The sequence below is a fragment of the Limnohabitans sp. DM1 genome, assembly GCF_001269385.1.
GTDB lineage: Bacteria > Pseudomonadota > Gammaproteobacteria > Burkholderiales > Burkholderiaceae_C > Limnohabitans_A.
In genome coordinates this window covers 228529-285222 of record NZ_CXOO01000010.1, presented here as the reverse complement: position 1 = coordinate 285222, position 56694 = coordinate 228529, and the positions used below count along the sequence as shown (strand labels likewise).

Genomic DNA, 56694 nt, shown 5'->3' with positions numbered 1-56694 from the left:
GGCTGGCCAGCAAGACGGCAGAGGCCCCATCGGCCATGGCCGGGGAGTTGCCGGCGTGCTGCACATGGTCAATGCGTTCGAGCCCATAACGCTCGCACATCAGGGGATCGATGCCGTACTTTTCAGCCATGGCGGCAAAAGCGGGTTTCAACGCGGCCAGGCTCTCCAGGCTGGTTTGCGCCCTGGGTGTTTCGTCTTGGGCGAGCAGCACAGCGCCTTGCCCATCGACCACGGGCACCACCGAGCGAAAACGCCCTTGCGCCAAAGCCGCTGCGGCGCGCTGCTGCGAAGCCACAGCATAAGCGTCGCACTGTTCGCGGCTGAAGCCTTCCAGGGTGGCCACGGTGTCGGCGCAGATGCCAATGGGCACCAGGGTGGTTTGCTGCTGAAATTCAAAGTCGTGTGTCAGCGGCCCCTGGTCGGCGGCCATGGGCACACGCGACATCATCTCCACGCCGCCGCCCACGGCCAAGCTGTCGTTGTCCATGGCCTGCTGCGCGGCCAGGTGCACAGCGCTCAGGCCCGAGGCACAGTAACGGTTGATGCTCAGCCCGGGCACGCTGTCATGCCAGCCGGCACGCACCAAGGCCAGCTTGGCGATGTTGGCGCCTTGTTCGGCGGTTTGGGTCACGCAACCGATGATGGTGTCGCTGACCTGTGCGGTGTCCAGGCCCGTGCGCTCGGCCAAGGCTTTCAATTGTTGGGCCAACAGGTCCACTGGTTTGAGCGGGCGCAGGGCGCCTTTGTCATTGCCTCGGCCGCGTGGGCTGCGCAAGGCGTCGATGATCAGGGGGTGGTTCATGGTGTGTCTTTCGTTGGATGGGCGCGTCCCCACAGGCGCGGAAAAAAGGCGGGTACGGTGGCGCAGTACTCTGCGTAGCCGGGTTTGGTTTTGGTCATGTGCCGCTCCATCAGCGAGGTGGCCGATCCCTTGTTCATGAACCAGGTGATGTACACCACAGGCAGCACCGACAGCCATCCCCAGGGGTGGGCCAGTGCGAACACCCCGTAGCCCCACCACATGCAGGTCTGGCCAAAGTAGTTGGGGTGGCGCGTCAAGGCCCACAGACCGGTGTTGAGGAGTTGGCTGCGGTCGGTGCGTTGGCGTTTAAAGCGCGTCAATTGGTAATCCGACCCGGCCTCAAACACAAAGCCCACCAACCAGACCAAGGCCCCTGCGATGTGCCAAAACCCGATCGGACCGGCCGCGCTCATGCCAAACACCAGAGGCAGTGCCCAGACCCACATCACCACGCCTTGCAGCAGGAAGATCTGGAAGTAGCTCCACCACCACCAACGCGCCCCGGAGCGCTGACGCCAGCGGGCGTAGCGCGGGTCTTCGCCGTGCGGCAGGTTGCGCCACAGGATGTAGAGCGAATAACGCCCAAAGCCGATGCTCGCCATGCCCAGCAACAGCCAACTGGAGGCCTGGGGCTGCCCGCCCAGGTGCAGGAAGAGCCACCAGGGCACCCCGAGCAGCAGCACGCCGTAAGCGATGTCCATGATGCTGGCATCGCGCTTGAGGAGGCTGATGACCCACACCACGGTGAGCCAGACCCACAGCCACAGGCCCAATTGCATGACAACAGCCAAAAATGCAGGGGCCAGCTCACCGCTGGCGGCGACTGCCGCCACAGCCAAGGGCAGCAGCGGGTAGACCCGGTCAAGCCAGCGCACCTGTTCGCGCGGCATGCCCCACAGCCACAACGCGGCCAGTGCCGCCCACACGGCGAGCAAGGCGGTGGCGTGTTGTTGCCAAAGTGTCTCGATCATGCGCCGGCCCCTTCCACCACAAAGCTCACCACCGTGGCGCAAGAGCCGCCGATGTTGAGGGTCTGGATGCGCTGGGCGCCTTCAATCTGGCAAGCCTCGGCCTGGCCAGTGACCTGGCGTGCGGCATCCCAGAGCATGCGCGTGCCCGTGGCGCCGACCGGATGGCCGCAACCGATCAGGCCGCCGCTCATGTTCACGGGGCAACGGCCACCGGGATCGATCGTGCCGTCTTCCACCGCCTGCCAGCTTTGGCCAGGCGCGGTCAGGCCCAGGTGATCGATGGCCATGTATTCGGTGGTGGTGAAGCAGTCGTGGGTCTCGATGCCGCTCATGGCCTCGATGCCCGACACGCCCGCGCGTCGCCAGGCGTCTTCAATGGTGTCGCGCACATGCGGAAACACATAGGCCTGGCCCAGGCTGCGTTCGATCTTGTCGCGCAGGCGCAGACCTGCGTTGCGGTGACCCCAGCCCGCGATGCGGGCCAATTGGTCCAGGCTGTGGCCGCGTTTTTGGGCATAGGCCTGCGCAAAACGGGCCGAGGCCAGCACCACCGAGCAGGCCCCATCGGTGATCTGGCCGCAATCCTGGCGGCGTGTGCCGGGTTCGATCACGGGGTTGGCTTCGTCGTTGTCGGTGAAGCTCAGGGCATCGAATTGCCATTTGCGGGTTTGCGCCAGCGGGTTGCGCTTGGCGTTGCCGTAGTTGAGTTCGGCAATGCGGTTCAGGTGCCTGCGGTCCAGCCCATAGCGGCGCTCGTATTCTTGTGCCAGCAGGCCAAAGGCGGCTGGCCACATGAAGGTGCAGTCCATGTCTTCATGGCCTTGCCAAGAGGCTGCGTTCTGGTTGACCGAGGCTTCGTTGCCGGAGGTGTTTTTGAACTCTTCCACGCCCATGACCAGCACACAGTCGTAGCGTCCGGCCTCGATCTCGGCCATGGCCGACAGCACCCCCAGGGATGACGAGGCGCAGGCCCCTTCGTGGCGCATGGCGGGTACGCCCCAGAGTTCGGGTGTCATCTGCGCCACCATCGAGCCCAGGTGCGCTTGCTGGCGCTGCATTTCGCCAAAGGCATTGCCCACATGGATGCTTTCAATGGCCGAGGTGTCGAGTTCGCAGTGGGCCAGCACGCCTTGGGTGGCCTCGCGGACCATGTCTGAAATGTCCTGGCCGTTGCGCGCCCAGGCCTTGGCAAAGTCGGTCTGGTAGCCGCCCAAAATGTAAACAGGTGCGCTCATTGGAAGCTCCTTTTGGGGTAGGGCAGGCCGTGCAGGCGCTGTGTGGCACAAGTGAATTCGTGGGCCAACCGGTCCACGATGTCGGCCATGGGTTCGGTCTGGTGGATGGTGCCCACGCCTTGGCCTGCAGCCCAGACGTCGAGCCATTTCTTGCCGGCAAAAGAGGCGCTGCTGTCGTATTGCCGGTGGGGGGCGTCGGGCATGTTGTCCGGGTCCAGGCCATGGGCGCGCAAGGAGGGTTTGAGCCAGCTCGCGGGGGTGCCGGTCACGCCGGCGCTCACGACCAGGTCGTCCAGCGTGCTGTCCACCACCATTTGTTTGTAGGCCTCGGGCGCCATGCTCTCAAAGGCCGCAATGAAGCGGGTGCCCATGTACACATAGTCGGCCCCGGCGGCGATGGCACCCGCGATGCCCCAGCCATCGCTGATGCCGCCGCCCAGCACCACTTCGCCGTCAAAAAACTCACGGATGGCGCTGACAAACGCAAAGGGTGACAGGAACCCGGTGTGCCCACCCGCGCCAGCGGACACACAGGCCAGGCCGTCGGCGCCGGCCTTGACGGCTTTTTGGGCCAGCGTCAGGTTGATGACGTCGGCAAACACCCGTCCGCCATAGGCCTGCACCACCTCGATGGCGGGCTTGGGGCTGCCCAAGGCGGTCACCACGACCGGGGGCTTGTAGCGGGCAATCAGCTCCAGGTCTTGTGCGAGCCGGGTGTTCGACGAGTGCGTGACCAGGTTGGCGCACCAGGGGCCCACGGTGTCTGCGCCCTGTGTATCGCGCGCCGCAGCCAGGCCCTCGGTGATGGTTTTCATCCACACGTCCAGCTGCTCGATGGGGCGTGCATTGGGCGTCGGAAAAGCGCCCACAATCCCGGCCTTGCATGCGGCCAACACCATCTCAGGCCCGGAGATCAGAAACATGGGCGCTGCAAACACCGGCAGCTTCAGCGGCAGTGGCGTGGCTTTCATGCAGCCTTCTCTTGTGGTGCCGTCACGGGGCGGCGTGACTGGACGATGCCAAAGCGGCTGGCCACAAAAGCCAGGTTGGTGAGGGTGGCATTGCCCGCCGGGTTCAGGCCCGTGACGTGGTAGTCGCTGTAGGCCGCTGCAAAGTTCAGCGGCATGGCCCCGACCAAGTTGATGGTCAACTGGGCCCCCGCCCGGGCATAGGCCGTCTCGGCCCGGGCGATGTAGTCTTCTTGGGTGCTGTACAAAAAGGCGGTCAGGCCGCCTTGCGTGCGGGCGTCCTGCGTGGCCTGGTGCAAGGCGTCATCGGCATCCTTGCAAGCGATCACGAAGCTGATGGGGCCAAACCGCTCCTCGGCATACAGGTCGCGCTCTTGCGTGGTGACTTGCAGCATGAGCGGCGTGCTGGTGCGGGCCAGAGGAAACTCGGGGTGGGGGTAGGCTTGGGGAGCCAACAGCACTTGGCCGCGTTGCGCGCCAGAGTCCTGCATCTCTTGCAGCAAGGCCAGGGTTTGCGGGGACTGGATGGTGGCCAAAATCATGGCCGCTTTTTTGGGCTCTGAAGTCAAGGCCTGCACGGCCGATGCCAGGCGCGTGGCGACTTCTTTGAAGGGCACCAGGCCCTGTGGCGTGTGCACGCCGCTTTGGGGCACGTAGATGTTCTGCGGGCTGGTGCACATTTGCGCACTGAACAGGCACATGGTCGTGGCCAGGTTGCGCAGCACCGCGTCAAGGTCTTCGGCCGATTCCAGCACCACGGTGTTGCAGCCCGCTGTTTCGGTGAAGGCCAGGGCGGGGTGGGCGTTTTTCTCGACCCACTGGCCAAAGCGCACGCTGCCGGTGAAGTCCACGATGGCTGTTTGGGGGTGCTGCACCAGCCGCTTGCCGATGGGCTCGCTGGTCGTGTCCAGCGCCAGGGTGACCAGGTTGGGGTCAAAACCGGCCGACTGCAAGACCTGGCGAAAGGCCTTGACGGTGATGGCCATGGGCAGCACGGTGGCCGGGTGGGGCTTGAGGATGACGGGGTTGCCTGTGGCCAGGCTGGCCATCATGGAGGGCCAGGCGTTCCAGGTGGGAAAGCTGGCACACGAGAAACACACGGCCGTGCCGCGGGGCACCAGACGGTAGGTTTTTTGCAACTGAATGTCCGAGCTGCCAAAGCGGCGCTGCCACAAGGCCGATGGGGCCACCGAGCGCATGGCTTGCTCGGCATACACCAGCGCTTCGATGCTGCGGTCCAGGGCGTTCACGCCCGAGCCGGCGTAGGCCATGTTGTAGCTTTGCCCGGCCGTGTGCATCACCGCGTGCAACACCTCGAACAGGTGGTCACGGTAAATGACCTCCAGCACTTCCATCAGCACGCCAATGCGCTGGTCGATGGAGGCCTGCGCCCAGCTGTCCATGGCTTTTTCAGCCGCTCCAAACAAACTGTCGATGTCCGATTGCGGGTACTGCACGCCCAAAGGGGCTTGGGTGTAAGGCGAGACTTCTTCGCCCACCCATTGGAAGATGCCGGGCTGGTCGAGGGCGAAACGGCCGTTTTCCAGGTGCCGATCAAAAGCCGCCAGCCCCGCCGCCTTGGCTTGCGCCGCATCGGGGTATTTGTCGGGCATGTCGGGGTAGGGGCTCCAGCAGTGGCGCGTGGCACAGGCTTGCTGGGCCAACTCGAAGACTGCACGGTGTTTGTCAAACAAGCTCATCCACGTCTCCAGATCAGGCGGTGGTGTCTCAAGGTGGTGGTGCCGGGCACCAGGTCAGAGGCGGACAAGGTCAAGCCGCCATCGGCTGCAAAGTCCATGTTGCGCACTTGCTGGCTGCCCACAAAGTTGGGGTTGAGCGCGTGGCTGACGTGGTGCACCACCTGGGCGCGGCCTTGGTGTTCGCGCACCTCAAAGCGGCCTGCGTATTGGAAAAAGCTCTCGAACGCGGACAGGCGCTCGGCAACGGGTGCACTGCGCACGCTGTCGCTGGACAGGCGGGGGCGGTTGGCGCGTGCAATGCAAGCGGCCATGCCGCCGTCGTGCGTGTACTGGATCAGCCCGGTGGCATCGGGGCCGAAGGGGTAAGTGGTCGCCCGACCATCGTCGTAAGTGATTTCCCAGCGCACCAGGTGCCAGACGCCCAGCAGGTCCTGGGCGGTTCGCGTTGTTGTGGAAGTGCTCATGGTGTTCACGACCGATTCAGGCCTGTGGCAACAAGGCTTCACGCACCCAGGTGCTGTGAAAGCCGTGGGGCACGCGCTGCGGCAGGATGACCCGGGCCACGGGACCGTTGGCCAGCTTCTGGGCATCGATGATCCACACTTCGGAGCGTTCCTGGAGGCCGTTCCAGACAAAGCCGACCAAGTAACCGTCGTCTTCGGCTTGCGGCTTGTCGCGCGGTGCAAACGGGGCCTCGCTGAACCAGTAACCCTCGCCCGGGTGGTAGGTCACGGCGCTGCCCGTTTCCAGGTCGTACTTGGCCAGGCCCGCAAAGTGCGGTTGCTCCACGGTGCGGGCTCGCCCCATCAGCACATGGTAGGTGTAGCGGTTTTTGTAACCTTGGTACCAGGCGTTGATCATCGGAAATTCGGTGTTCAGGATGTCGTCCACCACACTCTCGCGGGTCTGGCCCGTGGTCAGGTTGAAGCGCCATTGGTAGAACTCGTATTCGGTGCCCTGTGTGCCGATGGTGAAGAGCAGACGTTTCACGTCCAGCGAGCCATCGAACTGTTTGGGCATGGCGTACGGGGTGCCGAGCATGACAATTTCGGTTTCGCCTTGGTCGTTGACCTCTTCCCAGGCATTGGCCACATGCAGCATGTAGCGCGGGTCGGCTTCGAACCAGCGGATCTGGTCCACACTGCCATGGCGGGGAATGACCGCAAAGCGGGACTTCCACTCGGGGTGAAACTCCAGGCTGTAGCGCCCGGCCTGGAGGGCTTCGGGGTTGTTGATCAGCGGGAAGTCGTGCAGGATGCTGTAGTTGGCCGTGATGGCCATGTCGTGCGGCAAACGTGGGCCTGGCAACTCGACCGGCATCAGGGTTTGCAATTGGCCACTGGCATTGACCACGCCGTAGTGCATGTAGGGGTGTTGGTTGCCATAGGCGAAAAACATGTACTCGCCCGTGCGCTCGTCCACCCGCGAGTGGGCGGAAATCTGCAGGCCCTTCAGACGCGGGTCTGGCTCCAGTTTGCCCACGGTCTCCAGGCTCAAAGGGTCGACCTGGTACACCGCGCCGCCCCGGTACCACATCGACAGCAATTTGCCGTTGTGGTACTTCACATCGGTGTTGGAGGTGTTTTTCAGGGCATGGTCTGGCAGTGCGCCCTCGGGCAATTTTTGTTTCAGCCCGGGCGCCAGGCTCTGGCCAGCGGCGCGGTCGGCCTGCAAGCCATCGGTGTTGACCCAACGGTTGCGGTAGGTCATGCGGCCTTGCTGAAAATGCACCGCGTGCAGCATGCCGTCGCCGTCGTACCAGTGGTATTTGCCTTTGGGCGTGTGCTGGGGAACAGGCCCGTTGCGCACATACAGCCCGTTGAAATCTTTCGGGATTTCACCGATGACTTCAAATTCCTGCTCCACCAACTCCTGGTCAATGGGCGCAAAGCCGCCTTGCAAGTTCGGGTTGTCAATCAGGTAGGGTGGCGTGTCCACCAATGTTTCAAGTCCCATGGCTGTCTCCTGGTCAAAAGCGTTGAAGGGGGAGGGTTTTAGGCCGGTTGTCCGGAGAGCAAGCCGCCGGGCTGCATGTCGGCCCCGCTGGCCCAGCAGGCGTGTGTGCCGCTGCACAGTTTGTGCGGCAGCTCAATGCGGCAGACCGGACCGGCTTCAAATTTTTTGGAGTCGATCAGGATGATTTCAGAGCGTTGGGTGTTCTCGTTGGTGATGAAGCTCACCAGATAACCATCGTCTTCGTCCTGCGCATTCGTGCGGGGTGCAAAGGGGGCTTCGCTGGCGTATTGACCTTCGGGCAACTGGATGGCCCAGGACTGGCCCGTGTGCAGGTCATGTTTGACATAGCCATTGAACAGGAACCAGCCGGGCACCTGCACCGCGCTGTAGGCATAACGGTAAGGACGCGTGGCATAGCGCTGGTTGAACATGCCGAATTCCAGGATGCGATCGTCCAGGCGCTTTTCGGTGGTCTGGCCTGTCTTGAGGTTGAAGCGCCAACGGTGCAGGTGGCAGCCCATTTTTCTCTGGTCCAGGTAAGACATCATGCGTTCGTAACCGGCCGGGGCGCCTTCGTAGTTGCGTGGCATCGGGTTGTCTTGAAAATACCCGTCCAGAACAATCTCATCACCCTCTTCATAGGCGTTGAGCCAGTGCAAAACAAAGGTGGGTGCCGCTTCGAACCAGCGGATGTCCTGGGTTTGACCGCGCCTTGGAATGATGGCGATGCGCGAAGGCGTGTCCTTGTAAAAACGCACCACATGCTTGCCTTGGGCCAGCAGCTCCGGGTCCCAGTACAGCGGGAAATCGTTCAGGATGGCGTAGTTTTCGGTGAAGGCCATGTCGTGCGGCAAGCGCGGACCGGGCAAGGGAATGGGCACGTAGTGCACCAGCTTGTCGTGCTTGTCGACCACGCCGTAATGCATGTAAGGCGCGTGTTTGGAGTAATTGAAAAACAGCAACTCACCTTTGTGCTCATCCACCTTGCAGTGGGCCGAAATGCCGTCCAGGGGCGACCAGGGCGGAATGCCTTCATGCTCAAGACTCAAGGGGTCCAGCCGGTAGCCTTCGCCGCATTGGTAGAAGGTGGTCAGGGCGCGTCCGGCGTGCACCACCACATCGGTGCTCGAAGAATCCTTGAGGCTGCCGTGTGCGCCCCAGCCCGCTCGCTCGGACAGGGCCGGGTCTTCCATCAAACCCGCCCACAGGGCGCGACCCGCTTCCAGTTCGGCTTGCAGGCCTTTGGTCTGGACAAAGCGGTTGCGGTAGCTGACTTTGCCGTTTTTGAAGGCGGCCATGTGCAGCATGCCGTCACCGTCAAAGGGGTGGTATTTGCCCTTTGCCTGAAACACCGGGTTTTCGGTGTTGCGCAGGTAAACCCCATCAATGTCCAGCGGAATGCTGCCCTCCAGCACCTTGAGCTCTGTGGCATTGACCTCTTCGAGCAAAGGGGTCCAGGCCCCTTGCAGGTAAGGGTGATCGCCTGGCACCAGGTCACTGGTGAGGGTGTTCACAATCTCGGTGGTCATTGCATCCCCTTGCTGATTACTGTCTCTGATGAACTCAGGTTAGGTCAGTTCAGCAGGGAAAGCAATAGGGTTTGAATGGAGGGGTAGTAACCTGGGTGACTACTTGGGTATTCTTTTGTGGCCGTTCAATGTGTGTGCAAGGCTGTGCTGCACATCTTGCTGCGCCGCGCCCACTAAAAGACGCTAACCGGCAAACTTTTTATGAATGCTTGGCTCTTACACAAAAAAACGATGACCAGGCAGGTGATGTCCTGCGTTGATCTTGTCGTCAACTCAAGAATATAAAAACTGGTATGGTATGAATTCTGTGGCCTCATTCCGAAGTATGTGAGCCGCGGTAATGAATATTCAATTCGCAATAGGAAATAATGATGAAAAAAATCACATCAACAGCCACACTGGCTTTGCTGAGTTTGGGCATGCTCGGCATTCAAGGTTGTGGTGGCGGTGGTGGAAATACCGCAAGCACTTCTGGCAACAACATTGCCCTTTCAGGAATTGCGGCGACCGGTGCGCCATTGGCCTCTGCCACGGTTCAAATTTATGGCGCAGACGGGGTCGCTTTGTTGGCAACACCTGCCACTGTTGCCACGGATGGACGCTACAGCGCGTCTATTTCGCCAACGGCCAAATTCCCATTGATCATCATCGCGGATGATGGCTCCACCAAATTGCTGAGCGTTTTGGCTGAGGCCGGTGAAACAGCAACGGCCAACATCAATCAACTGACCAACCTGATCGCAGCGCGCCTGTCGCCCACGGGAGATCCTGCCAGTTTGATCAGTGAAATTGTTGCTAAATTGGCCACGATCAACACGTCAACGTTGTCCTCTAAAAATCAGGAAATGCAAGCTGCCATCAAGCCTTTGCTGGACGCCTTGAATTTGTCATCATCGACCAATCCCCAAACTGTCAGTTTTGCCGCCAATGGCACGGGTTTTGACAAGCTACTTGATTCGCTCGATGTGAAGATCGAGCCCAAGGGCTCGTCTTCGATCATTGACTTGACTTTGCGCAAAGCCGTCAGAGAAGGCGAAGACCTTCCGAATGTCAGTTTCAGCAGCGACGCTCGTTACAAGACCTTGCCCGCGGTGAGTGCCAACGAACTGGCCCCAGATGGCTTGAGCGTCAAGCTCCAAGCCTTGCTGGATCAGATGACCAGTTGCTACGCATTGGATAAATCGATTAGAGCGAACAATGTGCAGGGGACTGCTACGGCCATTACAGCGGCGCAATGCAAGGCTATTTTTTATGGCAACGACCCAACGAAATACAGACTCAACGGAGCGGTCGTCAAGTTTGATCAGCACTTTGGCGGAATTTTCACTGCAGCCCCTGGCGTGAAATTCATTTCGCCCAAGTATTACTACACAGTCTCTGAAACGGTTGCCAATGGCGTCACAGGGCCCACTGCCGGTGACGTTGTATTTGGTTACCGCTGGCAAGATGAATACGGTAATTTCCAGTACGAGAAAAATGTGGCCAGGTTGGACCCCTCGGACAATCAATATCGCATCATCGGAAATCAGTACCTTCTTCCAGGTGGCGTGAGTCCCTATGCGCAAAGGCGAGAATTCCCCAATGATCCGACATATACCTACGACAGTGTGGGCTATGTGTTTGACTTGCCGTGCAACGATCGAACCAAGAAATGGGAGAAAGTCATCATCACCACGCCACCATTTGACGAAACGGGTGAGCGAGGCGACATCACCATGAAACCCAATGTGTCCTTGGGAGGGGTGTGCAATTACTCCTATTTCACTATTGCCAAGGACAACGTTACGCCCACTGGAACTGGATTCGTGAGGATTCAATCAAAATTCGCATCGACGCCACCTGTTGGGGTTAGTCATCCAAGCCTCAGTCCGGATAGCGCATTTTTGATGTTTGCCGACGTCGATTTTACGGACGCCGAATTGGAAAAAATTCCCCAATTTGGCACTTGGAAATATGAATACTTTTTTGAAGGAAATACGACATCTACGCCAAATGCAACTCAGTACTTCAAAACGACAGCTCGTGCTAAAACGGTGGACGGTTTTAAAAAATCAGTGCCCCTGCCCAGCTTGACATCATTACCTTCGGTGTCATACCAAGCTCAAAATGCACGAACTCTTGTTCAGCATTCAAGTATTGGGTATTTTATTCCCCAAGGTCCAAAATTTGACTTGTCTTGGACTGTTGCCAGCGACACCAATCCCTTGCTCAAAGGGACTGAGCCAGCGACTTACCGAGCCCGTATTTATGGTGCCTACGGTGATCGTACTGTTATCAATGGCAGCAGGGGGACGCGTAATGGTTATGAAGACTCTGCCGTGTTCAGGTCTTCAGCACGAATGGCATCCATTTATTGCGGTGAGCGTGCCTCTGCGCCTCAATGTGTTGAAGGGAATTTCAAGAACACCGCATATGAAACCATCATCAACGATATTGACTTGATCAGCCGGACCAGTGATGCATGGGATGCGAGCCATTTCTATACTTTTAGAAAGTATTCGAATTGATTGAGAGGCAGAGAAAGAGCCACATGTAGCTGCGCTGTCTCTGGCTTGACCCCAAACAAAGAAGCGCCGAATGCAAAGCATTCGGCGCTTTTTTTTAGCGGAGGCGGTGAGATTCGAACTCATGGACCTTTTCGAGTCGCCGGTTTTCAAGACCGGTGCAATCGGCCACTCTGCCACGCTTCCATGCATTTGCATTGAAACGGCTTAAAAAAAGCGGATTCAATTCATGCTGTTTTTACCGCTTGTGCTTGAACACATCAGCAGTCGCACAAGATGGGCTCAAGATGGGCTGAGCATGCCCCTTTTTTCAATGAAGGCCACCACCTCGGTCATGCCGTCCAGGGTTTTCAGGTTGGTCATGACCCAGGGGCGGGTTTCGGGGTTGGGGCGCATGCGCTGGGTGTCGTCGCGCATGACTTGCAAATCGGCCCCCACATGCGGGGCCAGGTCGGTTTTGTTGATGACGAACAAATCACTCTTGGTGATGCCGGGGCCGCCTTTGCGGGGGATCTTTTCGCCTGCGGCCACGTCGATCACGTAGATGGTCAGGTCGGAGAGTTCCGGGCTGAAGGTGGCGGCCAGGTTGTCGCCGCCGCTCTCGATGAACACCACATCGGCATTAGGAAATTTTTCCAGCATGCGGTCAATCGCCTCGAGGTTGATCGACGCGTCTTCGCGGATGGCGGTGTGCGGGCAGCCACCGGTTTCAACGCCCATGATGCGCTCTGCTGCAAGCGCGCCGCTCACCGTCAGCAATCGCTGGTCTTCCTTGGTGTAGATGTCATTGGTGATGGCGATCAGGTCCCAGCGCTCGCGCATGTTTTTGCACAGCATCTCGAGCAGCGTGGTTTTGCCGGAGCCCACGGGCCCGCCAATGCCCACGCGCAGGGGCGGCAGTTTTTTCGTGCGATTTGGAATGTGGTGCAGTGCTGAAGTCATGATCGGAAGATGCGGGAGTATTGGGTTTCGTGGCGGGACGACAGGATGGCCAGCATGGGGCTGAAGGCTTGGCGGTTTTCGTCGGTCGTTTGCATGGCGGTTTGCACTGCGTGCGGAATTTCGCGCGCCAGCCGCGCCAGCATGCGCTGGCCCGCGCTCTGGCCCAAGGGCACGGCCTTGAGGGCGGCTTGGGTCATGTTCTCGGCCCAGCCAAAGGCATGGGCTTGCAGGGCTTGGTCAAGCGGGGCTTGCGCCAAGGACAAGGCCAGTGCCATGGCCAGTGGGTAAGTGGTGGGCAGTCGGGCGCAGCATTGCAGCTGTGCGTCGCTGGCTTGCTGCAGGTTGCGCAGCCAGTCCAGCAAGGAGCGGCCCATCTGCTCGGTTTGCAGGCGCATCTCAGCGGTTTCGCGAGTGGCCATCACCCAATCGTTCAGGGCTTTTAGCCGGGCGGTGTCATGGCGCTGCCAGGCGGGAATGGCTTGCGCCAGCACAGCCATGTCTCCGCGAGACAGCGTCAGGTGCAGTTGGTCCACCACCCAGTCGGTGGCGCTGGCTTCGTGGTGCACCAGGCCTTGCTCGATGGCCGCTTCGAGACCCTCCGAATACGAGAAGCCGCCAATGGGCAGCGCTGGCGAGGCCAGCCAGATCAGTTGCAGCAGGCCGGAGGGCGCAGTCTCAGTGCCCATGGTTGCAATCGGGGCCGTGCACATGCGGTGCAGCAGGGGCCGCACGGACTGGGATGGCGATGCGTTTGCCAGCTGGCGGCTTGGCTGCAGGCGCTGCGTGTCCGTGTTGACATTCGGGCCCATGCACATGGGGCTCGGCTTGGGCTGCGTGCGCATGACCCGCAGGGCCGTGTTCGTGGCTGTGCTCATGCCCATGTGAGGATGCGCCATGGTCGCCATACGCACCGCTCTCAGGCTCAAAGGCTTCGGACACGGCCACCACCGTCATGTGCATGGCGCGCAGCATGTCAGCCAGTACATGGTCGGGCTCGATCTTCAGGTGGTCGGGTTGCAACTCGATGGGCACATGGCGGTTGCCAAGGTGGTAGGCGGCGCGGGTCAGGTCAAAGGGCGAGCCATGCTCGGTGCAGGCGGTGATGCGCAGCACGGCTTGTGGTGCGGCTTGCACGCGCACGAGTGAGCCGTCTTCGGCCACCAGCACATCGCCGCCGCGCACCACGGTGCCACGCGGCAAGAACACACCCAGTTGGCGGCCCGCGCTGTCGGTCGCGTCAAAGCGGCTTTTCTGGCGGGTGTCCCAGTCGAGCGTGATGGTGCTGGCGCGCTGGATCAGCACACGGGCCAGGCCACGGCCTTGGGGCATGAGTTTGGAGCAAATGATCATCAGAACAAAAAATAGCGTTGGGTCATGGGCAGGCTGGTGGCTGGTTCGCACACCAACAACAGCCCGTCAGCCCGCACCGCATAGGTCTGGGGGTCTATCTCCATGCGGGGCAGATAGGCATTGTGGACCATGTCCTGCTTGCGCACTTGGCGGATGTTTTTCACGGCGCTGAGTGTTTTGGCCAGGCCATAACGCGCCCCAACACCCGCTTGCCAACCCGCCTGCGACACAAAGGTCAGCGAGCCGCGAGACAGCGCCCCGCCAAAGCTGCCAAACATCGGGCGGTAATGCACGGGCTGCGGCGTGGGGATGGACGCATTGGGGTCGCCCATGGCGGCCAGTGCGATGAAGCCGCCCTTCATGACGATGGCGGGTTTGATGCCAAAGAACGCGGGCTTCCAGATCACCAGGTCGGCCCATTTGCCCACTTCGATGCTGCCGACCTCGTGGCTGATGCCGTGCGCAATGGCCGGGTTGATGGTGTATTTGGCGATGTAGCGCTTGACGCGAGCGTTGTCGTGTCGATCCGTGTCGCCGGGCAGGCTGCCGCGCTGCTGCTTCATTTTGTGCGCGGTCTGCCAAGTGCGGATGATGACCTCGCCCACCCGGCCCATGGCCTGGCTGTCGCTGCTCATCATGCTGATGGCGCCCAGGTCGTGCAGGATGTCTTCGGCCGCAATGGTTTCCTTGCGGATGCGGCTCTCGGCAAAGGCCAGGTCTTCGGCAATGGCCGGGTCCAGGTGGTGGCAGACCATGAGCATGTCCACATGCTCGTCGAGCGTGTTGTGGGTGTAGGGCATGGTCGGGTTGGTTGAGCTGGGCAAGAAGTTCGCCTCGCCCACCACCTTCAGGATGTCGGGCGCGTGGCCGCCGCCTGCGCCCTCGGTGTGGAAGGCGCACAGCCCACGGCCTCGGGCTGCTGCGATGGTGTTTTCCACATAACCCGATTCATTGAGCGTGTCCGAATGCAAGGCCACCTGGATGTCGGTTTCGTCGGCCACATCCAGGCAATTGCTGATCGCCGATGGGGTGCTGCCCCAGTCTTCGTGCAGCTTCATGCCAATCACGCCCGCGTTGATTTGCTCATGCAGCGCAGCGGGCAAGCTGGCATTGCCTTTGCCAAAAAAGCCCAGGTTCATCGGGAAGGCGTCGGCTGCCTGCATCATGCGCTCGATGTTGAAGGGGCCGGGTGTGCAGGTGGTGGCAAAGGTGCCGGTGGCGGGGCCCGTGCCGCCACCCATCATGGTGGTCACGCCACTGGCCAGGGCCTCGTCGATCTGCTGGGGGCAGATGAAGTGGATGTGGCAGTCGATGCCGCCTGCGGTCACGATCAGACCTTCGCAGCTGATGATCTCGGTGCCGGGGCCAATGACGATGTCCACCCCAGGCTGTGTGTCGGGGTTGCCCGCCTTGCCAATGGCGGCGATGCGGTTGCCCTTGAGGCCAATGTCGGCTTTGACGATGCCCCAGTGGTCGATGATGAGGGCGTTGGTGAGCACGCAGTCCATCGCTCCCTCTGCGTTGGTCCTTTGTGACTGCGCCATGCCGTCGCGGATGGTTTTGCCGCCGCCAAATTTGACCTCTTCACCGTAACTGCCCGCTTGGAGCGTGAAGTCTTTTTCCACCTCAATCACCAAGGCCGTGTCGGCCAGGCGCACCCGGTCGCCCACGGTGGGGCCAAAGGTTTCGGCATAAGCGCGTTTGTCGATGTGGGCCATGTCAGTTGCCTTGTGTTTTTTGCGCGTCGAGTGCGCCTTGGGTCAGGCCCCGAAAGCCGTACACCCTGCGGTCGCCCGCGTAATCCACCAGCTCCACCGTGCGTTGTTGGCCGGGCTCAAATCGCACGGCCATGCCGGAGGCGATGTTCAGGCGCATGCCGCGTGCAGCCACGCGGTCAAAGCTCAGGCCCGCATTGGTCTCGGCAAAGTGGTAATGCGAGCCCACCTGGATGGGGCGGTCGCTGGCGTTTTGCACCACCAGGGTGCAGGTGCGGCGGCCCACGTTCAGGGCGTGCTGGCCGGGGTCAATCAACAGTTCACCGGGGGTCATGCGGGCCTCACTTTTTGCCAAAGTAAACGGCCACAGCCACCAAGGCGGCAGCCACTACAAAGCCCAGCACGTCGGTGGCGTGCCAGTGGGCGCTGCCGCCCAAGCCATGGCCATCGTGGGCGAAGGCGGCAGTGGCGATGGCGGATGTGAGCATCAAGGTGATTTTTTTCATGGGGTTCTCCGGGTCTGGCTCAGACGATGGGTTGGTGCACGGTCACCAATTTGGTGCCATCGGGAAAGGTGGCTTCGACCTGGATGTCAGGGATCATCTCGGCAATGCCGTCCATCACGTCGGCACGCGTCAACACGGTGCGGCCCTCGCTCATGAGCTGGGCCACGGTCTTGCCGTCGCGTGCGCCTTCCATCACAGCGGCGCTGATCAGGGCAATGGCTTCGGGGTAGTTGAGCTTCAGGCCTCGGGCCTTGCGGCGCTCGGCCAAAAGGCCTGCCGTGAAGATCAGCAGCTTGTCTTTTTCGCGGGGAGTGAGTTCCATCTTGGTGCGCCGTGAGCGTCTTGGTGCATTGAATGGCAGGCATCAAGCAAATTTCGTGCCCTTTATAGGCAGTGCAAAAAACTCCTTAGAAAAATACGGTTTTCAGGGTTCTCCCTAGGGTTGGCACGGTGATTGCAGGTTGTCGGGCAGCGCTGTTTTTCGGTGCGTGTTTGAACAACCTTCTTTCCTGATTGGAGTGATCTCATGATGAATCGACGTGGCAACCTCAAAGCCCTTGCAACCGCAGCCGCCCTCGTGGCGGGCAGCCTGAGCTTTGCAACCCAAGCCCAAGCGCAAGCGGGCAACACCATCAAAGTCGGCGTGCTGCACAGTTTGTCCGGCACCATGGCGATTTCCGAGACGGTGCTCAAGGACACGGTGCTCATGGCCATTGATGAGATCAACGCCAAGGGCGGCGTGCTCGGTAAAAAGCTCGAACCCGTGATCGTGGACCCGGCCTCCAACTGGCCTTTGTTTGCAGAGAAAACCAAGCAGTTGCTGGGCCAAGACAAGGTCTCGGTCATCTTCGGTTGCTGGACTTCGGTGTCGCGCAAATCGGTCTTGCCGGTGGTCGAAGAAATGAACGGCTTGTTGTTTTACCCCGTGCAATACGAAGGTGAAGAGCTCTCCAAAAACGTGTTCTACACAGGCGCTGCGCCCAACCAGCAGGCCATCCCTGCAGTGGACTACCTGATGAGCAAAGAAGGCGGCGGCGCCAAGCGTTGGGTCTTGCTGGGCACCGACTATGTGTACCCCCGCACTACCAACAAAATCTTGCGCGCCTACCTCAAAAGCAAAGGCGTGGCCGACAAAGACATCGACGAAAAATACACGCCGTTTGGTCACAGCGATTACCAAACCATCGTGGCCGATGTGAAGAAGTTCTCTGCAGGTGGCAAGACCGCTGTGGTCTCGACCATCAACGGTGACTCCAACGTGCCTTTCTACAAAGAGCTCGGCAACGCTGGCTTGAAGGCCAAAGACGTGCCCGTGGTCGCTTTCTCGGTGGGTGAAGAAGAGCTGCGCGGCGTGGACACCAAGCCTTTGGTCGGTCACCTGGCCGCATGGAACTACTTCATGAGCATCAAGAACCCCGCCAACGACGAGTTCACCAAGAAGTGGGCTGCGTATGCCAAGGCCAAAAACATTGCCGGTCACAAAGACAAGCCTCTCACCAACGATCCGATGGAAGCCACTTACATCGGCATCAACATGTGGAAGCAAGCGGTGGAAAAAGCCAAGTCCACCGACACGGACAAAGTGATCGCGGCGATGGCCGGTCAGACCTTCAAGGCACCCAGCGGCATCACCAGCAAGATGGATGAGAAAAACCACCACCTGCACAAGTCGGTGTTCATCGGCGAGATCAAGGCCGACGGCCAGTTCAACGTGGTCTGGAAGACACCCGGTCCGGTGAAAGCCAAGCCTTGGAGTCCTTACATCCCCGGCAACGACAAAAAACCTGACGAGCCAGCCAAGAAGTGATCGTTTGAAGGCGTGAATGTGGATCGGAGCTGAAGCGCCGACCTGCTTGGTCTTCAGGCAGGTCGGTGGCTTTGGCCCCGACATGGACGGTGGCCAGTGGCCTGACCCGGAAATGAGCAAGATGAAACGATGGATTGTGAAAGGCGCGTTGATCGCCTGTGCCATGTGGGGTTTGACGGCCGCGCAAGCCCTGACGATGGACGAAGCCAGAGGCATCGCCGTGGGAGAAAGCGATGCACGCATCGAGGCACTTACCCAAGCCGTGGCGCAAGGCGAGGACAAAACCGCCTTGTATTTACAGGCCTTGGCAGACGATGTGGTCAAGATCGCCAATGGCCAGGTGCTGGTGGTGCGCGATGGCCAAGGCACAGACCCGGTGACTGGGCAAGCTGTGCCTGTGCCACCAGATGCCGAAGACGTGATGCTGAACAACCGCCTGCGGGGCGAGATCGACACGGCCTTGGCTGCGCTGAAGCTTTTCAGTGCGGATGTGAAGGTGCGCAGGCAAGCCGCGCTGTCGCTGCTCAAAGAGCCCGATGCCAGCCGCGCCGCTTTGCTCGAAAAAGCCTTGGCTACTGAGAAAGACCCTGCCGTTCAAAGCTTGGTGCGCCAGGCCCGTGCGGCCGCACTGCTCAGCAGCGAGATCCCAAATGACCGCTTGCTGGCCGCCCGCGAATTGGCTGACAGCCAACAGCCCGAAACCTTGCTCTTGCTGAACCAGCAACTGGCCCAAGAGCAAGAGCCTTCGGTCAAACAACAAATTCAAACTTCTTTGGCCGCAGTGCAGGGCAGCCTGCGCTGGGGCGAACGCTTGGGCACCTTGTTCACAGGGGCCAGCTTGGGCTCGATCTTGCTGCTGGTGGCGCTGGGCCTGGCCATCACCTATGGGCTGATGGGCGTCATCAATATGGCGCACGGCGAGTTGATGATGATCGGCGCCTACGCCACCTATGTGGTGCAGGCCCTGTTTCGCGAGCACCTGCCGCAGGCGTTTGATGCTTACCTGTTGGTGGCCATTCCGGTGGCCTTCATCAGCTCGGCGCTGGTGGGTGCGGTGATGGAGCGCACGGTGATCAAGCACCTGTACGGCCGACCACTCGAAACCCTGTTGGCCACCTGGGGCATCAGCCTGGTGCTGATGCAAGCCGTGCGCAGCTTGTTTGGGGCGCAAAACGTGGGTGTGGAAAACCCCTCGTGGATGAGTGGCTCGCTGCAGCTGCTGCCCAATTTGCAGCTGCCCTGGAACCGGGTGCTGATCATCGTGTTTGCCGCCGCTGTGCTGATCGGTGTGGCGCTTTTGATCAGCAAAACCCGATTGGGCTTGTTTGTGCGCGGCGTCACGCAAAACCGCCCCATGGCTTCGTGCATGGGCGTGAACACGGCCCGCATCGACACCTATGCCTTTGCACTGGGCTCGGGCATCGCGGGTCTGGCCGGTTGTGCCCTGAGCCAAGTGGGCAATGTGGGCCCTGACTTGGGTCAGAGCTACATCGTGGACGCGTTCATGGTGGTGGTGCTGGGCGGCGTGGGCCAGTTGGCGGGCACGGTGTATGCCGCGCTGGGCCTGGGTTTGGCCAACAAACTGCTGGAGGGCTGGACCGGTGCGGTGTTGGCCAAGATCGCCGTGTTGGTGTTCATCATCGTCTTCATCCAGAAGCGCCCACAAGGCATCTTCGCGATGAAGGGGCGCAGCGCTGAGGCGTGAATAGGGGCATGAACATGACGAAATTTGAACTTCCTTCTCATGCACCCTTGCTCGGACGCAAAGCCTCGACAGGCTTTGCGCTGGCTCTGATCGCGGTGGGCATTTTGGCCCCGGTGCTCAACTTGCTGGTGCCCGAGGGCAGCCCCTTGCACATGAGCGACTTTGCCGTGTCCTTGGTCGGCAAGATCATGTGTTTTGCCATTTGCGCTTTGGCCATGGACTTGATCTGGGGCTACACCGGCATTTTGTCGCTGGGCCACGGCTTGTTTTTCGCACTGGGTGGCTACGTCATGGGTATGTACCTGATGCGCCAGATCGGGCAAGACGGCAACTACAAAAGCGAGCTGCCCGACTTCATGGTTTTCCTCGACTGGAAAGAACTCCCCTGGCACTGGGCGCTGTCGGACAGCTTTGTCGCCACGCTTTTGCTGGTGGTGTTGGTGCCGGGTTTGATCGCCTTTGTGTTCGGCTACTTTGCCTTTCGCTCGCGCATCAAAGGGGTGTATTTTTCCATCATCACCCAGGCCATGACTTACGCGGCCATGCTGCTGTTCTTCCGCAACGAAACCGGCTTTGGCGGCAACAACGGCTTTACAGACTTCAAGCGCATTCTGGATTTGCCGATCGCCACACCCGGCATGCGCATGGTGCTGTTTGTATTGACGGGCTTGACGCTGCTGGGCTTTTATTTGTTCTCACGCTGGTTGGTGGGCAGCAAGTACGGTCGGGTGTTGATGGCGATTCGCGATGCCGAAACGCGGGTCATGTTCTCGGGTTATTCACCACTGCCCTACAAGCTCAGCATCTGGGTCATCTCGGCAGTGATGTGCGGTATTGCGGGCGCTTTGTACGTGCCGCAGGTGGGCATCATCAACCCGGGTGAGATGAGCGCGGCCAACTCGATCGAGATCGCGGTGTGGGCCGCCGTGGGCGGGCGGGGCACTTTGATCGGCCCCATCGTCGGGGCGTTTTTGGTCAACGGTGCCAAGAGCTGGCTCACGGTCACTGCGCCGGAGTTTTGGCTGTACTTTTTGGGGGCGTTGTTCATTGTGGTGACCCTGTATTTGCCCAATGGCGTGATTGGCTTGTGGGCCAAGCTGCGCAACAAGAAAGGCGGTGCCGCATGACGCCCGACCTGCTCCAAAAAGGCGCTGAGCGCGTTGCCCATTCGGTGCAGCAGCGTGTGCAGGCCACCGAGTCCGGTGGCCGCAGCGCAGCTTATGGCCGCGTGGTGCAAGACGCCAGCGCAGTCGATGTGACCCATGGCCGCATCTTGTATCTGGAAGATGTCAGCGTGAGCTTTGACGGCTTCAAAGCCATCAACAAGCTGTCGCTCGACATCGCGCCCGGTGAGCTGCGCTGCATCATCGGCCCCAACGGCGCGGGCAAGACCACGATGATGGACATCATCTCGGGCAAAACCCGGCCCGACGAAGGCACCGTGTTCTTTGGCAGCACCATCGAATTGCTTCGTTACAACGAACCCGAAATCGCGCAGCTGGGCATTGGGCGCAAGTTTCAAAAGCCCACCGTTTTCGAGCACCTGAGTGTGTTTGAAAACCTGGAACTCGCACTCAAGACCAACAAGGGTGTAAAAGCTTCGATGTTATTCAAGTTGGACTCGCGCCAAAGCGACCGCTTGGCCGAGGTGCTGCATACCATCCACTTGGCGGACAGTGTCACCAAACAGGCGGGTTTACTCAGCCACGGCCAAAAGCAGTGGCTCGAAATTGGCATGTTGCTCATGCAAGACCCCAAGTTGCTGCTGCTCGATGAGCCCGTGGCTGGCATGACCGACCACGAGACCGAGCGCACCGCCGAGCTGTTCCTCACGCTCAAAGGCCAACATTCGCTCATGGTGGTGGAGCACGACATGGGCTTCATCCGCACCATCTCCGACATCGTCACCGTGCTGTGTGACGGCGCGGTGCTGGCCCAAGGCACGCTCGACCAGGTGCAAGCCGACGAGCGGGTGATTGAAGTTTATTTGGGGCGCTGATGAGTCTGGTTTCTTGTAGGTCGGAGCTTTATAGATTCGGCTCGATGAAGTCTGAGTCGCGTATTCCCCGTTGGGAGGATTTTGTGGGAGCTATCCAGCCAAGCGAAAAGCCTGTGGTCCACAAGCGTCTGATCGCCAGCAGGGCTAGCTCCCACAAGGTGAAAGATTGAAGTCACCCTGCAAACTTCACAGGGCCGGATCAATAGCTGCGACAAGTGCCCTCAATGACCCTGTGTCGGACCCGAAGGTTCGACTTACTTGAAGAGTGAAACATGCTGGAAGTTAAGAATATTCACCAATACTACGGCGGCTCCCACATCCTGCGCGATGTGAGCCTGAGCGACGCACAAGGCCAAGTCACCGTTCTGCTGGGCCGCAACGGCGTGGGCAAAACCACCTTGCTCAAATCGCTCATGGGTTTGGTGCCGATCAAAAGCGGCACAGTGACCCTGAACGGCCAAGATCTGACAATCGCCAAGCCTTACGAACGCGCCGCCGCAGGCATTGGCTATGTGCCCCAAGGCCGCGAAATTTTTGCGCGCCTGACGGTCGAAGACAACTTGCTGATGGGCCTGGCCACACAACCGGGCAGCACACCGATCCCGCCCGAGTTGTTTGAACTGTTTCCTGTGCTCAAACAAATGCTGCACCGCCGAGGCGGTGACTTGTCGGGCGGTCAGCAACAACAACTGGCCATTGCCCGCGCCCTGGCCGCCAAACCACGCTTGCTGATCCTGGACGAGCCCACCGAAGGCATTCAGCCCAGCATCATCAAAGACATTGGCCGCGTGATCCGCCAACTGGCCGACGTGGGCCTGCAAGGCCAGCGCATGGCGGTGCTGCTGTGCGAGCAGTACTATGACTTTGCCGAAGAACTGGCTGATCAGTATGTGGTGATGGAGCGGGGCGAGGTGATCGCGCGTGGGCCGGGCTGCGAGATGAAGGACAAGAACATCCAGCAACTGGTGGCGATTTGAGGAGGCTGATGTTGAAGTGCTGATGGTGTAAGTCAGCTAAGCAGCGGTTGCTGCCACTTGGAAAGAGGTGCAGACAAAAAGCAGCCAGCCAAAAGCAGTCATCAAAAGCTACTCGCTCAATGTCCGCTTTCTGAACCCAGACTCCCAAATGCCCCCCATGCACAGGAATGTCAAGAAGGTCATTGAATGATCAAAGTTCAGGCACCCCATGGTGACCATCGTCTTCTTCCGATTCAGGAATTTTTTGGTCAATTTTTTCCATGTTGTCCAGTAACTTCAAAAAGTAATGAAGCGTATGGGCCATGTCGCCCATTGAGAAATCCTGCAGAGCCTGCTCGTAGTAGGCCTTGATTTTGGGTTGGGCCAGATCCATCCAGACATGCCGTCCTGACTCTGTCATCACGATCAAACGCGAACGGCGATCACGCCCGTCTGTGCTCATTTCAATGTGGCCATCACGTGTCATCCGGGTGATCAAGCCAGACAAGTTTTGTCGGCTGACCATCAGGTAACGCGCCAACTCACCAACACCCATCCCCTGCGCCGCCTCGGGCCGTGATAGCGCGCCTAGAACCGCCCACTGCTGTGTGGTCAGGCCTTCGTCCTGCACCGCTCGGCTACCTGTTTTGTGCAACATGTTGGCACATTGATACAGCTTGAAGAAAATCCTGTTGGCCAGTTCCATACGCGCTTCTTTTGCTTGTGACATAGGGTAAACGATAGGTTATTGAACACGAAAAACACTTGAGGGGGAACGGTGGAAAACCCTAGAATAAGTCAACATGTTGTCATATGTTCAGCATTCAGAATTTTCCAATCCATTTCAAATCACGGAGAAAGACATGAAAGACCTCAAAGGCAAAACAGCGATTGTGACCGGTGGCGGCGGCGGTATTGGTGGGGCCACCAGCCGCCGCTTTGCCGAAGAAGGCGCCCAGGTTGCGGTGTTCGACATGAACCTGGAAGCCGCCCAGAAAGTGGCCGACGGCATCGTGGCCGCTGGTGGCAAGGCCAAGGCTTTTGCTTGCAACATCACCGACCGTGCACAAGTTGACGCCGCGGTGGCGGCCGCTGAGGCTCAGTTGGGGCCCATCGACATTCTGGTCAACAACGCGGGCTGGGACATCTTCAAGCCCTTCACCAAAACCGTGCCCGCAGAGTGGGACAAACTCATTGCCATCAACTTAACAGGCGCGTTGCACATGCACCACGCCGTATTGCCCGGCATGGTGGCACGCGGCGGTGGTCGCATTGTCAACATCGCCTCAGACGCGGCCCGAGGTGGCTCCTCTGGCGAAGCCGTTTACGCCGCTTGCAAGGGCGGTCTGGTCGCCCTGTCTAAAACACTGGCACGCGAACACGCCCGCCACAACATCACCGTCAACGTTGTTTGCCCTGGCCCAACCGACACCGCCTTGCTCGCAGGTTTTGCCGAAGGCGCAGCCAACCCCGAAAAACTCATGGACGCCTTCAAGAAGGCCATCCCTCTGGGTCGTTTGGGACAACCCGATGACCTCGCTGGTGCCATCGTCTTCCTGAGCAGCAGCGACGCCTCCTTCATCACAGGCCAGGTCATCAGCGTGTCTGGTGGCTTGACCATGCACGGCTGATCGGCCACCCCGAAACCTTTTGGAGAACCCCATGCAATTTGAAGACATCCTGTACGAAAACCGCAACGGCGTGGCCTGGATCACGATCAACCGCCCTGAAAAGATGAACGCTTTTCGCGGCACCACCTGCGACGAGATCATCAAGGCCCTGAACAAGGCCGGATACGACCGCGACATCGGCTGCATCGTGCTGGCCGGTGCTGGTGACCGCGCTTTTTGCACAGGTGGCGATCAGTCGGCCCACGACGGCAACTACGACGGTCGGGGCACCATCGGCCTGCCGATGGAAGAGCTGCACACCGCGATCCGCGACGTGCCCAAGCCCGTGATCGCCCGCGTGCAGGGCTTTGCCATTGGCGGCGGCAACGTGTTGTGCACCATCTGCGACCTGACGATTTGCTCCGAAAAAGCCATCTTCGGCCAGGTCGGCCCCAAGATGGGTTCGGTCGATCCCGGCTACGGCACCGCCTTCTTGGCGCGTGTTGTCGGCGAGAAAAAAGCCCGCGAGATCTGGTACCTCAACAAACGCTACTCCGGTCAAGAGGCCGTTGACATGGGCCTGGCCAACATCTGCGTGCCGCACGAGCAACTCGATGCCACCGTGCAGGAGTGGGCCGAGACCATCTGCGAACGCAGCCCCACCGCCATTGCCATCGCCAAGCGCAGCTTCAACATGGACACCGCCCACCAGTCGGGCATCGCGGGCATGGGCATGTACGCGCTCAAGCTGTACTACGACACCGAAGAGTCGCGCGAAGGCGTGAAAGCTTTGCAGGAAAAGCGCAAGCCCGACTTCCGCAAGTACGCCAAGTAAACGCACAGACAGAGGACGTCAGATGAACCCGAACCCCTATATCAACGAAGATTTGCAAGCCTTGGCTGAGACCGTGCGCCGCTTTGCCGATGAAAAAATCAAACCCGGTTTTCTGGAGCGTGACAAGACGCGCGAGTTTGACCGCGCCTTGCTGCGCGAGATGGGCGATTTGGGCTTCATCTGTCCCGAGGTCCCCGAAGAGTTCGGCGGCTTGGGCATGGGCTGTGTGGCCGCAGGGGTGATCCATGAGGAAATCGCCCGCGCCGATCTGAGTTTCTCCTACCTCAACCTGCTGGCCTCGCTCAATAGCCAGATTCTCTACAAATATGGCAAGCCCGAAGTGGTGCGCCCTTGGCTCGACAAGATCCGAGAGGGCCGGGCCATTTGCGCCATCGCCCTGACCGAACCGCGCGGCGGCTCCGATGCGGCCAACCTGCGTTTGCGTGTTGAGCGGGACGGCGACTTTTATGTCATCAATGGCGAAAAAACTTCCATCTCGGCCGCCGACCAGGCCGACATCACCGTGGTCTTTGGCCGCACGGGCACACCCGAGTCGGGCGCGCATGGCGTCACCGCCTTGCTGGTGCCCATGGATACACCCGGCTTGACAACCAGTCGTTTTGACTGCCATGGCCAGCGCTCCATCGGCCGCGGCTCCATCTTTTTCGAGAACGTCCGTATACCCGTGAGCCACCGCTTGGGCGACGAGAACAAAGGCTTTGTGCAGGTCATGCACGGCTTTGACTATTCGCGCTCACTGATTGGACTGCAATGCCTGGCCGTAGCGCGTGTGGCACTCGAGGAAACTTGGGAATACATCACCCAACGCCAGGCCTTTGGCCAGCCGTTGTCGGCTTTTCAGGGCGTGACCCACCCATTGGCGCAGTACGACACCGAGGTTGAAGGCGCACGCTTGGTTTGCCTGCAAGGCCTGTGGCTCAAGGACCAGGGCCTTCCGCACTCTGCCGAGGCTGGCATGGCCAAGTGGTGGGGCCCCAAGTTGGCCTACGACGTGATCCACCAGTGCCTGCTGTGCTTTGGCCACGGCGGTTACGACCGCGGCCTGATGGAGCAACGCATGCGCGACGTGCTGGGTTTCCAGATCGGTGACGGGACCGCACAGATCATGAAAACCATCATCGCGCGTACCCGTGCGGGTCGCAAGAACGTGCCCGCCTGACATTTTGATCATCAAGAAAAACATTCAATCCCAAAGGAGACAACTATGGAATTCGATGCAGTTTTACTGCCTGCACGCCGTGACGCCATGATCGAGCAAGGCCTGTGGCATGACCGCACCATCAACCAAGACATGGACGCTTGCTTGGCGGCCTGCCCCGACAAACTGGCGCTGACCGCCTACCGCGTCGAAGCAGGCGACGTGCGCCGATTCACCTACCGTGAACTGGCCCAGATGGCCGACCGGGTGGCTGTGGGTTTGGCCCGCTTGGGCGTGCAAAAGAACGACATCGTGGCCTGCCAATTACCCAACTGGTGGCAGTTCACCGTGACCTACCTGGCGTGCTCGCGCATCGGTGCTGTCATCAACCCATTGATGCACATCTTCCGTGAGCGTGAATTGAATTTCATGCTCAAACACGGCGAGGCCAAGGTCATCATCGCACCGAAGACTTTTCGGGGTTTTGACTTCGAGCAGATGATCACCGCAATCCAGCCTAGCCTGCCGCATCTGCAGCATGTGGTAGTGATCGACGGCCAAGGCACCAACAGTTTTGAAACCCTGCTGAGTGGCCCCGCCTGGGAAAACGAGCCCGATGCTGCAAGCATCCTGAGTGCGCACCGCCCTGGTCCGGATGACATCACCCAGCTCATCTACACCTCGGGCACCACAGGTGAACCTAAAGGCGTGATGCATTCGGCCAACACCGTGATGGCCAACATCATTCCCTATGCCAAGCGCCTGCAGCTGGGTGCCGAAGACGTGGTGTTGATGGCCTCGCCCATGGCACACCAAACCGGATTCATGTATGGCCTGATGATGCCCATCATGCTCAAAGCCAGTGCGGTGTTGCAGGACATCTGGGAGCCCAAGAAGGCGGTCGAGGTGATCAACACCGAAAAAGCCAGCTTCACCATGGCCTCCACGCCGTTCTTGACAGACTTGACCCGCGTGGTGACAGAAAACAAAACACCGGTGCCCAGCCTCAAGACTTTCCTGTGTGCTGGCGCCCCGATACCTGGCCCACTGGTGGAGCAAGCTCGCGCTTCACTGGGGACCAAAATCGTATCGGCCTGGGGCATGAGTGAAAACGGGGCCGTCACACTGATCCGGCTCAATGATCCCGATGAACGCGCCTTCAATACAGATGGTCTACCCCTTCCCGGCGTTGAACTCAAGGTAGTGGAAGCCGACGCCTCGGGTCCTGCACTGCCTGCTGGCACGCAAGGCAGGTTGTATCTGCGTGCCTGCTCCAACTTTGGCGGATACCTCAAGCGACAGCACCTCAACGGCACCGACGCCGAGGGCTGGTTCGACACGGGCGATCTGGCCCGTATCGACGAGCAAGGCTACGTACGCATCACCGGGCGCAGCAAGGACGTGATCATCCGAGGCGGCGAAAACATCCCGGTGGTCGAGATCGAATCGCTTCTCTACAAACACCCTGCAGTGGCCTTGGCAGCTATCGTGGCCTACCCCGACGAACGCCTGGGCGAACGGGCTTGCGCTGTGGTGGTGACCAAGCCAGGTCAGACCTTGGACATGCCCACCATGGTCGCTTACCTCAAGGAACAAAAGGTCGCCATCCAGTACATCCCAGAGCGGCTGGAAGTTCGCCAGAGCATGCCGTCCACCCCATCCGGAAAGATCCAGAAATTCAAGCTGCGCGAGGATTTGCGCGACGGTGCAGCTTAGGACAAAGCGCTCAACTTTCAACCACCCCATCAGGAGACAAATCATGACATCCGCACCACGCTTCACACTGCGCCGCACTTTGGCGGTCGCAAGCCTCTCACTTCTTGGCCTTTGTGTCAGCGGCATCAGTCACGCCCAAAGTTGGCCCAGTAAACCCATCCGCATCGTGGTGGGTTTTGCCCCCGGTGGAACAACCGATGCCATGGCACGGCTGGTCGCTCAAGGCTTGACCGAAAGCTTGGGCCAGTCTGTCGTCATTGACAACAAGCCCGGTGCCAGCGGCAACATTGCAGCCGCAGAGGTCGCTCGCGCAACCCCTGATGGTCACACCTTGTTCATCTCACCCACATCGGTAGAAACCGTCAACCCGCACCTGATCAAATCCAACTTGCTGCCCTCCCGCGACCTCACCCCGGTCAGTGGCATCGGTAAATCGCAAATGTATTTGGTGACCAAGCCACAAAGTACAGCCAAAGATGTGCGCGAACTGGTCGCACAGGCCAAGTCCGGAAAATTGGCCTACGCCTCAGCCGGTGCTGGCACGCCCCCCCACCTGGCTTGCGAACTGTTCAAACAGGCCACCGGCACCAACATCCTGCACGTGCCCTACAAAGGGGCCGCACCGGCACTGCAAGACGTTCTGGCAGGTCAAGCCGACATGGTGTGCGACCCGGGCATTGCTTTCCCGCACATCCGCACGGGCAAGGTCAAATTGCTGGCGGTGGTGAGCGAGAAGCGCTCCCCATTTTTCCCCGATGTGCCCACCGTGGCTGAGCAAGGTTTCAAAGGGGCCAATCTGGACATCTGGTTTGGCATGTGGGCGCCCAATGGCACACCTGCAGACGTCATCGGCCGTTTGAACCGTGAGGTCGCCAAGGCCTTGGCATCGCCCACACTGAAGGCCCGCTACGCCGATCTGGGCGGCGAGAACGTTTCGCTGGACACGGCCGAATTCAAGGCGCTGCTGGCCAACGAAGGCAAAGTCCTGGGCGCTTTGATCCGCGACCAGAAAATCACCGTCGAGTAAGCAGGAGCGCAAGATGTCCGAGTCCCCCATCCTGAGCACTCGGCACGGACGTGTCGGTGTCATCACCCTGAACCGTCCCGCCCAGCTCAATGCGCTCAACGACGCCTTGATGGACGCGCTGGGCCATGCGCTGCTGAGTCTGGATGCTGACCCGGACATCGGCGCCATCGTCATCACCGGCAGCGACAAGGCTTTTGCCGCCGGTGCCGACATCGCCGTGATGGCCGACTGGTCCTACATGGATGTGTTCCAAAGTGGCTTCATCACCCGCAACTGGGAAACCATTCGTCAAGTACGCAAGCCGGTGATTGCGGCCGTGGCGGGCTACGCCATGGGCGGCGGCTGCGAGTTGGCCCTGGCCTGCGACATCGTGATCGCGGCCGAGTCGGCGCAGTTTGCCCTGCCCGAGATCAAGCTGGCGATGCTGCCCGGTGCAGGTGGCACCCAACGCCTGCCGCGCGCCATCGGCAAAGCCAAAGCCATGGACATGTGCCTCTCGGCCCGCATGCTGAATGCCGATGAAGCCGACCGCTACGGCCTGGTCTCGCGCGTGGTGCCCGATGCCGAGCTGCAGGCCGTGACGCTGAAGCTGGCCACGCAGATTGCGGGCTACTCGCTGCCCGCCTTGATGGCCATCAAGGAGTCGGTCAACCGCGCCCACGAGGCCAGCCTTACAGAAGGCATTTTGTTCGAGCGCCGTGCGCTGCACGCCCGCTTCGCCAGCGCCGACGCCCATGAAGGCATGCACGCCTTCCTCGACAAACGAAAACCCGTTTTCCAGCACCGTTAACCCCACTTTGACCATGGCCCTCGACTCCGAATCCTTTGACCTCCTGCTGCCCACCCTCCAGCGCTTCATCCGCGAGCGCTTGATCCCAGCCGAAAACCACCTCGAAGAGCACGACGACGTGCCACTGGACATCGTTCAGGACATGAAGGACATGGGCCTGTTTGGTCTGACCGTACCCGAGGAGTTTGGCGGCATTGGTCTTTCGGTCAGCCAAGAGGTGCTGGTCAACTACGAGCTCGGCCGCACCGCGCCCGCCTTCCGCTCGGTCTTTGGCACCAACATCGGCATCGGCTCGCAAGGCATCCTGATGGACGGCACGCCCGAGCAAAAAGCCGCCTACCTGCCCCGCGTGGCCAGCGGCGAGCTGATCATGTCCTTCGCACTGACCGAACCCGATGTCGGCACGGACGCCGCATCGCTCAAGACCCGCGCCGAACTCGACGGCGACCACTATGTGCTAAGCGGCACCAAGCGCTACATCACCAACGCACCACGTGCCGGGGCCTTCACCCTGATGGCGCGCACCGGCGGCCCGGGGGCCAGTGGCGTGTCGGCCTTCATCGTGCCGGCCGATCTGCCGGGCATCAAGCTGGGCAAGCCCGACAAGAAAATGGGCCAACGCGGCACCAAGACCTGCGACGTGATTCTGGAGAATGTGCGCGTGCCCGCCGCCAACATCATCGGCGGCGTGCCCGGCCAAGGCTTCAAGACCGCCATGAAAGTGCTGGACCGTGGGCGCCTGAACATCTCGGCCGTCTCCTGCGGACTGGCCTCGCGCATCCTGGACGAAGCCCTCACCTACGCCCGCGACCGCAAACAGTTTGGCAAACCAATTGGCGAGTTCCAACTGATCCAGGCCATGCTGGCTGACAGCCAAGCCGAGCTGCTGGCGGGTTGGTCGCTGGTCAAGGACGTGGCCGCACGCTTTGACCTCAAGCCGCCGCATGTGTCCGACCCCGAAATTTCGATGCAGGTGTCATGCGCCAAGCTGTTCTCCACCGAGATGGTGGGCCGCGTGGCCGACCGCGGCGTGCAGATCCACGGAGGGGCAGGCTACATCAACGAATACCCGGTCGAGCGCTTTTACCGTGACGCCCGCCTGCTGCGCCTGTACGAAGGCACCACGCAGGTGCAGCAAATCATCATCGGCCGCGAACTGTTGCGCGCGGTCTGACACCTGACCTTTAACCCTGCGAACTCATATGGCCAACCCTAAAAACACCTTCAACTGGGAAGATCCCTTCAACCTCAGCGCCCAGCTCACCGAAGACGAGCGTCAGGTGCAGGAAGCCGCCCGCGCCTATTGCCAGGAAAAGCTGCTGCCCCGCGTGAAAGACGCGTTTCTGAATGAAACCACCGACGTGTCCATCTTCCGCGAGATGGGCGAGCTGGGCCTCTTGGGCCCGACCATCCCCGAGCAGTACGGCGGCGCAGGCCTGAACTACGTCTGCTACGGCCTGGTGGCTCGCGAGGTCGAGCGCGTGGACAGCGGGTACCGCTCCATGATGAGCGTGCAGTCGTCCCTCGTGATGGTGCCGATCAACGACTTCGGCACCGAAGCCCAAAAACAAAAATACCTGCCCAAGCTGGCCCGTGGCGAGTGGATCGGCTGCTTCGGACTGACTGAACCCAATCACGGCTCCGACCCCGGCAGCATGATCACCCGCGCCAAAAAGGTCGACGGCGGCTACAGCATCAGCGGTGCCAAGATGTGGATCACCAACAGCCCCATTGCCGACGTGTTCGTGGTCTGGGCCAAGGACGATGGCGGCCAGATCCGTGGCTTCATTTTGGAAAAAGGCTGGAAAGGCTTGTCCGCACCCGCCGTTCACGGCAAGGTCGGTCTGCGTGCTTCTATCACCGGCGAGATCGTCATGGACGAGGTGTTTTGCCCCGAAGAAAACGCCTTCCCTGAAGTGCGTGGCTTGAAAGGCCCCTTCACTTGCCTGAACAGCGCCCGCTACGGCATCGCCTGGGGCGCCTTGGGCGCTGCTGAAGACTGCTACGCCCGTGCCCGACAGTACGTGATGGACCGCCAGCAGTTTGGTCGCCCCCTGGCCGCCAACCAGCTGATCCAGAAGAAACTGGCCGACATGCTGACCGAAATCAGCATGGGCCTACAAGGCTGTCTGGCATTGGGCCGCATGAAGGACGCGGGCAACGCCCCGGTCGAAGTGACCTCCATCCTCAAGCGCAACAGCTGCGGCAAGGCCCTGGACATCGCCCGCCTGGCGCGCGACATGATGGGCGGCAATGGCATCAGCGCCGAATACGGCGTGGCCCGCCACCTGGTGAACCTGGAAGTGGTCAACACGTACGAAGGCACACACGACGTGCACGCCCTGATCCTGGGCCGTGCCATCACGGGTATCCCGGCTTTCGCTAACTGATTCACACGGAGTCGAGCCATGAAAATTCTCGTTCCCGTCAAACGGGTGGTGGACTACAACGTCAAGGTCCGTGTCAAGTCCGATGGTTCCGGCGTGGACATCGCCAACGTCAAGATGAGCATGAACCCCTTTGACGAAATTGCGGTCGAAGAAGCTGTGCGCCTGAAAGAAAAAGGTCTGGCAACCGAAGTGATCGCGGTGTCTTGCGGCGTGGCCCAGTGCCAGGAAACCCTGCGCACGGCCATGGCCATTGGTGCCGATCGCGGCATCTTGGTTGAGACCCCCGCTGATTTGGACTTGCAGCCCCTGGCTGTGGCCAAGCTGCTCAAGGCCTTGGTGGACAAAGAGCAACCCGGTCTGATCATCCTGGGCAAACAAGCGATTGACGACGACTGCAACCAGACTGGCCAGATGCTGGCGGCGCTGGCCGATCTGCCCCAAGCCACCTTTGCCTCCAAGGTCGAGATCGTGGATGGCAAGGCCCAAGTGACCCGCGAGATTGACGGAGGCCTGGAAGTGCTCAGCATCAGCCTGCCTGCGGTAGTGACCACCGACCTGCGCCTGAATGAACCACGCTACGTGACCTTGCCCAACATCATGAAGGCCAAGAAAAAGCAGCTCGACACCTTCAAGCCTGAAGACTTGGGCGTCGATGTGGCCCCCCGCATCAAGACCCTCAAAGTGGCCGAGCCTGCCAAGCGCAGCGCTGGCATCAAGGTGCCCGATGTCGCCACGCTGGTGGATAAATTGAAAAACGTGGCCAAGGTCATCTGACCATCCAAGGAAATCTCATGACTTCTCTCGTTATTGCCGAACACGACAACGCCTCCATCAAAGGCGCCACCCTGAACACCGTGACCGCTGCCGCGGCTTGCGGTGGTGATGTGCATGTGCTGGTGGCGGGCCACAACGCCGCCGCTGCTGCGCAAGCCGCCGCCCAAATCGCAGGTGTGACCAAAGTGATCCACGCCGACAGTGAAGCCTTGGCTCATGGTTTGGCGGAAAACGTCGCCGCCCAGGTGCTGGCGATTGCTGCCAACTACAGCCACATCCTCTTCCCCGCCACTGCTGCAGGCAAAAACGTGGCGCCTCGCGTGGCCGCCAAGCTGGACGTGGGCCAAATCAGCGATGTCACGCAAGTCATCTCTGCCGACACTTTTGAGCGTCCTATCTACGCGGGTAACGCCATGGCCACGGTGCAAAGCCTGGATGCCACCAAAGTCATCACCGTGCGCACCACCGGCTTTGACGCCGCAGCCGCTACAGGTGGCAGCGCCGCGGTGGAAAGCGCATCAGCCCAAGCCGACAGCGGCAAGAGCAGCTTCACGCGCAGCGAGATCTCCAAGAACGACCGACCCGAGTTGACCGCTGCCAAGATCATCGTCTCCGGCGGCCGCGCTTTGGGCAGCTCGGAGAAGTTCAACGAAGTGATGACGCCGCTGGCCGATAAGCTGGGCGCCGCCATTGGTGCCAGCCGCGCTGCAGTCGATGCTGGTTACGCCGCCAACGACCTGCAGGTGGGGCAGACCGGCAAAATCGTCGCACCTCAGTTGTATGTGGCTTGTGGCATTTCGGGTGCGATCCAGCACTTGGCGGGCATGAAGGATTCCAAGGTGATCGTGGCGATCAACAAGGATCCAGAAGCGCCTATCTTCAGCGTGGCCGACTTTGGCCTCGAAGCCGACTTGTTTGCGGCTGTGCCTGAACTCGTACAGCAGGTCTAAACCACTACGAAAGCGGTCATTGGCTACATAACAGCCTTTCGCAGACCCTCATCCCTCGCAAGCCTGCTGGTTCAATTCAGACAAACCACATCACGCCCACCGCGCCGCCCGCCACCATGACCCCGAATCCAATTCCTACGGTCAGGCCGTAGCGAATCCCGCCGCTGGCCATCGCCAAGGCAGTTTTGGCCACTGCGCTGGAGGCCAGAACGGCCACCAGTGCCCAGTGCGCCCATTCAGGCGCCATGCCGCCTGACTGAATCAGCTGCGCAATGCTGGCGGCGGCAGCATGCACTTCCACCCAAGCGACGCACAAGGCAGCCACCAATACGCCCACATCGCCAAAAACGTTTTGCAGCCAAGCGGCGAGCAAGGACATCAAGGCAATGATGCTGGCCATGCCCACGGCATGGGTGAGCTTGAAGGCACGCCCTGTTGGGGTCTTGGCACCATCCCCTTCGATGCGACGCAAGGCGAGCAACACTACCAGTAGCAAGCCCAGGCCTGCCAAGACCAGTGGCCAGCGCATGGCCACCAGCAGGGGCGGTGAGGCAGCCCCCAGCACCCCGGCAAACAGCGCCAACGACGCCAGATTGGCCAGCAGGGCACAAGCTGCTGCGGGCATTGCATCGCTTTGCCCTGACCGCACGCGCTGCCCCGTGCTGACGACCACAGCGGTGGAGGACACAAAACCCGAAAAAAATGCCGCCAGTGGCATACCCCAAGGACCCCCCAGCGCACGTTGTGCGACGTGGCCCAGCATGCCGACCGCCATGACCAACACCACGATGCGCCACAGCGTGGTGGGTTGCAGCACACCCCAGGGGTCCATCGCTTGGTCTGACAGCAGCGGCATCACGACCAGTGCTGCGGCAGCCAGGATGAGGGCGTCTTGCAACTCTTGATCCGTGATCAGAACACGGCTGATGTGCTGCGAAGCTTGTTTGGCATGCAGCAATGCGGCAGCCAGCACGCCCAAAGCGGCAGACAAGCTCGGATTTTGCTGCGCAAGCGCCGACAACATCAGTGTCACCAGCAATGCCACCTCGCCCGTCTGGCCAGGATCGCTTCGGGCGGTGGCCTGATAACCTCCGATCACCAGCGCACCGATCACCAAGACCGTGGCCACAAAAGGCCAGGTGCCCAAACTCCAACTCACATAGCCGAGCATTGCTACCAGCGCGTGTGTCCGCGTACCAGCCTTGGTGACATGGGGCTCGTGCCGGCGCTCGCGCACCACACCGATCAGCAAGCCCGCCCCCAGGGCGGTCAGCAAGCCGATCCAATGTGCAGGGGTGTTCATGACAAAAGAAACATCATTCGCATCTGACCATGATGCTCAGCGCCTAACAGTGATCCAGATCACTTTCTGATTGAACAAGGCCTTGGATCATGTGCCTGTGCCCTGTTAAAGCTGGTTGCAATGGGGCTCGGGTGCAAAAAACTCAGGGTTCACACATGCCAAAGCCGAGGGTAAGTGCCCGGCAATCCCCACATCTCACGCCGCCAAACAGCCCACACCTGCCTGAGCAATTGCATGGCGGGTTCGGTCACCGGTGCCAGCACCCGCATCACGATGACCTGTTGGTGCGGCGATGTGGCCCCTGCCGTGAGGCGCAGTTCCGACGCTTCGAGCAGTTCGCGGGCGCAGGCCAGCGCGTGTTCAGACCGTTCAGCCGCAATGGCGCTGATCTTGCCTCGCACCAGCAAGACACGCGGGATTTGTAGGTGTTCTAAGAAGGTGACTTGCGCCAAGGGGAAGTCATCCTGAACGGCCAGGGGCTGACTCGCAGCCATCGCTGCCAACTTGCCCGACTCCAGCCTCCAAGCAGACCCAGATGCGGAGTCTTCGGATGATTAAAACCTATGCCATACTTTGGAAATATTTGGTTGTATTTCTTGTACTTTTATGTGTGGCGTCGAAGTCTTGAACACAAATCATGCCCCCTGTCGCCCACCGTCTAGCAAAAACCATGAACCCATCCGTCCTGCGCCCGCGTGAGCGCGATGCATTGATCCAATCCCTTCGCGCCGGTGTCACGCCGCTGCTGGGCGCCAAACACATACAAGTGGGCCGGGACGCCGAAGTGGCCGCGATGGAAACCAGCCTGGACCGCATAGCCAGCGGGGGCAGCGTTTTCAAACTGGTGGTGGGTGAATACGGTGCTGGCAAAACCTTTTTCATGAACGTGGTGCGCGGCAGCGCCATGGAACGCCAACTCGTGGTGGCCCACGCCGACCTCAACCCCAGCCGCCGCCTGCACGCCACTGGCGGCGAAGCGCGCAGCTTGTATGCCGAGTTGATGAAAAACCTGACCACCCGCGTCAAGCCAGACGGCGGCGCGTTGTCTACTGTGGTCGAAAAGTTCATCACCACCGCCGTGGCGCAAGCCCGGCAAACCGGGGCCAAGCCCGAAGCCGTCATTCACGAAAAGCTGGCACTGCTGAGTGAGCTGGTCATGGGCTACGACTTTGCCACCGTCATTGCCGCGTATTGGCGTGCTTATGAAACAGGCAACGACACACTGAAAGACAGCGCCATACGTTGGCTGCGCGGCGAATTCACCGCCAAGACCGATGCCCGCAAAGCCCTGGGCGTGCGCGAAATCATTGACGATGCCGCCGTTTACGACCAGCTCAAGCTCATGGCCACGTTTAGCCGGCTGGCGGGCTACCAGGGCTTGCTGGTGTGCATTGACGAGCTGGTCAACCTGTACAAACTCGCCAACAGCCAGGCCCGCAACAACAACTACGAACAAATACTGCGCATCCTCAACGACTTGGAGCAGGGCACCGCCCAAGGGCTGGGCGTGCTGCTGGGTGGCACACCCGAGCTACTGCTGGACCCACGGCGGGGCCTGTACAGCTACCCAGCGCTGCAATCGCGCCTGGCCGACAACCCCTTTGCGCGAGGCGACTGGGTGGACATGACCGGTCCCGTGTTGCGCCTGGGCGCGCTTGGGCGCGAACACTTCATGGCGCTGCTGCACAAAGTGCAGGCGGTTTACCAGCACGGGCAACCCGACCACACCCACCTGCCCCCAGAAGCCATCCCTGCCTTCATGCAGCACTGCGAACAACGTATTGGCGAAGCCACCTTTCGCACCCCGCGTACCACCATCACGGCATTCATTGGCTTGCTGGCGGTGCTGGAACAAAACCCTGGGGCGGCGTGGCAGGAGTTATTGCAGCAAACGCAAGTTGATATAGCGAAAGCCCCAGAGGGCACAAATTACGGTGACGAATTGTCGGGTTTGATTATCTAAATACCATTCAGGTACGTTGAAATGACAGAGATTGATGTTGAAATAATTGGGCGCGGCACGGTTGTACAAACACCTGCGCGGGTTGGCCCAGCAATTCAGCTACGTGCAATACCAAGCAGTGGTGCTTCTTTTATCAGGTGGGAAGGAGTAGGACTCTCATCTCTTGGTGCATTCAGCGTATGCAATGTCAATCCGCAACATTTAACCAAGGTTGTGGCAGTTTTCTCGTCGTACTTACTCACCGTATCAACCCGAGGCAAAGGCCAGATCAAGCGCAGTGATCTTTCCAATGTATACGAGGCCGGTAGCACTGTTACGCTGACCGCGTTACCCGAAGAGGGGCACGAGTTTCTGCAGTGGCACGGTGCATCTGGTTCAGGTTCTGTATGCAACGTTGTGATGAATTCAAACCGTGAGGTTCAGGCTGAATTTCGGCCGCTGCCTACATTTGACCTGAACGTGACATACGCAGGCACAGGCAGTGGCTTGGTGCTTCCTAACAAGCAGGTGCTTTGGCGGGGCAGCGAGGTGGAGTTGACCGCTCAATCGGACGAGGGGTGCGTGTTTGACGGTTGGGGCGGCGACCTGGCTGAAGGGCTGGACGCCACCCGCAAAATCACGGTGAACTCGCACTTGGCTGTGACCGCCACATTCAACCGGGTACAAGTTCCTGAAACCGATATTGCGGTGGTGTTTGACGGCACCACGTGTGGTGATACCCAAAACGGCCAAGTAACCGTTTTTCTGTTCACCGTCAGCAACCGCAGCGACCAGCAAATTCAGCTTGATATTCCGCTGGCCAGTGTTGTGACGCTAAAGGGCGAAGAGATAGAGCAAGCCACCTGGGTGAAGGGAATGATTGATGGCGAAAAAGGCGCAACGCTGCGGGCGGGCACCTTCCGCAAAATGGGTTTGGCTTTTGACCGGCGTCAGTTGGCAAAAATTGCGCTGGGCGAGCACTTGCACATAACGATGTTGCAGAGTAAGCCTGCACAGCGGCTGACCTTCACGTTTCGGTGCACGGATGCATACAAACAAGTGCTCACGCTGGTAAAGGCTGGCCTTGAGCCTTTGGCCGCAGCACAAGAAAACAGCCCCGACAGCGGCGCTATTGCCGCTCAGGCCGAGCTGACCGCACGCATGCAACTGCTTGAAAAGAGTTTGCAAGAAGCCCTGGGCCGACTGAATGCGCCCCCCACCGCAGCACCACAGCCAGCCGCTGCGTCAACACAAACCTTGCCCGAGGTGCTGGCTTGGCTGTGCACCCAAAACAGCGTCCCTCTGGCTGTGTTGCGGCAAAAGCTTCTGCCGCTGGGCTTGATGCCCAGCGCTTTAATGGACGACGTCAACGAACGCGCATTTGACGTAGCGGGCGAACCCGCGCTGGACGAAGCCAACGGCACCGTTACCGTGCAGCGCGGCGTGTTGTTGCAAGTTTTGGCGGTGATGTGAGCCATGCCCGCCTTCATGCAGACCTACGAACATCGCATGGGCGTTGCCACCTTTCGCACCCCGTACACCACCATCACGGCATTCATTGGCTTGCTGGCGGTGCTAGAACAAAACCCTGCGGCGGCGTGGCAGGCGCTATTGCAGCAAACGCAAGTTGATATGGCGAAAGCCCCAGAGACCACCCATTCCGGCGACGAATTGTCGGATTTGATTATTTGAACTGAAACGATTTAAATTGCTGCGGGATGTGCGCCGATTACACCATCGAAAATTAAATCCCACCGCTTCTGCAATTATCGAATTCAAAACTTTAATATTGAAAAAAGTTCTTTAAATAGGATAAAAATGTCAGACTCCATTTCAAATTTAACCTCCGAGGCAGAATGTTTATATTCTGAAGCTGCAAACTATAGCTTTGCATGGGGAAGATATCCGAAAAATGAGAGAGAGGCAATGCGTCTCTTGAAGAAATCAGCTAGTCTGAACTCTATCGATGCATATCTTCTTATGGGTGATATATATGAAAATGGCGGTCCATTTGTCGATAGCGAATTTTCTGGAAATTATAAAAAGGCTATTGATTGTTATATTCGTGCTGGGAGTTTGGGTAGTGTTTGGGCGTATTACGCGTTGGCTTATATTTATGCAGGCGAATTGCAGGATGAAATGAATGCAAGAAAATGCTTTATTCTTTGTGCGGAAAAAATTATAGAAAAAGAAAATGGCATCAGTGCGTGGTTGGATAGTGATAAGTTAGACACCCTAGCTTTTTTCAGTTACCCAGTCGGTGCCATTTGTGTTGTGCGGAAAACGTGATGAGTATAATTTGGCCTTATTTCATAATTTATTTGTGAAATTTTCTTTGGTAATTTTCGATAAAGTTTTGAAGAAATATGAGGAAATTATTTCGGAGCATAAAGATAAGATGTCTGTATCTCGTTACAACGAATGGACATCTGAATTTCGATGTTATGAGGAATATGTCAAAGAGCATCTGCCGGCAGAGGAAAACGAAGCTACACCTGAGGTGTCCGATTGGCCCACACAAACCTTGCCCGAAGTGCTGGCTTGGCTGTGTACCCAAAACAGCGTCCCTCTGACTGTGTTACGGCAAAAGCTGCTCCCGCTGGGCTTGATGCCCAGCGCTTTGATAGACGACGTGAACGAACGAGCATTTGACATGGCAGGAGAACCTGCGCTGGATGAAGCCTCCGGCACCGTCACCGTGCAGCGTGGGGTGTTGCTGCAAGTGCTGGCGGTGTTGTAATAATTTTTAAATGCACGCTTGAAAATTATTGGATTGAAATTATGAATAAATTTTATGACATATTAGTGGCTGCTACTGAAAATATTTCAAGGCAGTATTTTTCAACAAAAATTATTGTGGATGATTACATAAAATCGGTTTATCGTGAGAGAATTTACTGTTATGAGTTGTATCACCAAATCAGATTGAAGTTGAAATGTGATTTAACTATGGGGTTTTATGGTGAATATGATAAAAGTGGCAGCAGTTTATATGAGCGTAGTGCGTTGAATCGCATAAAACCAGATTTTTTGATACATTCGCCTGGGAATGTTGAGGAAAATTTGCTTGCTATGGAGGTTAAATCTTCAGATGCTAAAAGGCGTGACATTAAAAGTGATATTAATAAACTAATTAAACTCAAGGAAAGTCATAATTTTAAATTTTGTATATACCTTATTTATGGTGATAATGCGCTTGAAAAAGGTGGGGCTGCGGCAGAATTTGTTGGTGATAAATTTAAATCGGAGATAAAAATATTTATTCACAGAAAAGCCGGGGAGAGGGCCTTTGCATTGGATGATCATCACACGTCAATTTAAATAAATAGTCGCTATGTTTGAACGTTTGGCCCCACCCTTGCAGCAGGCTTTATGGCGCCTGGGCTGGAAGGGTCTGCGCGACAACCAACTGGCGGCCATGCCGCTGATTCTGGATACGCAGGCAGATGTGATCGTGTCGGCTGCCACGGCGTCGGGCAAAACAGAGGCGGCTTTCTTGCCTTTGCTCACGCGCTTGTGGGGTGGTGCGGGTGTGGTGTTGTATGTGGCCCCCGTCAAAGCGCTGATCAACGACCAAGTGGAGCGGTTGCAGGTGTTTTGCGAGGGCATGGACATTCCCGTTTACCCCTGGCACGGGGATGTGGGGCAAACCAGCCGCAAGCGGTTTTTTGCCAACCCGCGAGGTGTGGTGCTGATCACGCCCGAGTCGCTAGAGGCGCTCATGTTTCGCCGGGGCGGTGAGGTGCGTGGCCTGTTTGGAGCAATCGAAGCCGTGGTGGTTGACGAACTGCATGCCTTCATTGGCAATGTGCGGGGGCGGCAGCTGCAAAGCCTGTTGCACCGGCTTGAATGCCAACTGGCGCGGCGCGTGCGGCGCATTGGCTTGTCGGCCACGCTGGGTGATATGGGTTTGGCGGCAGACTTTTTGCGCCCAGGGCAAGGCCAAGCGGTGCAGGTGGTGACTTCTGCGGGCGAAAAGCGGCACTTGCAACTGGCACTGAAGGCGGTTTGCCCGCCTGCCACCCTGACCGAAACCGACCAAGACCCCCATTGGCTGATTGCCGACGAGTTGTTTGAGCGCCTTCGCGGTGCCAACCACTTGGTGTTTCCGGCTGGGGTGGGGCTGGTGGAGTTTTACGCCGACGCGCTGCGCAAGCGGTGCGAAGCGGCGGGGTTGCCGGTCACGTTTTTTCCACACCACGGGCGTTTGGCCAAAAGTGAACGAGAAGAAACCGAAGCCGAACTCAAGCGCGGCCCCCTGCCCGTGAGCGCCATTTGCACCACCACGCTGGAAATGGGCATAGACATTGGTACCATCAAAGGCGTGGTGCAAATTGGCCCGCCACAAACGGTGGCCAGCCTGTGCCAGCGCATCGGACGGGCTGGGCGGCGCGAAGGCGAAGCTGCTGTGCTGTGGCAATACTGCATTGCCAAAGCGCATGGCCCTGGCATGGATTGCGCCGAGAGCTTGCAAGCCGATCTGGTGCAGGCGGTGGCGGTGATTCAGCTCTTTTTGGCCAAGTGGTATGAGCCGCCCCGAGTAGGTGAGCTGGATTACTCAACCCTGGTGCAACAGGTGCTGAGTCTGGTGGGCGAATGCCATGGCATCACGGCGGTGATGGCTTATGAGCGTTTGTGCCAAACCGGCCCATTCCGGGGCGTGACACAGGGCGATTTCATTGCTCTGCTGCGGGCCATGGCAGCCAAAAAACTGCTGATGCAAGACGCCAATCGGCTGTTGCTTCACGGCGAGTTGGGCGAACGGTTGGTGAACCACTACACGTTTTATGCGGCGTTCCCTGATTCGCAGGAATACCGGCTGCGTCAGGGTGGCAAAGAACTGGGCACCTTGCCATTGCCCGCATCAAACCAAAGCGGTGACGTGATCACGTTTGCCGGACGACGCTGGGCAATTGATCGCATTGACCACGAAAAGCGCTTGGTGGATTTGCAGCCGTCCAGCATGGGTAGGCTGCCGCGAACCGGTGGGCAAGGCCTACCGGTTCACATCAGGGTGAGGGCAGAAATGAAAGCGGTGCTGGCCAGTCAGCACATGCCGGTTTGGCTGGATGCCAACGCACGCTTGCTGCTGCAAGATGCGCGCAAGCAATATCTGAATTTGCAATTGGATCGTGAATTTTGTGTGGTGGAAGGCGACACGGTTTACCTTTTTGTGTGGCAGGGCGACGCGGTTCAAAACTCATTGGTCGCACTGCTGAAACACCAAGGGCTGCAAGCGCGCAATGATGGCATTTGCATCACCGTGAAACACGCTAGCGTGGACATGGTGACATCGGCCATTGCGCAAATTGCAGCCCAACCTTGCCCCACAGCAGCACAATTATTCACGCGGAAAGATGTGCCAAATACCGAAAAATGGGACTGGGTGCTGCCTGATGAGCTGTTTTTGGCTGGATATACAAGCCGAGCGCTTGAATTGGATGCAGCCCATGCGCTAAGCATCCACCTGCACGAAAGCTCTGCGCACTGACTGCCTGCGTTTAGTTGGGCGTTCTTTGCTTGTGGTCGTCTGCACGCTCACGCCGGGCGTGGATGTTGAGAATTCTTTTTTGCCACTGCTTCCAGCGCTTTCATATCTTCCGCATCGGCAGCCAGAACCTCGGCCTGTCGGCGCTGGGTGTCAAAACTGTCGTAGCGATCATGGGCGATCTGTTTGGCGCGTTCGTTGCTGAGTTTGCCGCTGCCTTGCAAGATGGGCTTGTCGTTGAAGGCCAACAGCCGGTCCACGTTCTGACGCCAGTAGTCCAAGGTGAGTGGTTGGCGGTCTTTGGTGCGCAGCTCTGCTTGTTCCAGAAAGATGACGACCAGCCGGTTGAGGGTGTCCACTTCATCGGCGTTCAGATAGTTCTTGGCCACGATCACGTCGGCCTTGCGCACTCGGCTGCCTTCCCATGAGGTCAGGCCCATGTTGGGGGCGCTGGCGTCAGCCCGGTCGCGGATGATTTCGGCTGCGGTGTGTTGCGTGACGGCGTAAAGCAGTTTGTTTTGTACTTCGGCAAAGAAGAGTTGGGCGGTTTGTTCGTTGGCTTGGTAGTCGCTGCTGAGGGCAAACAGGTCACGCACTTTTTGGTAAAAGCGCTTTTCTGATGCACGGATCTCGCGGATGCGCGCCAGCAGTTCATCAAAATAGTCCCAGCCGCCGGGGTTTTTCAGGCGTTCGTCGTCCATGACGAAACCTTTGACCAGGTATTCGGTCAGGTGGGCGGTGGCCCATTGGCGGAATTGGGTGCCTTGCACCGAGCGCACGCGGTAGCCCACGGCCAGCACCATGTCCAGTCGGTAGAGTTTGGTGGGGTAACGTTTGCCGTCGGCGGCAGGTATTAAGTCTTGCTTAATAACTGCCTCGGCGGCCAACTCACCCTCTTGCACGATCTTGCGCAAGTGAATGTTGATATTGGCCACTGTCACGCCATATAGCTCGGCCAGCTGCAGCTGGCTCAGCCACAGAATCCCGTCCAAGGCGCGAAACTGCACACGTGCCTTGCCATCGTCGCTTCGATAGATGATCAGCTCACTCATACACCCCCCCTGTTTTCTTTCCGCCTCAATTGGGCCAAACGGCATTGTGCAGCCTACAGGTTCCACAAGCGTGGCACAGCCCCCGGCAAGCCCCACATCTCACGCCGCCAAGCAGCCCATACTTTTCGGAGCAACTGCATGGCGGGTTCGGTCACTGGTGCCAGCACCCGCACCACGATGACTTGTTTGTGCGGTGAGGTGGCCCCTGCCATGAGGCGCAGTTCCGACGCTTCGAGCAGTTCGCGGGCACAGCCCAAAGCCCGTTCGATGCGCTCATCCGCCATGGCGCTGCCCGCCGCAAACACCAGCGTGGCCATGCAGCGTTGCCCGGCCAGCCCCAGCGGGCTGTTCATCAAGCGGGTGTCGGTGGCGTTGATCGTGCCGCGCTCCAGCCACACACCGGGAATCTCCAAATGTTGGCGAAAGGTGCCCTGTGCAAAAGGCATGTCCGCCGCAGGCAGGCCAAATGCGGTGATGTCCCAAGCCATCATTTCTGCGTCGGGGGCCAGGTCAAACACAGCGCGGTTGAGCGCATCGCATTGGCTGTATGCGATGGCTTCCAAAGGCAGCCATTCCAGACGTGCGCCAGATTCAACCCGTGCATGCACCTGTTGTGTGGCCAGCCCCGTTTCAGACCTGTAAAAGCGCGTGGCCCCGGGCGTGGTGACCAGGCCATGCGCCCCAGATCCTACGGTGACGCGCATGTCCAGTGTGTCGCCACCCACCAAGCCGCTGGGCGGGTGCACCAGCACGTTGTGGCAGACGGCATCGCCCTCGGGGTAGAGGCTTTGCAAGATGCGCAGCGGGCCTTGGTGCAGGTAGCGGGTCACGCTGCGATTGGCTTCGAGCGTGTAGTCCAAATCCAGTCGGGCCAACCAAGTCATCTGATGCACTCCCTTGGATGAGCCGACTGCGTCACGCGCAAAACAGCATGCGCCTTATTCGCCTTGCGAGCCGCGGTGTGCCCAGCCGGTGGTGCGCTTTTCGATGTAACTGAACAGCTCATACATGATCATGGCCATCGCGCCGACCACGACCAAGCCAGAAAACGCCAAGCCCATTTGCATGGCTGAACCGGCCGAAATCAGCAGGTAGCCAATGCCTTCGTTCGAGGCCGTCATCTCGGACACCGTGGTGCCCACAAAGGCCAAGGTGATGGCCACTTTGAGTGAGCCATAAAAGTAAGGCATGGAGCGGGGCAGGCCCACTTTGACCAGCACGTCCCAGCGCTTGGCACCCAGCACGCGCAGCACGTCTTCGAGCTCAGGCTCCAGCGTGGCCAAGCCGGTGGCGATGTTCACCATGATGGGGAAGAAGCTGATGAGGAAGGCCGTCAAGATGGCGGGGCCGATGCCGATGCCGAACCACACCACCAAGATGGGCACAAAGGCCGCTTTGGGCAGCGCGTTGAAGGCGGTCATGAGCGGGTACACGGCGGCATAGGCCAAGCGTGAGCTGCCAATGATGAAGCCCAGCAGCACGCCCACCACGATGGCGATGCCAAAGCCCACCATGGTCACCCAGTAGGTGCGCCAGGCGTGGCCCGCGATCACGTCGCGGTATTCGATGGTTTGCTGTGCGATGCGCGAGGGGCTGGGGAAGATGAATTCCGACACGTTGAAGGCGCGGCACAGGCCTTCCCAAATCAGGATGCTGAGCGCCAGCAAGATCCAGGGCGACCAGCTTTCGAGCGATTTTTTGTTCATGAGAGGCTCCCGCTTATTGGTTGATGGCCGCACCGGTTTTGCGCATGGCCCCGATGTGGCCGCGCAGCTCGTGCACGATGTTGGTGAATTCCGGGGTGTAGGTGATCTCCAGATCACGCGGGCGCGGCAGGTCGATTTCTTTTTTCACCACAAAGCGGCCGGGGCTCTTGCTCATCACGTACACCGTGTCGGCCAAAAACACCGATTCGCGCAGGTCGTGTGTGACCAAAATCACGTTGAACTTTTGCTCGGTCCACAGGTCGCGCAAGATGCACCAGAGTTCTTCGCGGGTGAAAGCGTCGAGCGCGCCAAAAGGCTCGTCGAGCAGCAGCATCTTGGGCTCATGGATCAAGGCGCGGCAGATGCTGGCGCGTTGCTGCATACCACCCGACAGTTGCCACGGGAACTTGTCTTCGTAGCCGCCCAGGCCCACAGTGTTCAGCAGTTTGCGGGCGCGCTCTGCGTACTCTTCTCTTTTTTGCTTGAAGTTGGATCGGTAAGGCTCCACGATTTCGAGGGGCAGCAACACGTTGTCCAACGTGGTGCGCCAAGGCAACAAGGACGAGGCCTGAAACGCCATGCCGCTGATCTTGAGCGGACCAGTCACCGGCTGGCCATCGACCAGAATGCGGCCTTTGCTGGGCATTTTCAGGCCCGTGGTCAGCTTCATGAAGGTCGACTTGCCGCAGCCCGAGGGCCCGACGATGGCGATGAACTCGCCTTGCTTGACCTGCAGGTTGATGTCTTCGACAGCGAAGTGGTTTTGTGCCAGCAACTCGTCGTTGTAGGCCAGCCAGACATTCTGGAAATCAACGAATGATTCTTGGGTCATGGTGAGAGCTCGAAAATGGTGTTCGAAAGTGTATACACGCTACGCCCTGTAAAAGCCCACCGACCCGAGCAGGGTGGCGGTGGGCCCTGAGCGCCGGGGCGGCATGCCCCGAAGCTGGCACTGGTTTACTTCTTGCCTTTGGGCAGGATGTCCAGCTCTTTGGCAGTGGGCAGGAAAGAGCCGTTCCAGATCTCTTCGGACTTGACGCGGGTCTTGGTGTTGAAGGCGTCCGACACTTGCGAAGCCATCAGCGTCATGCGCGGGGCGTTGATTTGGCCAAAGCCTTCGGCGCGGGCCGATGGGCTGTTGATCACGGTGTCGATGGCCAATTGCAGGCGGCGGGTTTCGAGCGCCACGTTGATGATGCCGTCGCGTGCCTTGACCGATTCAATGGCTTTGGCCGGATCGGCCATCACGTCTTTGGCGCCCTTGGTGAAGGCAGCCAGGAACGCTTTCACGGCGGCGGGGTTTTCCTTCAGGATCTTGGGCGAGGCGATGATGGCGTTGCCATAGAGCTTGACGCCAAAATCGGGGTACTGCATGACCACCACGTCTTCGGCCTTCACGCCACGCGCTTCGATGTTGAGCAGCGAGGTGAAGGTGAAGCCAGTGATGGCGTCCACGTCACCGCGCACCAGCATGGTTTCGCGCAATGGTGGGTCCATGGCGGTCCAGGCCACGTTGCCAATGCTGTTGGCTTTTTGGAAGATGGGGAATGCTCGGCGACCGGCGTCAAACACGGGAGCGCCGAGTTTTTTGCCAGCCAAGTCGGCGGGGGTCTTGATGCCGGACTTCTTCAAAGCCATCACCGAAGCGGGGGTGTTGTTGTAGACCATCATGATGGCCACAGGCTTGTTGGGGGCGTCGGGGTTGTTGGCGTGGAATTCCATCAGGGCGGCCAGGTCGGCAAAACCCAGGTCATAAGTGCCCGAAGCGACACGGGTCACCGCCCCACCCGAACCGTTGCCCGAATCCACCGTCACGTCCAGCTTGGCGTCCTTGAAATAACCTTTGGCCGCAGGCAACAAGAAGAAAGCAGAAGGGCCTTCAAAGCGCCAGTCCATCTGGAACTTGATGGGGGTGCTTTGGGCTTGTGCCAGACCAAAAGAGGCGGCTGCTGCCAGTGCGGCCGTGGCCTTGAGTAAGAAACGCTTGTTCATGAGGGGCTCCTGGGTCTGATAAACGGTGACTCTTGTCTAGCAAAATCGGTGCCATTATCCGGCATGTACCTGACGGTGTATGTCAGGTCCATCCCCTATAAACCCCCCTGTTTTGGTGCCCATCTCGGTCGAAATAGGCACCAAATTGGGGCTTTGCGGGGTTGAGCCCGCTCAGCTGCGCGCACCGGCTGCGGCCAGTGCGGTCATGTTGAGCACCCGGCGCACGGTGGCTGCGGGCGTCAGGATGTGCGCCGTGCCGGCCGCGCCCATGAGGATGGGACCCACGGTCACGCCACCGCTGGTGGTGGTTTTCATCACGTTGTACAAGATGTTGGCCGCGTCCAGGTTGGGGCAGACCAACAAATTGGCCGAGCCGCTCAGGGTGCTGTCTTCCAGATACACGTTGCGGATTTCAGGCTGCAAGGCGGCATCGCCGTGCAACTCGCCATCGCACTCGATGTCGGGGTGTTGCGCCACGAACAGGTCTCGTGCCAAGCGCATCTTGCGGGCCGATGCGCGCTTGGACGAGCCGTAGCTCGAATGCGACAGAAAGGCCACCTTGGGCACGATGCCAAAGCGCTGGATTTCCTTGACCGCCATGGCCGCGATTTCCGACAGTTGCTCGGCACTCGGGTCTTCGTTGACATAGGTGTCGGTGATGAACAGTGGCCCCAAGTCACTCACGAGCGCATTCACGGCGGCGTAGTTGGTCACGCCTGTGCGTTTGCCCAAAATGCTGTCGATGCGCTCCAGGTGGGTCATGTAGTTGCCCGTCAGGCCGCAAATCAGGGCGTCGGCATCGCCCAAGGACACCATGAGCGAGCCGATGATGGTGTTGGAGCGGCGCACCGCCGCCTTGGCCACCGCGGGTGTGGCGCCGTTGCGCTTCATCAAGTGGTGGTAATGCTCCCAGTACTGGCGAAAGCGCTCATCGTCTTCCGGGTTGACGTTGTCCACATCCACCCCCAAGCGCATGCGCAGCCCGGCTTTTTCGATGCGGGCAGCGATCACGGCGGGGCGGCCGATCAGGATCGGGTGCGCCAGTTTGTCGTCGATGGCCATTTGGGCGGCACGCAGCGCGCGCTCGTCCTCGCCATCGGCATAGGCCACGCGCTTGGCATTTTGGGGCACCGCCTTGGCGGCGTTGAAGATGGGGCGCATCAACAAACCGGTTTGCGAGACAAAGCTTTGCAGCTGCTGGCGGTAGGCGTCCATGTCGGTGATGGGGCGCGTGGCCACACCCGAGTCAAAGGCGGCTTGCGCCACGGCAGGCGCGATGCGCAAAATCAAGCGCGAGTCAAAAGGCGTGGGGATCAGGTAATCTCGCCCAAAAGACAGCTCTTTGCCCGCGTAGGCGCTGGCCACTTCTTCGCTGATGTCGGCCTTGGCCAGGTCGGCGATCTGGCGCACGCAAGCCAGCTTCATGGCTTCGGTGATTTTGGTCGCGCCGCAGTCCAGTGCGCCCCGGAAGATGTAGGGGAAACACAGCACGTTGTTGACCTGGTTCGGGTAGTCCGAACGGCCGGTGGCGATGATGCAATCGGGGCGGGCGGCTTTGGCCAGCTCGGGGCGGATTTCGGGTTCGGGGTTGGCCAGCGCCAGGATCACCGGGTCACGCGCCATGGTTTTGATCATGTCCACCGTCATCACGCCGGGTGCCGAGCAGCCCAAGAACACGTCCGCGCCGTTGACCGCGTCGGCCAGCGTGCGGGCGTCGGTTTTTTGGGCGTAGCGGGCTTTGGATTCGTCGTAGCCACCGGGGCGGCCTTCGTAGATCACGCCCTTGGAGTCGCACACAAAAATGTTCTCGACCTTCACACCCAAGCCCACCATCACATCCAGGCAGGCGATGGACGCAGCGCCTGCGCCCGATACGGCCAGCTTGATGCTGCCGATGTCCTTGTTCACCAGCTCCAGGCCGTTGAGCATGGCGGCCGAGGCAATGATGGCGGTGCCGTGCTGGTCGTCGTGGAAGACCGGGATGTTCATGCGCTCGCGCAGCTTCTTCTCGATGTAAAAGCACTCTGGGGCTTTGATGTCTTCGAGGTTGATGCCGCCCAAGGTCGGCTCCATGGCGGCGATGATGTCCACCAGCTTGTCCGGGTCGCGCTCGGCCAGCTCGATGTCGAACACGTCAATACCCGCGAATTTCTTGAACAGGCAGCCTTTGCCTTCCATGACGGGTTTGGCCGCCAGCGGGCCGATGTCGCCCAGGCCCAGCACAGCCGTGCCGTTGGTGATCACCGCCACCAGGTTGCCGCGCGAGGTGAAGTCAAATGCTTTGGACGGGTCGGCCTCGATGTCCAAGCAGGGGTAAGCCACACCGGGCGAATAAGCCAGCGACAAATCGCGCTGGTTGGACAGGGGCTTGGTCGGGTTGACCGAGACCTTGCCGCGTGTGGGAAAGCGGTGGTAATCGCGGGCCGCTTCACGCAGTGCTTCTTCGGCGGGGGACAGTGGTTTTTGGCTCATGAAAAGTGTCTCTTTGGCTGAGTAGGGGAATTAATTAGAAAGCGTAACCCATTTGGCGGGCCCAATACCCTGCGGATTACCTGCATAAAAAGCAAAAAAGCCAAGCGCTGGGCTTGGCTTTTGGGTGACGAAAGCATGTCACACCCGGCTTGACCGGGTATCCATGTCTTCAGGTGATTGCCTTCAGTGCGAATCGGCTTGTTTGGCCGCTTCGACGGCATCGCTGCTGTCGCCGTTGGAGCCATTGAAGTACAGGTTCAAGAGCACGGCGCTGATGGAGGCCAGCAAAATACCCGACTCGATCAGCGGGTGGATGCTGTGTGGCATCCACTGCAGGTAGCGCGGCGCGATCAGCGGGATCATGCCAAAGCCGATCGAAATCGCCACGATGAACAGGTTGTTGCGGTTGCCCTTGTAGTCCACGTTGGCCAGGATGCGGATGCCGGTGGCCGCCACCATGCCGAACATCACCAAGCCCGCACCACCCAGCACAAAGGTGGGCAGCGACTCGACCAGGGCGGCCATTTTGGGCAGCAGACCCAGCACGATCAGGATCACGCCGCCTGCCACGCAGACGAAGCGGCTTTTCACGCCGGTCACGCCGACCAAGCCCACGTTTTGCGAGAAGCTGGTGTAGGGGAAGGTGTTGAAGATGCCGCCAATCAGGGTGCCCAAGCCATCGGTGCGCAGACCGGCTGTGAGCATTTTTTGATCCACTTTTTTGCCCGTCAGATCGCCCAAGGCGAGGAACATGCCGGTCGACTCGATCATCACCACGATCATCACCAAGGTCATGGTCAGGATCAGGATCGGATCAAAGACGGGTGTGGCGATTTCGAAAGGCAGCACCAAGTCAAACCAGCCAGCTTTGCCGACTTTGTCAAACGTCATGAGGCCAGCGGCCGTAGCCACCACGCCACCGATCACGATGCCCAGCAGCACCGAAATGTTGGCCACAAAGCCACGGGCGTACTTGGCAATCAGCAAGATGGACACCAACACAATGGCGGCAATGCCGATGTGCGACAGCTGCGCGTACTTGGGGTTGGGCACCGAGCCGACGATGTTCATGCCGGCAGGCACCGGGGGCACTGCACCCGTGCTGGCCGCTTGTTTGGCCGCATCGAGCCAGGCCAGGTGTTCCGGGTTAGGGATGCTGGGCGCTGTGGGGCCGAAGGGGTTGCCAAAAATCCAGTTGATGCCCACGCGCATCAAGCTGATGCCGATGACGGCAATGATGGTGCCGGTGACGACAGGCGGGAAAAACCGCAGCATGCGACTCACGATGGGCGCAATCAAGATCGATATCACCCCCGCGCCAATGATGGCGCCAAAGATCAGCCCCGCGCCTTGCACGCCCGGGTTGTTGTTGGCCATGGCCACCATCGGGGCCACAGACGCAAACGTCACGCCCATCATCACGGGCAGCTTGATGCCAAACCACTGTGTGGCACCCAGCGATTGGATCAGCGTGACCAAACCGCAGCAAAACAGGTCGGCCGAGATCAGCATCGCCACTTGTTCAGGGCTGAGCTTGAGGGCGCGGCCCACGATCAGGGGCACGGCCACCGCGCCGGCATACATCACCAGCACATGTTGCAGGCCCAAAGCGGCGAGCTTGCCCGAGGGCAGTTTTTCGTCCACGGGGTGGATAGTTGAACTCATGGAGGGTACTCCTTGCTTGTAAACGGTGAGGGGAAAACCCAAAGCGGCTAAAGGTGTGCTGCTTTGTGTGCCAAACTGTATACAAAATTGGAGTTGTCAGGGATGGGTGAAAACCCTGCAAGGCATGGGGCATAAAAAAAGCCACTGCACAACATGCAGTGGCTTGATGAATGGGGCAAAGTCGGATGCAAACCGCTGCGCTCTGTGGCGCATAGAGGGGCAGAAAGGGGAAATTCAGGACGCGGCTTGCAGTTCAACTTTTCGGCCAGCCATCAGCGCGGTGAAAAAGCCATTGAACCACTGCATGTTGATGGGTTTGGCCATGAAGATGGTGCCTTCAGGCAGCCCACCGCGAGCTGCAATTTCTTCCTGCGACAGTGCTGAAATGACCAAGCAAGTCATTCGGTTGAACTGGGAGGTTTGGCGCAATGTGCGCAGAAGTTCAAATCCGTCAACTCCGGGCATGTTCAGGTCCGCAATCATCACGTCGGGCTGAATGCTGGCGATGTCGATCAATGCTTCGAGTCCGGAGGACATGGCCGTGCAGTCCACAGGCATTTCGCAGCGATTGCAAAAGTCGCGCAGCATGTCGCGGGTGACCGCATCGTCTTCCACCAGCAAGACTTTGAGACGCCCTTCGCGGTTGTCGAGCGGGGACATCAGCATGTTGTGCTTGCGCTGGTACTCGCGGATGGACGGCATGGAGATACGGCGATGCCCACCTTGGGTTTTCCAGGCCTGCAACTCGTTTTTTTCGACGAGCGTCTGGATCGTACCCACCGACAGTCCAAGCAATTTGGCTGCGTAGGTGGTACCGCAATAATCTTCGAGGGTGTCGGGGGTGTGTTGTGTTTGCATGAGCATATTTTAGTGATAAAAATGTTAATGGGCTATAAAAATAACACTAAGGGACAAAAAAATAAACAATTGGAAACAGTTTCTTAATCCTTTATTCAATCATTTCTGATCGTCCCGCCTGCGACAAAGCAGATGGCTTGCGGTTGACCCAAGACGATTAACATGCAAGCCACATTATTCAGTTCAGGAGACATCAGATGCCCGTCCACGACGCTGTATGGCCCGCCCGTTTGCCGACACGAATCACGCCGCCTGCCACATCGCTGTGGATGAATCTGGCCATCAGTGCATTGCGTTATCCTGACAAAGCAGCTTTGGTGTTCATGGGGCGGGTCTGGACATTCCATGAACTGATGCAGGCGTCAGAGTGCATGGCGGCGCACTTGTCTGAATTAGGGGTGCAGCCGGGGGACCGTGTGGTGCTCAACATGCAAAATTGCCCGCAGCTGGTCATCACCCATTTCGCCATCTTGAGGCTGGATGCGGTGGTGGTGCCCGTGAACCCCATGAACAAGGCCGAAGAGCTCAAGCACTACATCACCGACCCGGACACCCGCGTGGCAGTGACCACCGCCGATCTGGCCCCGGATATGGCCCAAGCCAGTGAAGCTTTGCCTGCCGAGCAGCGCCTGCAGCATTTGGTGGTCACACAATTCACGGACGTGTTCGATCCCGAACAAGTGAGCCCGGAGGATTTGCCACAGTCTTGGCGCAGTTGGTTGCTGACCCAGCACGCGCTCCCTCATTTGTCTACCGGTCAGGTGCATGCCTGGGGCCATTGGATGGTGACTGAGCCGACAAGATCCTTGCCTGAGGTCAAGGCCACGACAAACGATATGGCAGTGTTGCCTTACACCAGCGGCACCACCGGTCTGCCCAAAGGCTGCATGCATACCCATGGCACCATCATGCACAACGCCATGGCCAGTGGTCTTTGGGGTAATGGCACGCCAGAAAACGTGACTTTGTGTGTTGTTCCCATGTTCCACATCACCGGCATGGTCAGCTTGATGCACACCAATATATTGCTGGGTTCGTGCTTGGTGATCATGCCGCGCTGGGACCGCGATGTGGCGGGCTATCTGATTTCCAAGTGGAAAGTCACGCACTGGACCAATATACCGACCATGGTGATCGACCTGTTGGGCAGCCCGCATATGGACAAGTACGACCTCTCCAGCCTGGTCTACATTGGCGGTGGTGGGGCTGCCATGCCCGAAGCAGTGGCTCAGCGCTTGCTCGATCAGTTTGGTCTGCGCTATGCCGAAGGCTATGGTCTGACAGAAACTGCTGCGCCTTCGCACAGCAACCCGCCTGATCATCCCAAAAAGCAGTGTTTGGGCATCCCTTTCATGAGCGTGGATTCCCGCATCGTGAACCCCGAGACTTTGGAGGAGCTGCCTGTTGGAGAGTCCGGGGAAATCGTGAGCAGCGGCCCCCAGGTGTTCAAGGGCTACTGGAAGCGGCCTGACGCCACGGCTGACGCGTTTTTCGAGCGTGACGGCAAAACCTTCTTCCGCACCGGTGACATGGGCCGGGTCGATGAGGAAGGTTACTTCTTCATGACCGACCGCTTGAAGCGCATGATCAACGCCAGCGGTTTCAAGGTCTGGCCAGCCGAGGTCGAGGCCTTGATGTTCCGCCACCCTGCCATTCAAGAGGCCTGCATCATCGCCACTCGCGACGCCTACCGGGGCGAGTCGGTCAAAGCGGTGGTGGTTTTGCGGCAAGACCAAAAAGGCCAAGTGTCTGAGCGGGACATCATCGACTGGTGCCGTGAGAACATGGCCGTTTACAAAATGCCCCGCGCCGTGAGTTTTGTCGACGCCTTGCCCAAGAGCGGCAGCGGCAAAGTCATGTGGCGGGCACTGCAAGAGGCCGAAATGGCCGCCTTGGGCGCACCTGCGAAGGCTTGAGCCCGTTTATTCATCCCCATCCCAATGAGCCTGAGACTTTCCATCCTTGACCAATCGGCTGCTGCCTCCGGGCGCGGCCAGGACGCGACCATTCGCCAGACCCTGGCGTTGGCGCAAAAGGCCGAGGCTTGGGGGTATGACCGTTTCTGGGTGAGCGAGCACCACAGCCACCCCAGCATCGTGGGCAGTGCCCCCGAGGTCTTGATGGCCGCCATTGCCGCCCGCACCCAGCGCATCCGCATCGGCAGCGCAGGGGTGATGCTGCCGCACTACGCGCCGCTGAAAGTGGCTGAGCAGTTTCGGGTGCTGGACGCCTTGGCGCCCGGCCGCATCGACCTGGGCGTGGGCCGCGCGCCCGGCAGCGACGGGCGCACCGCGCAGTTGCTCAACCCGGACCGCAGTGCCTCGGAGCGTTTTCCGCAGCAGCTCATGGAAATGCAAGCCTGGGTGAGTGGCCACAACCTGCCGCCCGGCCACCCGGGGCACAACGTGTTTGCCTACCCTCAGTCGGACACCTCGCCCACGGTGTGGATGCTGGGCAGCTCGGACTATGGGGCCCAATTGGCCGCCCACCTGGGCTTGCCCTATGCGTTTGCCTACTTCATCACCGATGGGCAGGGCGCAGACGAAGCGCTGCAGATTTACCGTGAAACTTTCCGGCCCAGCGCGGGCTTGGCCAAGCCTCACGCTGCCTTGTGCGTCTGGGCCTTGGCCGCCGACACCGACGAAGAGGCGCTGCGACTGTTCGAGAGCCGCGCCCGCTGGAAGATGGACCGGAATCTGGGCCGCATCGGGGCGCTCTTGCCGCCTGAAGAAGCGGCGCGTGATTACAGCCCGGCCGAGCAATTTGCCCTGGAGCGTCTGCGCGATTCGGCCCTGATCGGCTCGGCTGCCACGGTGGGCCGCAAGCTGCGCCAATTGGCCGCCCGGCTGGAAGTCGATGAAGTAGTGGTCATCACCTGGACGCATGACCCCGCCGCCCAATGCCGATCGTACGAACTGCTCGCCCAAGAATTTGGATTGGCGGCAAACTCCACGCTTTGATTTTTGAAACCCTCAGGATTTTTGACATGTTCACCACTGCAATCGCTGGCAGCTTGCCCAAACCCGCTTGGCTCGCCGAGACCGAAAAACTCTGGCCGCAGTGGACCATCCAAGGCCCCGAGCTGCAGCAAGCCAAGGCCGATGCCACACTGCTGTGGATCAAGGCCCAAGAAGACGCGGGTCTCGATGTGATTGGCGACGGAGAACAGGCGCGCCAGCACTTTGTGCACGGCTTTGTCGAGCAGGTTGAGGGCATCGACTTCGTCAACAAGGTCACCATGGGCATCCGCAACAAGCGCTACGACGCGCAGGTGCCGCAAGTCATTGCACCCTTGCGCCTCAAAGGCCGCGTACACGCCTTCGAAGCCCAGCTCGCCCGTGCCCACACGAAGAAAAAACTCAAATTCACCTTGCCTGGCCCGATGACGATTGTCGACACCGTGGCCGACCGTTTTTATGGCGACAAGGTCAAGATGGCCATGGCCTTTGCCGAATTGCTCAACCAGGAAGCGCTGGCGCTGCAGGCTGACGGCGTGGACATCATCCAGTTCGATGAACCCGCTTTCAACGTCTACATGGACGAGGCCGCTGACTGGGGTGTGAAGGCGCTCGAAGTGGCCGCGCGGGGCTTGACCTGCACCACAGCCGTGCACATTTGCTACGGCTACGGGATCGAAGCCAATAACAACTGGAAAAAGACCTTGGGCGACGAGTGGCGTCAGTACGAAAAAGTGTTCCCAGCCCTAGCCCAAAGCAGCATCCAGCAAGTCAGCCTGGAGTGCATGCACTCGCATGTGCCGATGGAGATGATGAAGCTGCTGGAGGGCAAGGACGTGATGGTCGGCGTGATCGATGTGGCCAACCCGGCCATTGAAACGCCCGAAGAAATCGCCGACACCATTGGCCGCGCCTTGCAGTTCGTGCCCAAGAACCGGCTGATAGCCTGCACCAACTGCGGCCTGGCTCCGATGAGCCGCGCCGTGGCCGAGGCCAAGCTCAAGGCCCTGGCCGAAGGTGCCAAACTGGCCAGCCAGCGCTACGCCTGAGCATCCAGCAGGTCAGTTTTGAGAGCGCTGGCCTGCAAGGGGGCGATGCCTTGACAGCCTGCGGTTGTCGCCCCTGATGAATGCCTTTGTGCAGGCAAGCCAACTTGTCACTGCGGCGGTTGAGCCTGCACATCCGAGCTGAAACAATCCTTGACGGTGAACATGATCGAGGTGAAAAACATGGCCATGACGCACAGCGCCAAAGGCATGAAGACGACCACCATCGATTGGGCATCGTCCAGCAGTGTCGACACCAGCAGTGCCAACATGCCAGAGCCCATGAATACGCCTATCCAGACCAAAACATAGAGCGC

53 protein-coding genes and 1 tRNA gene (2 of these 54 cut by a window edge) are annotated in these 56694 nt (G+C 59.4%); 26 read left to right on the top strand and 28 right to left on the bottom strand.

The features are described from left to right. The 8 genes in view from AMM33_RS02555 to AMM33_RS02520 are tightly spaced (at most 38 nt apart) and all read right to left on the bottom strand, a layout consistent with a single transcriptional unit that may run on beyond the window. On the bottom strand, positions 1–802 hold the 5' portion of the coding sequence (locus AMM33_RS02555) for an acetyl-CoA C-acyltransferase (protein WP_090138456.1). The gene continues 398 nt to the left of window position 1, outside the view; the window shows 802 of its 1200 coding nt (coding positions 1–802); the start codon lies at positions 800–802; its stop codon lies off the left edge, out of view. Next, positions 799–1773, bottom strand: a complete 975-nt coding sequence (locus AMM33_RS02550; RefSeq protein WP_090138454.1) for a DUF1295 domain-containing protein — start codon at positions 1771–1773, stop codon at positions 799–801. The genes AMM33_RS02555 and AMM33_RS02550 overlap by 4 nt, the downstream gene beginning before the upstream one ends. Next, on the bottom strand, positions 1770–3008 hold the full coding sequence (locus tag AMM33_RS02545) for an acetyl-CoA acetyltransferase (RefSeq protein WP_090138452.1): 1239 nt from the start codon (positions 3006–3008) through the stop codon (positions 1770–1772). The genes AMM33_RS02550 and AMM33_RS02545 overlap by 4 nt, the downstream gene beginning before the upstream one ends. Continuing rightward, complete coding sequence (locus AMM33_RS02540; RefSeq protein WP_090138450.1) at positions 3005–3979, bottom strand: NAD(P)H-dependent flavin oxidoreductase; 975 nt, start codon at positions 3977–3979, stop codon at positions 3005–3007. The genes AMM33_RS02545 and AMM33_RS02540 overlap by 4 nt, the downstream gene beginning before the upstream one ends. After that, the gene (paaN, locus tag AMM33_RS02535) at positions 3976–5676 is read right to left on the bottom strand and encodes a phenylacetic acid degradation protein PaaN (protein ID WP_090138448.1); all 1701 of its coding nucleotides are present in this window, start codon (positions 5674–5676) and stop codon (positions 3976–3978) included. Before paaN ends, AMM33_RS02540 begins: the two co-directional genes overlap by 4 nt. After that, positions 5673–6140 (bottom strand): lipocalin-like domain-containing protein, encoded by a 468-nt coding sequence (locus tag AMM33_RS02530; RefSeq protein WP_194945187.1) that lies wholly within the window; start codon positions 6138–6140, stop codon positions 5673–5675. Before AMM33_RS02530 ends, paaN begins: the two co-directional genes overlap by 4 nt. A 16-nt stretch (positions 6141–6156) precedes the next feature. After that, positions 6157–7632, bottom strand: coding sequence for a carotenoid oxygenase family protein (locus AMM33_RS02525; protein ID WP_090138445.1), 1476 nt, complete (start codon positions 7630–7632; stop codon positions 6157–6159). A 38-nt stretch (positions 7633–7670) separates the two neighbouring features. Beyond that, positions 7671–9161, bottom strand: coding sequence for a carotenoid oxygenase family protein (locus AMM33_RS02520; protein WP_090138443.1), 1491 nt, complete (start codon positions 9159–9161; stop codon positions 7671–7673). Between the two features lie 371 nt (positions 9162–9532). Here AMM33_RS02520 and AMM33_RS02515 point away from each other — a divergent pair, with 371 nt between their 5' ends. After that, positions 9533–11668, top strand: coding sequence for a hypothetical protein (locus AMM33_RS02515; protein ID WP_090138441.1), 2136 nt, complete (start codon positions 9533–9535; stop codon positions 11666–11668). Between the two features lie 98 nt (positions 11669–11766). Here the strand turns inward: AMM33_RS02515 and AMM33_RS02510 are convergent. The 8 genes from AMM33_RS02510 to ureA all read right to left on the bottom strand — a co-directional run bounded on the left by AMM33_RS02510 (position 11767) and on the right by ureA (position 16500). Further along, positions 11767–11851: transfer RNA gene (locus AMM33_RS02510), tRNA-Ser, on the bottom strand. Positions 11852–11947: 96 nt separating this feature from the next. After that, the gene (gene ureG / locus AMM33_RS02505; RefSeq protein ID WP_090138439.1) at positions 11948–12607 is read right to left on the bottom strand and encodes an urease accessory protein UreG; all 660 of its coding nucleotides are present in this window, start codon (positions 12605–12607) and stop codon (positions 11948–11950) included. Beyond that, positions 12604–13293 (bottom strand): urease accessory protein UreF, encoded by a 690-nt coding sequence (locus AMM33_RS02500; RefSeq protein ID WP_090138437.1) that lies wholly within the window; start codon positions 13291–13293, stop codon positions 12604–12606. Before AMM33_RS02500 ends, ureG begins: the two co-directional genes overlap by 4 nt. Next, the gene (ureE, locus tag AMM33_RS02495; protein WP_090138435.1) at positions 13283–13957 is read right to left on the bottom strand and encodes an urease accessory protein UreE; all 675 of its coding nucleotides are present in this window, start codon (positions 13955–13957) and stop codon (positions 13283–13285) included. Before ureE ends, AMM33_RS02500 begins: the two co-directional genes overlap by 11 nt. Beyond that, entirely contained in the window at positions 13957–15675 is a 1719-nt protein-coding gene (gene ureC, locus AMM33_RS02490) for an urease subunit alpha (RefSeq protein ID WP_090138433.1), read from the bottom strand. Before ureC ends, ureE begins: the two co-directional genes overlap by 1 nt. 1 nt (position 15676) lies before the next feature. Next, positions 15677–16006 carry an urease subunit beta gene (locus tag AMM33_RS02485; protein ID WP_090138431.1) on the bottom strand — a complete coding sequence of 110 codons (330 nt, stop codon included), beginning with the start codon at positions 16004–16006 and terminating at the stop codon, positions 15677–15679. A 7-nt stretch (positions 16007–16013) separates the two neighbouring features. Continuing rightward, a complete protein-coding gene (locus AMM33_RS21710) occupies positions 16014–16178 on the bottom strand; it encodes a hypothetical protein (protein ID WP_194945186.1) in 165 nt (54 codons plus the stop codon). A gap of 19 nt (positions 16179–16197) precedes the next feature. Next, on the bottom strand, positions 16198–16500 hold the full coding sequence (gene ureA / locus AMM33_RS02480) for an urease subunit gamma (protein WP_090138429.1): 303 nt from the start codon (positions 16498–16500) through the stop codon (positions 16198–16200). A 207-nt stretch (positions 16501–16707) separates the two neighbouring features. Here ureA and urtA point away from each other — a divergent pair, with 207 nt between their 5' ends. The 5 genes from urtA to urtE all read left to right on the top strand — a co-directional run bounded on the left by urtA (position 16708) and on the right by urtE (position 22666). Beyond that, positions 16708–17985, top strand: coding sequence for an urea ABC transporter substrate-binding protein (gene urtA / locus AMM33_RS02475; protein ID WP_090138765.1), 1278 nt, complete (start codon positions 16708–16710; stop codon positions 17983–17985). A 121-nt stretch (positions 17986–18106) separates the two neighbouring features. Continuing rightward, a complete protein-coding gene (gene urtB, locus AMM33_RS02470) occupies positions 18107–19690 on the top strand; it encodes an urea ABC transporter permease subunit UrtB (protein ID WP_090138762.1) in 1584 nt (527 codons plus the stop codon). Positions 19691–19704: 14 nt separating this feature from the next. After that, positions 19705–20817, top strand: a complete 1113-nt coding sequence (gene urtC, locus AMM33_RS02465; protein ID WP_090138761.1) for an urea ABC transporter permease subunit UrtC — start codon at positions 19705–19707, stop codon at positions 20815–20817. Continuing rightward, entirely contained in the window at positions 20814–21689 is an 876-nt protein-coding gene (urtD, locus tag AMM33_RS02460; RefSeq protein ID WP_090138427.1) for an urea ABC transporter ATP-binding protein UrtD, read from the top strand. Before urtC ends, urtD begins: the two co-directional genes overlap by 4 nt. 272 nt (positions 21690–21961) lie before the next feature. Beyond that, entirely contained in the window at positions 21962–22666 is a 705-nt protein-coding gene (gene urtE, locus AMM33_RS02455) for an urea ABC transporter ATP-binding subunit UrtE (protein WP_090138425.1), read from the top strand. A gap of 190 nt (positions 22667–22856) precedes the next feature. Here the strand turns inward: urtE and AMM33_RS02450 are convergent, their stop codons facing one another. After that, positions 22857–23375: a MarR family winged helix-turn-helix transcriptional regulator gene (locus tag AMM33_RS02450; protein ID WP_228767905.1), complete on the bottom strand. Its 519-nt coding sequence runs from the start codon at positions 23373–23375 to the stop codon at positions 22857–22859. A gap of 133 nt (positions 23376–23508) precedes the next feature. On the opposite strand from AMM33_RS02450, the gene badH reads away from it, so the two are divergent. Genes badH through AMM33_RS02400 form a run of 10 tightly spaced genes read left to right on the top strand, consistent with a single transcriptional unit; the run spans position 23509 to position 33896 of the window. Beyond that, positions 23509–24276, top strand: a complete 768-nt coding sequence (badH, locus tag AMM33_RS02445; RefSeq protein WP_090138759.1) for a 2-hydroxycyclohexanecarboxyl-CoA dehydrogenase — start codon at positions 23509–23511, stop codon at positions 24274–24276. Positions 24277–24307: 31 nt separating this feature from the next. Next, on the top strand, positions 24308–25090 hold the full coding sequence (gene badI / locus AMM33_RS02440) for a 2-ketocyclohexanecarboxyl-CoA hydrolase (RefSeq protein ID WP_090138421.1): 783 nt from the start codon (positions 24308–24310) through the stop codon (positions 25088–25090). 22 nt (positions 25091–25112) lie between these two features. Beyond that, complete coding sequence (gene aliB / locus AMM33_RS02435) at positions 25113–26270, top strand: cyclohexanecarboxyl-CoA dehydrogenase (protein WP_090138419.1); 1158 nt, start codon at positions 25113–25115, stop codon at positions 26268–26270. 45 nt (positions 26271–26315) lie between these two features. After that, on the top strand, positions 26316–27965 hold the full coding sequence (gene aliA, locus AMM33_RS02430) for a cyclohexanecarboxylate-CoA ligase (protein ID WP_090138417.1): 1650 nt from the start codon (positions 26316–26318) through the stop codon (positions 27963–27965). A 43-nt stretch (positions 27966–28008) separates the two neighbouring features. Further along, positions 28009–28992 carry a Bug family tripartite tricarboxylate transporter substrate binding protein gene (locus AMM33_RS02425; RefSeq protein ID WP_090138416.1) on the top strand — a complete coding sequence of 328 codons (984 nt, stop codon included), beginning with the start codon at positions 28009–28011 and terminating at the stop codon, positions 28990–28992. Positions 28993–29005: 13 nt separating this feature from the next. Beyond that, positions 29006–29782: an enoyl-CoA hydratase gene (locus tag AMM33_RS02420; protein ID WP_090138414.1), complete on the top strand. Its 777-nt coding sequence runs from the start codon at positions 29006–29008 to the stop codon at positions 29780–29782. A 13-nt stretch (positions 29783–29795) separates the two neighbouring features. Next, on the top strand, positions 29796–30956 hold the full coding sequence (locus AMM33_RS02415; RefSeq protein WP_090138412.1) for an acyl-CoA dehydrogenase family protein: 1161 nt from the start codon (positions 29796–29798) through the stop codon (positions 30954–30956). Positions 30957–30984: 28 nt separating this feature from the next. Beyond that, positions 30985–32172 (top strand): acyl-CoA dehydrogenase, encoded by a 1188-nt coding sequence (locus tag AMM33_RS02410; protein WP_090138410.1) that lies wholly within the window; start codon positions 30985–30987, stop codon positions 32170–32172. A gap of 18 nt (positions 32173–32190) precedes the next feature. Continuing rightward, the gene (locus tag AMM33_RS02405; RefSeq protein ID WP_090138408.1) at positions 32191–32946 is read left to right on the top strand and encodes an electron transfer flavoprotein subunit beta/FixA family protein; all 756 of its coding nucleotides are present in this window, start codon (positions 32191–32193) and stop codon (positions 32944–32946) included. A 17-nt stretch (positions 32947–32963) separates the two neighbouring features. Next, positions 32964–33896: an electron transfer flavoprotein subunit alpha/FixB family protein gene (locus AMM33_RS02400; protein WP_090138406.1), complete on the top strand. Its 933-nt coding sequence runs from the start codon at positions 32964–32966 to the stop codon at positions 33894–33896. A gap of 76 nt (positions 33897–33972) precedes the next feature. On the opposite strand, the gene AMM33_RS02395 is transcribed toward AMM33_RS02400, so the two are convergent. Further along, complete coding sequence (locus AMM33_RS02395) at positions 33973–35199, bottom strand: MgtC/SapB family protein (RefSeq protein WP_090138404.1); 1227 nt, start codon at positions 35197–35199, stop codon at positions 33973–33975. Positions 35200–35348: 149 nt separating this feature from the next. Further along, complete coding sequence (locus AMM33_RS02390) at positions 35349–35693, bottom strand: hypothetical protein (RefSeq protein ID WP_228767904.1); 345 nt, start codon at positions 35691–35693, stop codon at positions 35349–35351. Positions 35694–35869: 176 nt separating this feature from the next. Here AMM33_RS02390 and AMM33_RS02385 point away from each other — a divergent pair, with 176 nt between their 5' ends. From AMM33_RS02385 to AMM33_RS02360, 7 genes are all read left to right on the top strand, one after another. After that, on the top strand, positions 35870–37162 hold the full coding sequence (locus AMM33_RS02385) for an ATP-binding protein (protein WP_090138757.1): 1293 nt from the start codon (positions 35870–35872) through the stop codon (positions 37160–37162). A 21-nt stretch (positions 37163–37183) separates the two neighbouring features. Continuing rightward, positions 37184–38614, top strand: a complete 1431-nt coding sequence (locus AMM33_RS02380; RefSeq protein ID WP_090138402.1) for an InlB B-repeat-containing protein — start codon at positions 37184–37186, stop codon at positions 38612–38614. 15 nt (positions 38615–38629) lie between these two features. Then, positions 38630–38833, top strand: coding sequence for a BREX system ATP-binding domain-containing protein (locus tag AMM33_RS02375; protein ID WP_228767903.1), 204 nt, complete (start codon positions 38630–38632; stop codon positions 38831–38833). Positions 38834–38959: 126 nt separating this feature from the next. Next, positions 38960–39430, top strand: a complete 471-nt coding sequence (locus AMM33_RS21705) for an SEL1-like repeat protein (protein ID WP_194945185.1) — start codon at positions 38960–38962, stop codon at positions 39428–39430. A 34-nt stretch (positions 39431–39464) separates the two neighbouring features. Then, positions 39465–39881: a tellurite resistance TerB C-terminal domain-containing protein gene (locus AMM33_RS02370; protein WP_194945184.1), complete on the top strand. Its 417-nt coding sequence runs from the start codon at positions 39465–39467 to the stop codon at positions 39879–39881. A 41-nt stretch (positions 39882–39922) separates the two neighbouring features. Next, a complete protein-coding gene (locus tag AMM33_RS02365) occupies positions 39923–40462 on the top strand; it encodes a hypothetical protein (RefSeq protein ID WP_090138396.1) in 540 nt (179 codons plus the stop codon). 13 nt (positions 40463–40475) lie between these two features. Continuing rightward, entirely contained in the window at positions 40476–42632 is a 2157-nt protein-coding gene (locus AMM33_RS02360; protein ID WP_090138395.1) for a DEAD/DEAH box helicase, read from the top strand. 47 nt (positions 42633–42679) lie between these two features. Here the strand turns inward: AMM33_RS02360 and AMM33_RS02355 are convergent, their stop codons facing one another. From AMM33_RS02355 to AMM33_RS02320, 8 genes are all read right to left on the bottom strand, one after another. Beyond that, positions 42680–43681 carry a virulence RhuM family protein gene (locus AMM33_RS02355; protein ID WP_090138393.1) on the bottom strand — a complete coding sequence of 334 codons (1002 nt, stop codon included), beginning with the start codon at positions 43679–43681 and terminating at the stop codon, positions 42680–42682. Positions 43682–43734: 53 nt separating this feature from the next. Continuing rightward, complete coding sequence (locus AMM33_RS02350; protein WP_090138755.1) at positions 43735–44565, bottom strand: urease accessory protein UreD; 831 nt, start codon at positions 44563–44565, stop codon at positions 43735–43737. A 54-nt stretch (positions 44566–44619) separates the two neighbouring features. Continuing rightward, a complete protein-coding gene (locus AMM33_RS02345; RefSeq protein ID WP_090138391.1) occupies positions 44620–45387 on the bottom strand; it encodes an ABC transporter permease in 768 nt (255 codons plus the stop codon). 13 nt (positions 45388–45400) lie between these two features. Then, positions 45401–46219, bottom strand: coding sequence for an ABC transporter ATP-binding protein (locus AMM33_RS02340; protein WP_090138389.1), 819 nt, complete (start codon positions 46217–46219; stop codon positions 45401–45403). Positions 46220–46344: 125 nt separating this feature from the next. Beyond that, complete coding sequence (locus tag AMM33_RS02335; protein ID WP_090138387.1) at positions 46345–47379, bottom strand: ABC transporter substrate-binding protein; 1035 nt, start codon at positions 47377–47379, stop codon at positions 46345–46347. 171 nt (positions 47380–47550) lie between these two features. Next, entirely contained in the window at positions 47551–49851 is a 2301-nt protein-coding gene (locus AMM33_RS02330; RefSeq protein WP_090138385.1) for an NADP-dependent malic enzyme, read from the bottom strand. Between the two features lie 183 nt (positions 49852–50034). Then, a complete protein-coding gene (locus AMM33_RS02325) occupies positions 50035–51516 on the bottom strand; it encodes a nucleobase:cation symporter-2 family protein (protein ID WP_090138383.1) in 1482 nt (493 codons plus the stop codon). 234 nt (positions 51517–51750) lie between these two features. Beyond that, positions 51751–52374 carry a response regulator gene (locus AMM33_RS02320; protein WP_090138754.1) on the bottom strand — a complete coding sequence of 208 codons (624 nt, stop codon included), beginning with the start codon at positions 52372–52374 and terminating at the stop codon, positions 51751–51753. Between the two features lie 197 nt (positions 52375–52571). On the opposite strand from AMM33_RS02320, the gene AMM33_RS02315 reads away from it, so the two are divergent. From AMM33_RS02315 to AMM33_RS02305, 3 genes are read left to right on the top strand one after another with little or no spacing between them, the layout of a single operon-like run. Beyond that, positions 52572–54290 (top strand): long-chain fatty acid--CoA ligase, encoded by a 1719-nt coding sequence (locus AMM33_RS02315; protein WP_090138381.1) that lies wholly within the window; start codon positions 52572–52574, stop codon positions 54288–54290. Positions 54291–54314: 24 nt separating this feature from the next. Then, positions 54315–55334, top strand: coding sequence for an LLM class flavin-dependent oxidoreductase (locus AMM33_RS02310; RefSeq protein ID WP_194945183.1), 1020 nt, complete (start codon positions 54315–54317; stop codon positions 55332–55334). 26 nt (positions 55335–55360) lie between these two features. After that, positions 55361–56380: a methionine synthase gene (locus tag AMM33_RS02305; protein ID WP_090138750.1), complete on the top strand. Its 1020-nt coding sequence runs from the start codon at positions 55361–55363 to the stop codon at positions 56378–56380. A 107-nt stretch (positions 56381–56487) separates the two neighbouring features. Here AMM33_RS02305 and AMM33_RS02300 read toward each other — a convergent pair whose 3' ends face one another. After that, positions 56488–56694: the end of a BPSS1780 family membrane protein gene (locus tag AMM33_RS02300; RefSeq protein WP_090138379.1), read on the bottom strand. Its footprint extends 576 nt past the window's final position; only the last 207 of its 783 coding nucleotides appear in the window; its start codon lies off the right edge, out of view — the gene reads right to left on this strand; its stop codon occupies positions 56488–56490.

Excerpts from the sequence above, each read along its gene's own strand:
- urtB (WP_090138762.1), top strand. The coding sequence starts at position 18,107 with ATGAAACGATGGATTGTGAAAGGCGCGTTGATCGCCTGTGCCATGTGG.
- urtA (WP_090138765.1), top strand. The coding sequence starts at position 16,708 with ATGAATCGACGTGGCAACCTCAAAGCCCTTGCAACCGCAGCCGCCCTC.
- AMM33_RS02320 (WP_090138754.1), bottom strand. The coding sequence starts at position 52,374 with ATGCAAACACAACACACCCCCGACACCCTCGAAGATTATTGCGGTACC.
- AMM33_RS02540 (WP_090138450.1), bottom strand. The coding sequence starts at position 3,979 with ATGAAAGCCACGCCACTGCCGCTGAAGCTGCCGGTGTTTGCAGCGCCC.
- AMM33_RS02530 (WP_194945187.1), bottom strand. The coding sequence starts at position 6,140 with ATGAGCACTTCCACAACAACGCGAACCGCCCAGGACCTGCTGGGCGTC.
- paaN (WP_090138448.1), bottom strand. The coding sequence starts at position 5,676 with ATGAGCTTGTTTGACAAACACCGTGCAGTCTTCGAGTTGGCCCAGCAA.
- AMM33_RS02410 (WP_090138410.1), top strand. The coding sequence starts at position 30,985 with ATGGCCAACCCTAAAAACACCTTCAACTGGGAAGATCCCTTCAACCTC.
- AMM33_RS02500 (WP_090138437.1), bottom strand. The coding sequence starts at position 13,293 with ATGGGCACTGAGACTGCGCCCTCCGGCCTGCTGCAACTGATCTGGCTG.
- badI (WP_090138421.1), top strand. The coding sequence starts at position 24,308 with ATGCAATTTGAAGACATCCTGTACGAAAACCGCAACGGCGTGGCCTGG.
- AMM33_RS02365 (WP_090138396.1), top strand. The coding sequence starts at position 39,923 with ATGAATAAATTTTATGACATATTAGTGGCTGCTACTGAAAATATTTCA.
- urtC (WP_090138761.1), top strand. The coding sequence starts at position 19,705 with ATGACGAAATTTGAACTTCCTTCTCATGCACCCTTGCTCGGACGCAAA.
- AMM33_RS02305 (WP_090138750.1), top strand. The coding sequence starts at position 55,361 with ATGTTCACCACTGCAATCGCTGGCAGCTTGCCCAAACCCGCTTGGCTC.
- AMM33_RS21710 (WP_194945186.1), bottom strand. The coding sequence starts at position 16,178 with ATGAAAAAAATCACCTTGATGCTCACATCCGCCATCGCCACTGCCGCC.
- AMM33_RS21705 (WP_194945185.1), top strand. The coding sequence starts at position 38,960 with ATGTCAGACTCCATTTCAAATTTAACCTCCGAGGCAGAATGTTTATAT.
- AMM33_RS02400 (WP_090138406.1), top strand. The coding sequence starts at position 32,964 with ATGACTTCTCTCGTTATTGCCGAACACGACAACGCCTCCATCAAAGGC.
- AMM33_RS02330 (WP_090138385.1), bottom strand. The coding sequence starts at position 49,851 with ATGAGCCAAAAACCACTGTCCCCCGCCGAAGAAGCACTGCGTGAAGCG.
- AMM33_RS02340 (WP_090138389.1), bottom strand. The coding sequence starts at position 46,219 with ATGACCCAAGAATCATTCGTTGATTTCCAGAATGTCTGGCTGGCCTAC.
- AMM33_RS02520 (WP_090138443.1), bottom strand. The coding sequence starts at position 9,161 with ATGACCACCGAGATTGTGAACACCCTCACCAGTGACCTGGTGCCAGGC.
- AMM33_RS02425 (WP_090138416.1), top strand. The coding sequence starts at position 28,009 with ATGACATCCGCACCACGCTTCACACTGCGCCGCACTTTGGCGGTCGCA.
- AMM33_RS02345 (WP_090138391.1), bottom strand. The coding sequence starts at position 45,387 with ATGAACAAAAAATCGCTCGAAAGCTGGTCGCCCTGGATCTTGCTGGCG.
- AMM33_RS02515 (WP_090138441.1), top strand. The coding sequence starts at position 9,533 with ATGAAAAAAATCACATCAACAGCCACACTGGCTTTGCTGAGTTTGGGC.
- AMM33_RS02325 (WP_090138383.1), bottom strand. The coding sequence starts at position 51,516 with ATGAGTTCAACTATCCACCCCGTGGACGAAAAACTGCCCTCGGGCAAG.
- AMM33_RS02385 (WP_090138757.1), top strand. The coding sequence starts at position 35,870 with ATGAACCCATCCGTCCTGCGCCCGCGTGAGCGCGATGCATTGATCCAA.
- urtD (WP_090138427.1), top strand. The coding sequence starts at position 20,814 with ATGACGCCCGACCTGCTCCAAAAAGGCGCTGAGCGCGTTGCCCATTCG.
- AMM33_RS02415 (WP_090138412.1), top strand. The coding sequence starts at position 29,796 with ATGGCCCTCGACTCCGAATCCTTTGACCTCCTGCTGCCCACCCTCCAG.
- ureC (WP_090138433.1), bottom strand. The coding sequence starts at position 15,675 with ATGGCCCACATCGACAAACGCGCTTATGCCGAAACCTTTGGCCCCACC.
- ureE (WP_090138435.1), bottom strand. The coding sequence starts at position 13,957 with ATGATCATTTGCTCCAAACTCATGCCCCAAGGCCGTGGCCTGGCCCGT.
- aliA (WP_090138417.1), top strand. The coding sequence starts at position 26,316 with ATGGAATTCGATGCAGTTTTACTGCCTGCACGCCGTGACGCCATGATC.
- ureA (WP_090138429.1), bottom strand. The coding sequence starts at position 16,500 with ATGGAACTCACTCCCCGCGAAAAAGACAAGCTGCTGATCTTCACGGCA.
- AMM33_RS02450 (WP_228767905.1), bottom strand. The coding sequence starts at position 23,375 with ATGTCACAAGCAAAAGAAGCGCGTATGGAACTGGCCAACAGGATTTTC.
- aliB (WP_090138419.1), top strand. The coding sequence starts at position 25,113 with ATGAACCCGAACCCCTATATCAACGAAGATTTGCAAGCCTTGGCTGAG.
- AMM33_RS02395 (WP_090138404.1), bottom strand. The coding sequence starts at position 35,199 with ATGAACACCCCTGCACATTGGATCGGCTTGCTGACCGCCCTGGGGGCG.
- AMM33_RS02485 (WP_090138431.1), bottom strand. The coding sequence starts at position 16,006 with ATGACCCCCGGTGAACTGTTGATTGACCCCGGCCAGCACGCCCTGAAC.
- AMM33_RS02380 (WP_090138402.1), top strand. The coding sequence starts at position 37,184 with ATGACAGAGATTGATGTTGAAATAATTGGGCGCGGCACGGTTGTACAA.
- AMM33_RS02390 (WP_228767904.1), bottom strand. The coding sequence starts at position 35,693 with ATGGCTGCGAGTCAGCCCCTGGCCGTTCAGGATGACTTCCCCTTGGCG.
- AMM33_RS02375 (WP_228767903.1), top strand. The coding sequence starts at position 38,630 with ATGCAGACCTACGAACATCGCATGGGCGTTGCCACCTTTCGCACCCCG.
- badH (WP_090138759.1), top strand. The coding sequence starts at position 23,509 with ATGAAAGACCTCAAAGGCAAAACAGCGATTGTGACCGGTGGCGGCGGC.
- AMM33_RS02545 (WP_090138452.1), bottom strand. The coding sequence starts at position 3,008 with ATGAGCGCACCTGTTTACATTTTGGGCGGCTACCAGACCGACTTTGCC.
- AMM33_RS02360 (WP_090138395.1), top strand. The coding sequence starts at position 40,476 with ATGTTTGAACGTTTGGCCCCACCCTTGCAGCAGGCTTTATGGCGCCTG.
- AMM33_RS02355 (WP_090138393.1), bottom strand. The coding sequence starts at position 43,681 with ATGAGTGAGCTGATCATCTATCGAAGCGACGATGGCAAGGCACGTGTG.
- urtE (WP_090138425.1), top strand. The coding sequence starts at position 21,962 with ATGCTGGAAGTTAAGAATATTCACCAATACTACGGCGGCTCCCACATC.
- AMM33_RS02335 (WP_090138387.1), bottom strand. The coding sequence starts at position 47,379 with ATGAACAAGCGTTTCTTACTCAAGGCCACGGCCGCACTGGCAGCAGCC.
- AMM33_RS02310 (WP_194945183.1), top strand. The coding sequence starts at position 54,315 with ATGAGCCTGAGACTTTCCATCCTTGACCAATCGGCTGCTGCCTCCGGG.
- AMM33_RS02405 (WP_090138408.1), top strand. The coding sequence starts at position 32,191 with ATGAAAATTCTCGTTCCCGTCAAACGGGTGGTGGACTACAACGTCAAG.
- AMM33_RS02315 (WP_090138381.1), top strand. The coding sequence starts at position 52,572 with ATGCCCGTCCACGACGCTGTATGGCCCGCCCGTTTGCCGACACGAATC.
- AMM33_RS02420 (WP_090138414.1), top strand. The coding sequence starts at position 29,006 with ATGTCCGAGTCCCCCATCCTGAGCACTCGGCACGGACGTGTCGGTGTC.
- AMM33_RS02550 (WP_090138454.1), bottom strand. The coding sequence starts at position 1,773 with ATGATCGAGACACTTTGGCAACAACACGCCACCGCCTTGCTCGCCGTG.
- ureG (WP_090138439.1), bottom strand. The coding sequence starts at position 12,607 with ATGACTTCAGCACTGCACCACATTCCAAATCGCACGAAAAAACTGCCG.
- AMM33_RS02350 (WP_090138755.1), bottom strand. The coding sequence starts at position 44,565 with ATGACTTGGTTGGCCCGACTGGATTTGGACTACACGCTCGAAGCCAAT.
- AMM33_RS02525 (WP_090138445.1), bottom strand. The coding sequence starts at position 7,632 with ATGGGACTTGAAACATTGGTGGACACGCCACCCTACCTGATTGACAAC.